At 42.9% G+C, this 57,671-nt stretch carries 56 protein-coding genes, 1 pseudogene, 1 riboswitch and 1 other annotated feature (1 of these 59 running past the window's edge); of the genes and pseudogenes, 23 read left to right on the top strand and 34 right to left on the bottom strand.

Annotated elements, in window-relative coordinates:
• A protein-coding gene (locus HMPREF0501_RS03850; RefSeq protein ID WP_006916543.1) for a hypothetical protein crosses the window boundary here: on the top strand, window positions 1-110 show its final stretch. 511 nt of this gene lie to the left of the window's left edge; 110 of the gene's 621 nt are visible here — the last part of the coding sequence; its start codon lies off the left edge, out of view; it ends in the stop codon at window positions 108-110.
• Here the strand turns inward: HMPREF0501_RS03850 and HMPREF0501_RS08915 are convergent.
• Window positions 88-252, bottom strand: coding sequence for a hypothetical protein (locus HMPREF0501_RS08915; protein WP_006916542.1), 165 nt, complete (start codon window positions 250-252; stop codon window positions 88-90). The two genes, HMPREF0501_RS03850 and HMPREF0501_RS08915, sit on opposite strands and share 23 nt — an antisense overlap.
• An 8-nt stretch (window positions 253-260) precedes the next feature.
• The gene (gene yjeM / locus HMPREF0501_RS03845; protein ID WP_006916541.1) at window positions 261-1,751 is read right to left on the bottom strand and encodes a glutamate/gamma-aminobutyrate family transporter YjeM; all 1,491 of its coding nucleotides are present in this window, start codon (window positions 1,749-1,751) and stop codon (window positions 261-263) included.
• A gap of 200 nt (window positions 1,752-1,951) precedes the next feature.
• On the opposite strand from yjeM, the gene HMPREF0501_RS03840 reads away from it, so the two are divergent.
• Window positions 1,952-2,860: a serine hydrolase gene (locus HMPREF0501_RS03840; RefSeq protein ID WP_223206780.1), complete on the top strand. Its 909-nt coding sequence runs from the start codon at window positions 1,952-1,954 to the stop codon at window positions 2,858-2,860.
• 19 nt (window positions 2,861-2,879) lie between these two features.
• Here HMPREF0501_RS03840 and HMPREF0501_RS03835 read toward each other — a convergent pair whose 3' ends face one another.
• From HMPREF0501_RS03835 to HMPREF0501_RS03775, 13 genes are all read right to left on the bottom strand, one after another.
• Window positions 2,880-3,704, bottom strand: coding sequence for a DUF2974 domain-containing protein (locus HMPREF0501_RS03835; protein ID WP_006916539.1), 825 nt, complete (start codon window positions 3,702-3,704; stop codon window positions 2,880-2,882).
• Window positions 3,701-4,267, bottom strand: coding sequence for an alpha/beta fold hydrolase (locus tag HMPREF0501_RS03830; protein ID WP_040455830.1), 567 nt, complete (start codon window positions 4,265-4,267; stop codon window positions 3,701-3,703). Before HMPREF0501_RS03830 ends, HMPREF0501_RS03835 begins: the two co-directional genes overlap by 4 nt.
• 96 nt (window positions 4,268-4,363) lie before the next feature.
• Window positions 4,364-4,885 carry an HdeD family acid-resistance protein gene (locus HMPREF0501_RS03825; RefSeq protein ID WP_006916537.1) on the bottom strand — a complete coding sequence of 174 codons (522 nt, stop codon included), beginning with the start codon at window positions 4,883-4,885 and terminating at the stop codon, window positions 4,364-4,366.
• Window positions 4,886-4,958: 73 nt separating this feature from the next.
• On the bottom strand, window positions 4,959-5,786 hold the full coding sequence (locus HMPREF0501_RS03820; RefSeq protein ID WP_006916536.1) for an exodeoxyribonuclease III: 828 nt from the start codon (window positions 5,784-5,786) through the stop codon (window positions 4,959-4,961).
• Window positions 5,787-5,916: 130 nt separating this feature from the next.
• Window positions 5,917-6,576, bottom strand: a complete 660-nt coding sequence (gene pgmB, locus HMPREF0501_RS03815; RefSeq protein ID WP_006916535.1) for a beta-phosphoglucomutase — start codon at window positions 6,574-6,576, stop codon at window positions 5,917-5,919.
• A 19-nt stretch (window positions 6,577-6,595) separates the two neighbouring features.
• On the bottom strand, window positions 6,596-8,848 hold the full coding sequence (locus tag HMPREF0501_RS03810; RefSeq protein ID WP_006916534.1) for a glycoside hydrolase family 65 protein: 2,253 nt from the start codon (window positions 8,846-8,848) through the stop codon (window positions 6,596-6,598).
• A 52-nt stretch (window positions 8,849-8,900) separates the two neighbouring features.
• A complete protein-coding gene (locus HMPREF0501_RS03805) occupies window positions 8,901-10,247 on the bottom strand; it encodes an SLC45 family MFS transporter (RefSeq protein ID WP_006916533.1) in 1,347 nt (448 codons plus the stop codon).
• Between the two features lie 159 nt (window positions 10,248-10,406).
• Window positions 10,407-11,342, bottom strand: a complete 936-nt coding sequence (locus HMPREF0501_RS03800; RefSeq protein ID WP_006916532.1) for a LacI family DNA-binding transcriptional regulator — start codon at window positions 11,340-11,342, stop codon at window positions 10,407-10,409.
• Between the two features lie 92 nt (window positions 11,343-11,434).
• Window positions 11,435-12,304: a DUF6681 family protein gene (locus HMPREF0501_RS03795; RefSeq protein WP_006916531.1), complete on the bottom strand. Its 870-nt coding sequence runs from the start codon at window positions 12,302-12,304 to the stop codon at window positions 11,435-11,437.
• Between the two features lie 12 nt (window positions 12,305-12,316).
• Entirely contained in the window at window positions 12,317-12,733 is a 417-nt protein-coding gene (locus HMPREF0501_RS03790) for a hypothetical protein (protein WP_040455826.1), read from the bottom strand.
• A gap of 64 nt (window positions 12,734-12,797) precedes the next feature.
• Entirely contained in the window at window positions 12,798-13,241 is a 444-nt protein-coding gene (locus HMPREF0501_RS03785; protein ID WP_006916529.1) for a Fur family transcriptional regulator, read from the bottom strand.
• Between the two features lie 11 nt (window positions 13,242-13,252).
• Window positions 13,253-13,807 (bottom strand): guanylate kinase, encoded by a 555-nt coding sequence (locus HMPREF0501_RS03780; protein WP_006916528.1) that lies wholly within the window; start codon window positions 13,805-13,807, stop codon window positions 13,253-13,255.
• Window positions 13,807-14,229 (bottom strand): bis(5'-nucleosyl)-tetraphosphatase, encoded by a 423-nt coding sequence (locus HMPREF0501_RS03775; protein WP_006916527.1) that lies wholly within the window; start codon window positions 14,227-14,229, stop codon window positions 13,807-13,809. The genes HMPREF0501_RS03780 and HMPREF0501_RS03775 overlap by 1 nt, the downstream gene beginning before the upstream one ends.
• 112 nt (window positions 14,230-14,341) lie before the next feature.
• Between HMPREF0501_RS03775 and HMPREF0501_RS03770 the strand changes: the two genes are divergently transcribed.
• The 4 genes from HMPREF0501_RS03770 to HMPREF0501_RS03755 all read left to right on the top strand — a co-directional run bounded on the left by HMPREF0501_RS03770 (window position 14,342) and on the right by HMPREF0501_RS03755 (window position 20,058).
• On the top strand, window positions 14,342-15,736 hold the full coding sequence (locus tag HMPREF0501_RS03770; RefSeq protein WP_006916526.1) for an amino acid permease: 1,395 nt from the start codon (window positions 14,342-14,344) through the stop codon (window positions 15,734-15,736).
• A gap of 139 nt (window positions 15,737-15,875) precedes the next feature.
• Window positions 15,876-18,275 carry a Xaa-Pro dipeptidyl-peptidase gene (locus HMPREF0501_RS03765; RefSeq protein ID WP_006916525.1) on the top strand — a complete coding sequence of 800 codons (2,400 nt, stop codon included), beginning with the start codon at window positions 15,876-15,878 and terminating at the stop codon, window positions 18,273-18,275.
• 117 nt (window positions 18,276-18,392) lie between these two features.
• Entirely contained in the window at window positions 18,393-19,304 is a 912-nt protein-coding gene (locus tag HMPREF0501_RS03760; RefSeq protein WP_006916524.1) for a proline-specific peptidase family protein, read from the top strand.
• A 106-nt stretch (window positions 19,305-19,410) separates the two neighbouring features.
• Window positions 19,411-20,058, top strand: coding sequence for an HAD family hydrolase (locus HMPREF0501_RS03755; RefSeq protein ID WP_006916523.1), 648 nt, complete (start codon window positions 19,411-19,413; stop codon window positions 20,056-20,058).
• A 73-nt stretch (window positions 20,059-20,131) separates the two neighbouring features.
• On the opposite strand, the gene HMPREF0501_RS03750 is transcribed toward HMPREF0501_RS03755, so the two are convergent.
• Entirely contained in the window at window positions 20,132-22,459 is a 2,328-nt protein-coding gene (locus tag HMPREF0501_RS03750; protein ID WP_006916522.1) for a glycoside hydrolase family 31 protein, read from the bottom strand.
• A 175-nt stretch (window positions 22,460-22,634) separates the two neighbouring features.
• Here HMPREF0501_RS03750 and HMPREF0501_RS03745 point away from each other — a divergent pair.
• From HMPREF0501_RS03745 to HMPREF0501_RS03735, 3 genes and pseudogenes are all read left to right on the top strand, one after another.
• A pseudogene (locus HMPREF0501_RS03745) lies at window positions 22,635-23,623 on the top strand (LacI family DNA-binding transcriptional regulator).
• Between the two features lie 48 nt (window positions 23,624-23,671).
• A complete protein-coding gene (locus tag HMPREF0501_RS03740; RefSeq protein ID WP_040455822.1) occupies window positions 23,672-24,211 on the top strand; it encodes a L,D-transpeptidase in 540 nt (179 codons plus the stop codon).
• A gap of 140 nt (window positions 24,212-24,351) precedes the next feature.
• Window positions 24,352-24,921 carry a L,D-transpeptidase gene (locus HMPREF0501_RS03735; RefSeq protein ID WP_006916519.1) on the top strand — a complete coding sequence of 190 codons (570 nt, stop codon included), beginning with the start codon at window positions 24,352-24,354 and terminating at the stop codon, window positions 24,919-24,921.
• 41 nt (window positions 24,922-24,962) lie between these two features.
• Here HMPREF0501_RS03735 and HMPREF0501_RS03730 read toward each other — a convergent pair whose 3' ends face one another.
• On the bottom strand, window positions 24,963-26,495 hold the full coding sequence (locus HMPREF0501_RS03730; RefSeq protein ID WP_006916518.1) for an ABC transporter permease/substrate-binding protein: 1,533 nt from the start codon (window positions 26,493-26,495) through the stop codon (window positions 24,963-24,965).
• Complete coding sequence (locus tag HMPREF0501_RS03725) at window positions 26,488-27,435, bottom strand: ABC transporter ATP-binding protein (RefSeq protein ID WP_006916517.1); 948 nt, start codon at window positions 27,433-27,435, stop codon at window positions 26,488-26,490. Before HMPREF0501_RS03725 ends, HMPREF0501_RS03730 begins: the two co-directional genes overlap by 8 nt.
• A gap of 150 nt (window positions 27,436-27,585) precedes the next feature.
• Here HMPREF0501_RS03725 and HMPREF0501_RS03720 point away from each other — a divergent pair, with 150 nt between their 5' ends.
• The gene (locus HMPREF0501_RS03720; protein ID WP_006916516.1) at window positions 27,586-28,026 is read left to right on the top strand and encodes an Rrf2 family transcriptional regulator; all 441 of its coding nucleotides are present in this window, start codon (window positions 27,586-27,588) and stop codon (window positions 28,024-28,026) included.
• Entirely contained in the window at window positions 28,023-28,889 is an 867-nt protein-coding gene (locus tag HMPREF0501_RS03715) for an NmrA family NAD(P)-binding protein (RefSeq protein ID WP_006916515.1), read from the top strand. The genes HMPREF0501_RS03720 and HMPREF0501_RS03715 overlap by 4 nt, the downstream gene beginning before the upstream one ends.
• 157 nt (window positions 28,890-29,046) lie before the next feature.
• Here the strand turns inward: HMPREF0501_RS03715 and HMPREF0501_RS03710 are convergent, their stop codons facing one another.
• The 3 genes from HMPREF0501_RS03710 to HMPREF0501_RS03700 all read right to left on the bottom strand — a co-directional run bounded on the left by HMPREF0501_RS03710 (window position 29,047) and on the right by HMPREF0501_RS03700 (window position 33,386).
• Entirely contained in the window at window positions 29,047-30,126 is a 1,080-nt protein-coding gene (locus HMPREF0501_RS03710) for a DHHA1 domain-containing protein (RefSeq protein WP_006916514.1), read from the bottom strand.
• A gap of 91 nt (window positions 30,127-30,217) precedes the next feature.
• Complete coding sequence (locus tag HMPREF0501_RS03705) at window positions 30,218-31,609, bottom strand: SLC45 family MFS transporter (protein ID WP_006916513.1); 1,392 nt, start codon at window positions 31,607-31,609, stop codon at window positions 30,218-30,220.
• A 226-nt stretch (window positions 31,610-31,835) separates the two neighbouring features.
• Window positions 31,836-33,386 carry an ABC-F family ATP-binding cassette domain-containing protein gene (locus HMPREF0501_RS03700; protein ID WP_006916512.1) on the bottom strand — a complete coding sequence of 517 codons (1,551 nt, stop codon included), beginning with the start codon at window positions 33,384-33,386 and terminating at the stop codon, window positions 31,836-31,838.
• Window positions 33,387-33,531: 145 nt separating this feature from the next.
• Here HMPREF0501_RS03700 and HMPREF0501_RS03695 point away from each other — a divergent pair, with 145 nt between their 5' ends.
• The 3 genes from HMPREF0501_RS03695 (at window position 33,532) to msrA (ending at window position 35,785) form a co-directional block, all read left to right on the top strand.
• Window positions 33,532-34,032, top strand: a complete 501-nt coding sequence (locus tag HMPREF0501_RS03695; RefSeq protein WP_223206786.1) for a flavodoxin family protein — start codon at window positions 33,532-33,534, stop codon at window positions 34,030-34,032.
• A gap of 47 nt (window positions 34,033-34,079) precedes the next feature.
• Window positions 34,080-34,346: a binding site (T-box leader), on the top strand.
• 58 nt (window positions 34,347-34,404) lie between these two features.
• Window positions 34,405-35,250 carry a MetQ/NlpA family ABC transporter substrate-binding protein gene (locus tag HMPREF0501_RS03690; protein WP_006916510.1) on the top strand — a complete coding sequence of 282 codons (846 nt, stop codon included), beginning with the start codon at window positions 34,405-34,407 and terminating at the stop codon, window positions 35,248-35,250.
• A 13-nt stretch (window positions 35,251-35,263) separates the two neighbouring features.
• Window positions 35,264-35,785, top strand: a complete 522-nt coding sequence (msrA, locus tag HMPREF0501_RS03685; RefSeq protein ID WP_006916509.1) for a peptide-methionine (S)-S-oxide reductase MsrA — start codon at window positions 35,264-35,266, stop codon at window positions 35,783-35,785.
• 55 nt (window positions 35,786-35,840) lie between these two features.
• Here the strand turns inward: msrA and sufU are convergent, their stop codons facing one another.
• From sufU to deoC, 8 genes are all read right to left on the bottom strand, one after another.
• Window positions 35,841-36,287, bottom strand: a complete 447-nt coding sequence (gene sufU, locus HMPREF0501_RS03680; protein WP_006916508.1) for a Fe-S cluster assembly sulfur transfer protein SufU — start codon at window positions 36,285-36,287, stop codon at window positions 35,841-35,843.
• Complete coding sequence (locus tag HMPREF0501_RS03675; protein WP_006916507.1) at window positions 36,274-37,500, bottom strand: aminotransferase class V-fold PLP-dependent enzyme; 1,227 nt, start codon at window positions 37,498-37,500, stop codon at window positions 36,274-36,276. The genes sufU and HMPREF0501_RS03675 overlap by 14 nt, the downstream gene beginning before the upstream one ends.
• A 184-nt stretch (window positions 37,501-37,684) precedes the next feature.
• Window positions 37,685-39,034, bottom strand: coding sequence for an L-fucose:H+ symporter permease (gene fucP, locus HMPREF0501_RS03670; RefSeq protein ID WP_006916506.1), 1,350 nt, complete (start codon window positions 39,032-39,034; stop codon window positions 37,685-37,687).
• A 25-nt stretch (window positions 39,035-39,059) separates the two neighbouring features.
• The gene (gene rbsD / locus HMPREF0501_RS03665) at window positions 39,060-39,455 is read right to left on the bottom strand and encodes a D-ribose pyranase (RefSeq protein WP_006916505.1); all 396 of its coding nucleotides are present in this window, start codon (window positions 39,453-39,455) and stop codon (window positions 39,060-39,062) included.
• A 25-nt stretch (window positions 39,456-39,480) separates the two neighbouring features.
• Window positions 39,481-40,410, bottom strand: a complete 930-nt coding sequence (gene rbsK, locus HMPREF0501_RS03660) for a ribokinase (protein WP_006916504.1) — start codon at window positions 40,408-40,410, stop codon at window positions 39,481-39,483.
• 329 nt (window positions 40,411-40,739) lie between these two features.
• Window positions 40,740-41,690 carry a ribokinase gene (gene rbsK, locus HMPREF0501_RS03655; RefSeq protein ID WP_006916503.1) on the bottom strand — a complete coding sequence of 317 codons (951 nt, stop codon included), beginning with the start codon at window positions 41,688-41,690 and terminating at the stop codon, window positions 40,740-40,742.
• Window positions 41,691-41,703: 13 nt separating this feature from the next.
• Entirely contained in the window at window positions 41,704-42,720 is a 1,017-nt protein-coding gene (locus HMPREF0501_RS03650; protein WP_006916502.1) for an aldose 1-epimerase family protein, read from the bottom strand.
• 20 nt (window positions 42,721-42,740) lie between these two features.
• Complete coding sequence (deoC, locus tag HMPREF0501_RS03645) at window positions 42,741-43,394, bottom strand: deoxyribose-phosphate aldolase (protein ID WP_006916501.1); 654 nt, start codon at window positions 43,392-43,394, stop codon at window positions 42,741-42,743.
• Window positions 43,395-43,536: 142 nt separating this feature from the next.
• Here deoC and HMPREF0501_RS03640 point away from each other — a divergent pair, with 142 nt between their 5' ends.
• The gene (locus tag HMPREF0501_RS03640) at window positions 43,537-44,490 is read left to right on the top strand and encodes a sugar-binding transcriptional regulator (RefSeq protein ID WP_006916500.1); all 954 of its coding nucleotides are present in this window, start codon (window positions 43,537-43,539) and stop codon (window positions 44,488-44,490) included.
• A gap of 81 nt (window positions 44,491-44,571) precedes the next feature.
• On the opposite strand, the gene trxA is transcribed toward HMPREF0501_RS03640, so the two are convergent.
• Genes trxA through HMPREF0501_RS03625 form a run of 3 tightly spaced genes read right to left on the bottom strand, consistent with a single transcriptional unit; the run spans window position 44,572 to window position 46,600 of the window.
• Window positions 44,572-44,898, bottom strand: coding sequence for a thioredoxin (gene trxA / locus HMPREF0501_RS03635; RefSeq protein ID WP_040455818.1), 327 nt, complete (start codon window positions 44,896-44,898; stop codon window positions 44,572-44,574).
• Window positions 44,876-45,673 carry a TerC family protein gene (locus tag HMPREF0501_RS03630; protein ID WP_006916496.1) on the bottom strand — a complete coding sequence of 266 codons (798 nt, stop codon included), beginning with the start codon at window positions 45,671-45,673 and terminating at the stop codon, window positions 44,876-44,878. The genes trxA and HMPREF0501_RS03630 overlap by 23 nt, the downstream gene beginning before the upstream one ends.
• A gap of 12 nt (window positions 45,674-45,685) precedes the next feature.
• Entirely contained in the window at window positions 45,686-46,600 is a 915-nt protein-coding gene (locus HMPREF0501_RS03625) for an RluA family pseudouridine synthase (RefSeq protein WP_040455896.1), read from the bottom strand.
• Window positions 46,601-46,687: 87 nt separating this feature from the next.
• On the opposite strand from HMPREF0501_RS03625, the gene HMPREF0501_RS03620 reads away from it, so the two are divergent.
• The 4 genes from HMPREF0501_RS03620 to HMPREF0501_RS03605 all read left to right on the top strand — a co-directional run bounded on the left by HMPREF0501_RS03620 (window position 46,688) and on the right by HMPREF0501_RS03605 (window position 51,360).
• Entirely contained in the window at window positions 46,688-47,608 is a 921-nt protein-coding gene (locus HMPREF0501_RS03620) for a magnesium transporter CorA family protein (RefSeq protein WP_006916494.1), read from the top strand.
• Window positions 47,609-47,639: 31 nt separating this feature from the next.
• Window positions 47,640-47,737: riboswitch (purine riboswitch) on the top strand.
• A gap of 46 nt (window positions 47,738-47,783) precedes the next feature.
• Window positions 47,784-49,097, top strand: coding sequence for a nucleobase:cation symporter-2 family protein (locus HMPREF0501_RS03615; protein ID WP_006916493.1), 1,314 nt, complete (start codon window positions 47,784-47,786; stop codon window positions 49,095-49,097).
• A gap of 90 nt (window positions 49,098-49,187) precedes the next feature.
• On the top strand, window positions 49,188-50,624 hold the full coding sequence (locus HMPREF0501_RS03610; RefSeq protein ID WP_006916492.1) for a C69 family dipeptidase: 1,437 nt from the start codon (window positions 49,188-49,190) through the stop codon (window positions 50,622-50,624).
• Between the two features lie 91 nt (window positions 50,625-50,715).
• A complete protein-coding gene (locus HMPREF0501_RS03605; protein ID WP_006916491.1) occupies window positions 50,716-51,360 on the top strand; it encodes a DUF975 family protein in 645 nt (214 codons plus the stop codon).
• Between the two features lie 31 nt (window positions 51,361-51,391).
• On the opposite strand, the gene HMPREF0501_RS03600 is transcribed toward HMPREF0501_RS03605, so the two are convergent.
• Entirely contained in the window at window positions 51,392-52,048 is a 657-nt protein-coding gene (locus HMPREF0501_RS03600; RefSeq protein ID WP_040455895.1) for a histidine phosphatase family protein, read from the bottom strand.
• Between the two features lie 120 nt (window positions 52,049-52,168).
• Between HMPREF0501_RS03600 and HMPREF0501_RS03595 the strand changes: the two genes are divergently transcribed.
• The 3 genes from HMPREF0501_RS03595 to HMPREF0501_RS03585 all read left to right on the top strand — a co-directional run bounded on the left by HMPREF0501_RS03595 (window position 52,169) and on the right by HMPREF0501_RS03585 (window position 55,375).
• Entirely contained in the window at window positions 52,169-52,429 is a 261-nt protein-coding gene (locus HMPREF0501_RS03595) for a hypothetical protein (protein WP_006916489.1), read from the top strand.
• A gap of 105 nt (window positions 52,430-52,534) precedes the next feature.
• Window positions 52,535-54,664, top strand: coding sequence for an LTA synthase family protein (locus tag HMPREF0501_RS03590; protein ID WP_006916488.1), 2,130 nt, complete (start codon window positions 52,535-52,537; stop codon window positions 54,662-54,664).
• 45 nt (window positions 54,665-54,709) lie between these two features.
• Complete coding sequence (locus HMPREF0501_RS03585; RefSeq protein ID WP_006916487.1) at window positions 54,710-55,375, top strand: NAD(P)H-dependent oxidoreductase; 666 nt, start codon at window positions 54,710-54,712, stop codon at window positions 55,373-55,375.
• 75 nt (window positions 55,376-55,450) lie between these two features.
• On the opposite strand, the gene HMPREF0501_RS03580 is transcribed toward HMPREF0501_RS03585, so the two are convergent.
• A complete protein-coding gene (locus tag HMPREF0501_RS03580; protein WP_006916486.1) occupies window positions 55,451-56,446 on the bottom strand; it encodes an NAD(P)/FAD-dependent oxidoreductase in 996 nt (331 codons plus the stop codon).
• A gap of 167 nt (window positions 56,447-56,613) precedes the next feature.
• Between HMPREF0501_RS03580 and HMPREF0501_RS03575 the strand changes: the two genes are divergently transcribed.
• Entirely contained in the window at window positions 56,614-57,576 is a 963-nt protein-coding gene (locus tag HMPREF0501_RS03575) for a nucleoside hydrolase (protein ID WP_006916485.1), read from the top strand.
• Window positions 57,577-57,671: the final 95 nt, after the last annotated feature.

Genomic DNA, 57,671 nt, shown 5'->3' with positions numbered 1-57,671 from the left:
TATTAAATTTTTACTGGGATGTCGCCGATCAATATTTAGAAGAAACCATTTGGGATCACAATCCACGAACGCAAACCCCAACGGAACTCAATCTTTTTTGGAACGCTTAGTCGACTCCCGAGTTTGCCTTTGTGCTTGAGCATGGATCCGTTGGCGACGATCGCCATTAATAAAGTCGCTTTCTTGTGCGAAAAGATCCAATAGTGCCCACAAATTTTTTAAGCAGCGGTCCTTCAACTCTTTTAACTGCATTGATCCGCCTAATTTAAAATATTCTTATGCTCAGCGTGGGTGTAGAATGCCCAAGCGATAATGCCAAAGAAGACTGGTCCAAATGCCGTCCAGAACGCAGTCGCGTATTGGCCTTCCAAAATTGGCTCAACACAAGTAAAGAGAATACCGACTGCCACAACCAGCCAAACGACGATGGAAACCACCCACGTCCAGGTCATGCTCTTATAAAAGACAAACGGCCGATCTAAATCTTTTTTCATTTTAAAGAATGGGAACGCTCCGACCAAAAACAGGTATGGTGCTGATGACGAAACGTTCATCATATCAGTTAAAATGGTATAAAACTGTGTTGCTGCGTTTCCACCAAATGAAATAAAGAGAATAATTGCACTGACTAAGATGGCTTGGCACCACATTGCAAATGCTGGCATATTCACATCATTCATCTTTGTAAGCCGCTTTGGCAAAAGCCGCGGATCACAACCTTCAATAAAGGATTTAATTGGTGAGTACACCATCACAAAAGCGGCCCCTAAGCCCCCAAGAACATCACTTAACGCCGTAATTTGGGAGAAAATCCGGCCCAGCATCACGGCTCCGGAATGACTTAAGCCGAGTTTAGCACCAACCGTCAGCCCCATATTATTGATCAAAACATATTCAACATTGGCCAGGTTAACATGGCTTTTACCTAAAACCTGTTCCCAGTTAGCGCTAACCCCACACAAGAAAATTGTCAAAATATAAATCAAGGTCATAATGATCATGGCAATGATTAATGCCCGCGGGAAAGTCTTTTCTGGCTTCTTCACGGAGTCAATCACACCAGCCATCGTTTCCAAACCACCATAAGCAAATAGGGCATAGACAATGAACGAAATAACCGCAATCGGTGTAACAAAGGCATGGTTGGGTGATTTTACTAAACTCAGTGCCGTCACTGGTTCAGCTAGTTGGCCGTGATTCATCATCCATAATAAGAGACTCGCCAGAATAAAAATCACGGAAATTCCTAAGGTTGCCACCCCACAAACGGAAGCAATCTTAGCAATCTTATTAATTCCCCGGGAGGCAATCCAGGTAACGATAATCATAAAAATGATTTCTAAAATCCCCAAAGTCTCATTAGCGGGCAACCCAAACAACCGCCAGGTCTGAGTACGGTCAGTTCCTGAAATCATAGTGGAAACTGACACTAAAAAGTATTGGGTTGATGAAACCAGCCAAACAACCCACGCTGCAAGCCAAATGAAGGTCCCAATAAACGCTGTCTTCTCACTTACGGAACCCCGTAACCAAGAAAAAATCCCCCCTTTGGCAGCCTTAAATGAGGCCCCATATTCTGCAAACATTAATGCAGATGGGAGGAAGAAAAGCACCGCCGTAACGATGTACCAAATGATACTGGCGTACCCCATTTGATAAAAGGCCGTCAGTGAATTACTAAAACCAAAGATTGATGAGAAAATCATCAATACTAAGGCACTCAAACCAATTTGGGTGGTTTTCTTTTCCATGTCAAAACTTCTTTCTTTGAATAATATTAATAATTATACAACTTTTTCGTGCGGTTGTGGATATTATTTCAAAAAAAGCAATTTAATTATCACGCTTGCTACGATTGAAATGAATTGTTCACATTTATTTCATACAAATCGGCCGATAATTATGATAAGCTCATTATGTTACTCATTTTACTGGTCAGGAGGGAACGATTTTGCGTGAACCATCACGACGAGAAATTCGACATCAGCAACGTCGGACATTTCATAAAAAAACTATTATCGTCAGCTTACTCTTTATTGGGTTTGCGCTCTTGCTTAACGTCGGCTTAATCTTCCAAAGCCACAATCCTCTCACTCAAGCTAAAAACGCTAACCCCATCAATATAGTTCCCAACCTATTCCGTTCCACAAGCTTGAGTAGTCAACTAAAGCACCAATGGAAAGCGGATCTCAAAGGTGTTGATAGCAATGTTGCCATCGCAGTGTACTCCACCAAGACTGGTGAAACATACACGTACAACACTACCCCAAGACATCAATATCACACCGCCAGTACCGTTAAAGTGGCTGTTCTCGCAGGAACTCTCCTTAAAAATGATGGCGATTTAGATAGTCAGGGTCGTGAATATGCTAAAGCCATGATTGAAAATTCCGATAATGATTCTACGACCTCCCTCATTAACGATTACCTTGGTGGCACAGACGGTCTTCAGGATACGTTTAATCAATTTCAAATGACCAACACCCATGCCGAAAGTGCTTGGGGAATGACGACCACCACACCGAGCGACCAAATTAAATTACTTAACAATATTTTCTTTAGTTCCAATAAGCTAACCGAAAGTGAACAAAATTATATCCAATCCCTCATGAAAAATGTGGAAAGCGACCAGCAATGGGGAATTTCTGCCGGCAGTAGTAATTACGCTCTGAAAAACGGCTGGCTTGATCAAGATGATTCAGACAAATGGATTGTTAATAGTATTGGTTACGTTAGTGGCAAAGACCAAAACGATTATACGATCGCAGTTTACTCTGACGACAATTCATCCATGAACTCTGGAGAAGAATTGATCGAAAAACTGGCCCGCTCTACTAAAAAAATTATGGATAAAAATTAAAAAACGACCAGGAAAGCCGCTAACCTAGCTTTCCTGGTCGTTTTGTAGTTATTGAGCGAATCGCCACCGATGAGTGGCGAAACATTACCCGGCGATTAAAATCAGCGCGAATTTTAAAACGTTCATTGATTGGCTGTACTAACAATCGACCAGCCTTGGTAAATTGATAACCACCCCACATGTGTTGCCGAATTGGTGGTAGTAACCTACTTTTCACATAACAAAGTCGACCAATCAGATGCCGTCCATCAACAAAACCAGCAGTCACCGGGTCATAAACGTCAATATAATTATTAACCTTATGTTTAAATTTACGGACCCGTCGTTGTTGCCGACGACTGAGTAACCAGTAAATATTCGGTCCCTCATAAATATCGGCCCGTTTAATCTGTCCCAGCTTGTCACAATTCGCTAAGGCATACTGAATATTAATCGATCCTAGTGAATGACCATATAAATAGAATTTCGCTCCTGGATACTTACGTAAAATTCCATTTAACTTACGAGCCGCCGTCCGCAATTGACTCGGAATTACCCCGCGTTGGACAAATAAGGACCAACCAATTGGTAAATTAGTTGCTAGCCATTCATGATTCCAAGTCTCCATGGTGCCCTTAATAAGCCCAGATGAACCTTTAAACAGCAGTGTATATTCCTTTTGTGGCCGGTTTTCGATCACAAACATTTGAAAACCATCCGCCATTTGACAATGCTGTATCACCCTTCCAAACGATTCCGGACCGATTTTGACTACTTGTCCATTCTGGAGTAACTGATATTCCATTTGAGCAACCAGCAAACGTTCGCGATCATTTAAGTCACGATTGCAAAGCATTTTCATCACCGCAAGTTCTCGCTTAATGCCTTAATTCCCGCTTCATTCAACGTCTTGCCCATTTTCGGCACTACTTCTAAGTGCCCATCAATTAACCGATTCTTGAGTTCTTGAGCAACTCGTCGATTTTTACGATCTTGTTCCCCAGCAAAGAGGTAGGTTAATCCCTGAACATGCATCAATTCGCCCGTTAAATCCACCCCTTGAAGTGACTGTTTAAGCGATTTAAGCTGATGACGATCTAATGGAGTCGGTTGAAATAGTCCTGAATTGAGCAGATTCGTTGAAGCTTGACAATGTGGCCGGACTAAAATGAGCCGATCAAGCCGCCCCAAAAGATCAACTGCTGCTCGTAACGCCACTAACGCACCAAAGTCTTCTCCAATCAGAATGACTGGTTGGGCCACGGTTCGTAGATGATCAACGACCGCTTGAACTAATTGGTCAAATGTGTACGGGTGGAGCTGAAATTGTTGATAATCAAGCACTTGCAACTGACGGTGCCCAATATTTACTTGTTGCCAATCACTGTGTTCCAGTTTGAATGATGGCAATACCACTACTGTCCCCATAATCATTCCTCTTTCATCACGATTTCTTTTATTTTAGCATGATTCAACAAAAAAGACGTGAGCACTAGCTCACGTCTTTTTAAAAATTTAGCACCTTTAAAAGGCAGCAACAATTGCAATTACCCCTAGCAGAATCAGCGCAGCAGCGATTAACCAAACAAGGGTAATTGCCGAAAGTGCAGGGTTAAACAATAAAATAACCCCGACAATCACGCCGATGACGTTCAAAACAACTAGCAGCCAGTAGTAGCCTTTACCAAATTGCCGGTAGAAGTTGGAAACTTGCAATTGACCAATACTGTCAATAATAAACCAAATAGCAAACAGGTAAGCAATCGTTAGTGCACCAACGCCCCGTACAAACAGGAAGATCAAACCAACGATAATATCTAAGATGGCCATAATTAACAACCAAGCGGATCGGTGATTCAACAAATTATTCACCGTCTGACGAAGCCAAATTTCATAAATTCCCTTTACGATGGCACCAATCCCCATCAAAATTGCCACTAACCGTAGGGTTTTATCGATATGATACATCGAAACACACCCTAAAATGACCAATAGGACACCTAAAATAAAGGCTGCCCAATCAAACCGCTTATTTGCTCGTTCCACAATTATTCCTTCTCTCATTTATAATCACAAATTCAGTATACCACGATTGTGGATGACCACTATACTAAATTAATTATAAATCAATGTCTAATTCAATCGGCGTATGATCACGGCGTGCTCCGGTATCAATCATCGATGATTTAACTACCTTATCGGCGATCCGATCACTAACCAACCAGTAGTCAATCCGCCATCCAGAGTTATTTTGCTTACTGGTAATGACCCGTTGTGCCCACCAGGAATAGGCACCCTTTTCTTCCGGATGAAGGTGACGGAAACTATCCGTAAAACCGGCCTTTAATAATTTAGTAAAATGCTCACGTTCTTCGTCGGTAAAGCCAGCTGAATGGTGATTATTTTCTGGATGGGCCAGGTCGATCGGCTCATGAGCAACGTTAAAATCGCCACTGGCAATCACTGGCTTTTGCTGATCCAATTGTTGGAGATATTCTCGGTAACGATCATCCCAAATTTGCCGTTCGGCCAAGCGGCGGAGCCCAGTCCCTGAGTTTGGTGTATACACTTCCGTAACAAAAAAGTATGGAAATTCTAAAGTAATCATCCGGCCCTCATTGTCCATCGGTTCTGGAGCACCAATTTGCGGATAAGATATCTTTGGTGTGAGACCTGTCCGATAAAGATACATTGTTCCTGCGTACCCTTTCCGGGCGGGTTCAACTGAACTCCGCCAGGCAACTTGGTAGTCTGGGAAAAGTTCATTCAAAACCGTGAAATGCTTCTTGGTGGGGCCATTTTTGGAAAGTTTCGTTTCTTGAATGGCAATCACATCAGGCACTAAATCAGCAATTTTGTGCAAAACATCCCGGGTTTCTCCAGCCCGAGTCGATGTTCCAGTCAACGCAGCATTAATTGAATCAATATTCCAAGAAATAAATTTCATCGTGATCCTCCTCTTTGATTAATATCTTACGCCGAACAACCATTAATTACATTATCATCTTCCACTTAAAAAGGAGGCTGGGTAACTCCCGGCCTCCTTGATGATTGTTGCGATGAGTGAATAGTTATAACTATAGTTGTGCTTTAATTGCGTCTAATGAAACTTCGCTCGTCTCATTAAACTTAACATCTGCGTCCTTCAGACCACTGCCAATCCCGATGGAGAGTTCTCCGGCGCCGTTGATGGCCTGAATTCCGGCCTGCGCGTCTTCAACCCCAGCTACTTCGTTAACTGGCAGATTCATTGTCTTGGCCGCTTCAACATAAATTTCTGGATCCGGTTTTCCTTTAGAAAGCTTTGCTGGATCAACAATCCCCTCAAAATAGTCCGTTAATTGCAGGTACTTTAAAACTTTCGGGGCATTCTTCGAAGCAGAAGCTAACACTAAGTGATAACCTGCGGCCTTTAGTTCATCTAAGAATGCTTTCATTCCCGGTAAAATATCAGCCGGCGTTAAAGTTTCCACTAACTTAACATAGTTATCATTCTTTTCCGTCGCCAACGCTACTTTCTCGTCCTGTGAATAGTCATTTTCATGACCACCGGCCTTGAGGATCAACTCAAGAGAATCCATTCGGCTAACTCCCTTAAGTGCATCAGCTAATTCAGGAGTCCACGTTGTTCCCACTTTATCAGCCAATTGATGCCAAGCCTGGCCATGGAACCGGGCGGTATCAGCAATTACCCCATCCATATCGAAGGCAAAGCCTTTAATCTCAGAAAAGTTCATGATTATTCTCCTTCCTGAATTACTTCAATTCTAACTTTTGACCATCTAAATCAATCGTAATTGGGTCACCAGATACTAAGTCGATCTTCGTACCGTGCTTGTCAACCTTAACCTTCAAGATCCGACCACGGAACATCTGACGGAATTGGTATGAATCCCATTTCTTTGGTAAGAATGGGGCAAAGTGGAGTTGATCATCACGAACCCGCATGCCAGCAAATCCTTGAACAATGTCCAACCATGAACCCGTCATGGAAGTGATGTGCAAACCATCAGAAGTATCATTGTTGTAGTTATCAAGGTCAAGGCGGGCTGAACGTTCGTATAATTCAACAGCCTTGTCTTCATAGCCAATGTCAGCCGCGATAATGGAGTAAACCGAAGCGGAGAGGCTTGATTCATGAACCGTAAATTGTTCATAAAAGTCAAAGTTATTCTTCTTTTCTTCCTTGGTAAAGTCATCAATAAAGTCCCATAGTCCTTGAATAACGTCCCCTTGCTTAACATATGGTGAACGAAGAATCTTGTCCCATGACCAATTTTGGTTCAGTGGTAGTTGATCACTTGGAATTTCAGAAACTGGGGTCAGGTCCTTATCTAAGAAGCCATCATTTTCTGGGAAAATATCTTTTTGCTTGTCGTATGGCAAGTACATATTATCCACGATACCCTTCCAGTAACGCTTTTCATCTTCGGAAACGTTGAGCTTCTTGGCAACATCGTCATCAACTTCCGCCAAAATTTCCAGTGTGTACTTCAATGTCCATTGACAAAGTAGGTTCGTGTACCAGTCGTTGTTGACGTTGTTATCGTATTCATCTGGACCGGTTACCCCGTGCAACATGTACTTGTTTTGCCGTTGTGAGTAGTGAACCCGGTCTGCCCAGAACCGCGAAATTTCGGTTAGGACTTCCGCACCCTCGTTGAGTACGTATGACTTGTCACCCGTGTACTTAGTGTATAGGTAAATCGCAAAGGCAATGTCACCATTCCGGTGAATTTCTTCAAAGGTAATTTCCCATTCGTTGTGGCATTCGATCCCGTTAAAGGTCACCATTGGGAATAATGCACCCTTCAAGCCTTGTTCCTTAGCGTTTACAAAGGCCCCATCCAGTTGCTTATACCGGTACATTAATAAGTTACGGGCAATTTCTGGGTTGGCAACCCCTAAGTAGACTGGAATACAGTAAGCTTCGGTATCCCAGTAAGTAGCACCACCGTACTTTTCACCAGTGAAGCCCTTTGGACTAATATTCAGCCGGTAATCATTACCATAGTAAGTTGAGAAGAGTTGGAAGAGGTTAAAGCGAATCCCTTGTTGGGCCCCTTCGTCCCCTTCAATCTCAACATCGGACTTTGTCCACCGGTCTGCCCATTCTTGGACATGGGGAGCTAATAAATCGTCGAAGCTTTGACCATCTAATTGATCAGTTAAATCATCTAAACGCTTTTCAATCGCTGCTTGAGAATCAAAGTCCCGGGAAGTAACGACAACGGATCGTTTTTCAATCGTTACTTCTTGGCCAGCAGCTACTGTGCCCGCAAAGTTATTGTAAGCATCCTTCTCATCAGTACCATCACCGACGTGGGCTAAATCCGTCTTCGTGGTCGTCTTCATTCCAACAGTAAACTGTGGCGTGCCAAAGTCGTTCGGCTTCGTTTCAGAAGTTAATTCGGCATGTTCATCACTAGCGTTCTTACCCAAAACGTTCCAGAATTGTTCATCGTAATTGGCATCTTCATTGTAGACATCCGCATCAATCATGCTGGTAATTTCTACCTTTGCACCATCATTACCGCGATTCTTAATGTGTAACCGTTGACCTACTAATTCCTTTTGGACGACCGAGACGAACCGTTCAAAGTTGAAGTACATTTCAGTACCACCGATTTCAACGGTAAATTCACGAGTTAAGACGCCCCGTTTCATATCAAGATCTAATTTAAAATCTTTTGGTGTTTGTTTGTTTAAGTCCAGTTGTTCACCGTTAACTTTAATGATTAACTTCATAAAGTTAACTGCGTTGATCATCTTACCAAAGTATTTTGGATAACCGTTCTTCCACCAACCAACACGTGTCTTGTCAGGGAACCAAACCCCACCGAGGTAGACTCCTTGCATATGGTCACCGGTGTAGCCTTCTTCAAAGAAGCCCCGCATTCCCAAGTTTTCGTTTGCTAATGACGTCATTGATTCCTGAAGACGCTTATCTTCTGGATCCCATTGTTTAGTTGCAACGTGCCATGGCGCAATATCAAATGTTCTTTTCATGGTAAATTCCTTTCTTATTTAAACCTTTTAACTCAATTCTCTTAGTAATTTTCTAGCGGACATACGTTTCGTGAATTGTTCCAACTGACAAGGCAGCTAAAATCATTACCACTCCACCAAGCAGGAACATGTGGACTTGTGAACCACCCAGCATTGGGAAGAGCACAAAACTCAACAGTGAAGCAACAATTTGTGGCAGACAAATGGAGCCGTTGAATAAGCCAAGGTAGGTTCCCATATGCTTACCAGATAATGCATTCGTCACAATTGTTAGTGGGTAGGTATTCATGCCGGCCCAGGCAATTCCGACTAAGGTGTATGAAATAATTAACGTCCACTTGTCATGGATATAGAAGACGGAGATAAAGCCGATGGCCCCAAGCAAAAGGCTGCCAGCATATCCTAATTTATGATACTTGTTCGGTACCTTAGCTAAGACGTATGACCAAATTACGGCAGCGATGGATTGAACGGCCGCCAGAACCCCATACCAGTTACCAGCATCTTGGTAACCAACACTTGAAGCATTCGTCGTTCCCCAAACGTTACTTGCAATGGCACCAGCTGAGTAAGTCCATAGGTATTGGAAAGCAAACCAGCAGAAGAATTGAACTAGAGTTACCGTCCAGAAAGCCTTTGGTGCATGTCTCAGCAACGTCAACCAGTTACCGCCTTCTTTGTTATCCGCTTCGGAAATGCCATGATACTTAGCATAAGTTGCAGGATCATATTCATGAACCCGGAAAATCGTGAAGAGGCTCGTAATCACTAGTAAAGCAGCACCCACGTAGAAGGAAATGATAACTGATTGTGGTACCACACCCTTCGGTGCTTTATTAGCAACCCCCATCAAAGTTAATAGGAATGGGAAGATTGCTGCCAGCACCGCCCCGGTGTTCGACAAGAAACTTTGCACTCCGTAGGCATAGCTCTTTTGATCATCATTTACCATGTCACCAACCATCATCTTGAATGGCTGCATTGCAACATTGGAAGATAAATCAAGAAAGGCAACCGTAATTGCCCCAAACCAAAGTGCGGCTAGCGAACCATAACCAAAGCCGAAGCTTCCTGAGTTAGGCAGCAAAAGCATAACAATCACCGCCACGATTGTTCCTAACAACAAGTAAGGAAGCCGCCGACCACCTAATTTAGGTGCCCAGGTTCGATCAGAATAATAACCAATAATTGGTTGAACGATCAGTCCAGCCAATGGTGGCAAAATGAAGAACCAACCAAGGTTATTGGGATCAGCACCAATGGTTTGGAAAATTCGACTCATTTGCGAACTTTGCAGGGTAAATGCCGTTTGCACACCCAAAAAGCCAAAGTTGATCATCCAAATCATGCTACTGGAGAGCGTTGGCAAACCAGCAGTTTGTGAATTCTCTTGACTCATAACAAACACTCCTTAAAATCTGCGTTTTTTGAAAGCGCTTTTACATTACGCCTAATAATATACCAAACATCATTATTTAATGCAACCGTTTGCGCAAAATTTAAAATAAAAAATCCAGCTAACCTGGATCACGTGCATTAGCACTCCTGTTAACTGGATTTAGCTGACTTGGTACGGCACATAAATATGGTGGTGACGCGGATTAAACAATAGCTTTACGGCTTCTGCCCCTAACTTCTGTGGCTGCAAATCAATGACACTTTGGTCGCTAAAGACGACTTTAATCCACTGACTGTTATTAAAACAAGCCACTGGTAGTTCGGTTTCTTTTAACTGACGGGCATAGCGCAGGTAAATCACGTCATCCGCAAAAACTAAACCATCCGCTTCCGGATGACTAGCTAGCCATCTCATCAAATCATCCTGTGGGGAGAGTTTGATGACCATTGGTGGCAAAGACTTGCTTTGCATTGCTTGTTCATATCCCTTTCGTCGATCAGTTTCAAAGGAATGGTCAGTTGTGGATTGGACAAACACGGGTTGGTGTAACTTGTGCAGTGTACACAATCGTTGGGTGGCCGCCTGACCGACCGCAACATTATCGTTATCAACAAAGCTGTCCAAGTCATTATATGGATGACCGACAATGACATAAGACAATTGATGCTGTCGCAGGTAATCCACAACGGGGTCATCCTTTTGGGAGTACAGGAGGACAAATTTATGAACTTTGGCTTGCTGCGCCATTGCTTCAACCTGACGGACTAGGTCCGCTTGATTCGTTCCCATCGCCACCATCATTTCATAGTTTTTACGTCGAATGGCCTTACCAATTCCCCACATAATTTCAATATGAAATGGGTTGGCGGGTTGGGTCGTCTTTGCATCTGGAATTGGGAAAACCACCCCAATGATATTCGCTTCCCCACGACTTAAATTGCGGGCCGAAAAATTAGGCCGATAGCCTAATGCACGGGCGATTTGTTTAACATGCTGACGAGTTTTGCTGCTAATCCGGGGATTATCATTTAATGCGCGTGACGCTGTCGACGTTGAAACACCAGCTTTAGCAGCAATTGTTCTAATCGTAACCAACCTATTTTCCTCCACAAACGTAATAATATTATTTTAACAAAAAAAGCAGGCTATGACTGACCGTTTTTTGGTCACCATCGCCTGTAATGACTTTATTGATATAAATTACGCCGTTGCTGTCCCACGGCATCTTGTGACTCACGATTTTTATATGCCACGTGGGCAACTAAACCAAAATCACCGTCCGTCAAGATAGTGGTTCCCCGCCGTCCCGGAATCTTATGCGGCCCGCCAGTAACAAAGACGTTTGCTAAATATAGGCGGTACTTTTCATGCGCCGCGTGCACATCAGTCAAACCGACCTTGGTAATGTGACCAACCCGTACCCGTTCCATTTGGTTCAAACCAGCATAAATTTCCAAGCGGTGGCCAAATTCATCATTTACTAAATCAAAGTATGGTGGTGTTTGATGATCATTCAACGCATTTACCGGCTGGTGAGTCTGATTGTATTCATCGATAATTGCCGACGCGTCCTTGCCGTTATAGTCAGCCGTAAAGATTCCTTCTTCAACTAGCTGATCTACTAAATGACGTAGGTTATACTGCTCCTCACGATCAATTGATACGTCTGCACTAATCAGATTACTATCAGTAAAGTAGCCATTGGCTTGATTACTAATCATGGCCGCTGCGCGATCGGCACGCATTTGTCCACGATTCTCATTGCTCTGATCATAACCCGTAATTTTAACCAGCCATGGTGATAAGACGTCAAACCGCGAAGTACGATTTAGGAAATAATAAACTGCATTCAGGTAAACATAGTAGGTAATGGCAATAACTGCTAAACAGTACAGCAATCCCCGCATCCAAACGTGGTTAGCGAGTAACCGGTAGGTGACATAAATTAGGTAAAAGTCACCAAGGAGAGCAACAACTGTATAGATTTTATTTTTCAACTTGGTATTGATATTAAAGTAACCAAGTGAATGGTTGATCATATCAAGAAAACTAAACATTCACTACCCTCCTTAGTTATTACTTTCTGTTCCACCAGTAGTATTAGTTTGGGTATTATTGGTACTATCATTAGTTCCATTATTTGTAGTCGTAGTATTTTCGTTGGTGGAATTCGACTTATTCGTCGTGGTTTCGTTTTGACCAGTCGTCCCGGTATTATTATTCGTTGCTGTGCTAGATTGACTCTGGCGTGTTACTGATGATGACGACGATTGATCGTCACGGTCCCGATCATCACTGCTACTGTTACGGTTACTATCATCGCGGCGTTGCTGATCATTAGTGGTCCGACGATCAGTCCGCGTATTAGTTACTTTTGCCCCTTCATTCGTATGGGTGGTTTTGTTAACCACCACGTTCGTTGCACCTAATGCTAACACTAATGACACTAGCGCAAATGGGGTAACAAATGGTGGTGTTTTTAACATATTCGACGCTCCTTTTAGTACCCAATTATAATCAACTTTCCCCCTGATGAATGTTAAGGATCTTCTAAGATTTTCGCTTGAGTTTTCGCTGACATTCTGCGCAATAGCCATATAGTTCAAAACTATGACCAGTAATCTTAGCTCCCGGTAGCTGAGCTTGATAGGCAGCATAATCAAAATTGGGCATTTTAATTTCTTGCACTTTACCACAGTTTTGGCAAATAAAGTGGTGATGATGGTGCGGATCGCATTCTAATTTGACCATCAAACCATTCGTACCCTGCTTGGTTTCCACTAACTTGAGCTCTTTAAATTCCTGCAAATTACGGTAAATCGTGTCGTGACTAATACTTGGATATTGCTGACGCATTTGACGGTCAACTTCCGTAATATCAACGTACCGTTCTAAGAAAGAATCCAAAATATTAATCAAAGATTCTCGTTGCTTAGTCCAGCGCAATCCCTGCTGCTTAATTAACTGTTTGGCATGTCTTAAATTTTCCGTCATATTATTACTCCCTATTTTTGACGAAGAATCCGGTCCAATTTAGCAGTTGTTTCTTTCCACCGGTCATTCACAATCACATGAGCTTTCCCCTTCAGTTCTGGTGGTAAAGTCAGGTCACGCTCATATTCAGCACTATTTAGCCGGGAAGTAATCGCCTTTTTCAGATCGCCCCGTGCTTTGAGCCGTTCTGCCAGTTTTTTAAGATGGGAAACCGTCAGGAAAATAATGACTGCTTGATCACCAAGTTTTTCTTTATAGGTAATCGCACCCTTGGTATCCAACACAATGACATCAAATTGATGATTCCGCCACCCCTGCTTTAGCCCTTCTAATGAAGAACCATACCAGTGGTGGTCATATTCAACCTGCTCCAATAAATGTAATTTTTGCATTGAATCACGATTTTCAAAATAGTAATCAACACCATCTTTTTCATTGGATCGCGGTGTTCGGGTCGTATGGGTGATTACCTTAAACATGTCATACTTTTTCTTTAAATAACGGGCGACCGTTGTCTTTCCCGATCCCGTTGCACCGGTGATGACAAATACTTTTTTCTTTTCCATTAGCTCTGCTGATTAACTAGGTGGGCGTGAACCTTATCTAAAAGTTCTTTGAGGTTACTATAAGTTAGTCGTTGCCGGGCTGCATCATAGTTAAACCAACCCGCATCCTTAATTTCTGCAGCCTGAAGGTCCAATCCTTCTGGTTCTGAAAGGGCTGCAGTATAAAGGGTCATTTGCTTCCGATTACCATTTGGCAAATCATATTCCGTATACACATGGAAACTGGTATCAATCGGTAGATCTAATGAAGTTTCTTCTTTAATTTCCCGATGGGCAGTTGCTTCCAAGGTTTCGTTCACCTCAACATGGCCCTTCGGAAAGCCCCAGAAGTTTCCCTTATTTGTACTTTCCAGTAATAGGTATTGCAGTTCACCATTGTTCCAGCGGTAAACGACTGCTCCAGCAGTCACTTCAATTGCCATTCTGAACACCCCTTAATGATTTTTTAATTGACTTTTAATATTAACTGACTTTATCATAGTCCTAATATGGAATCTATATTATAGAACATTATAACAAAGGTGGTTAGTGATTATGCACTTAAAGATTTTCAGAAAGGAAAGTCTTTCAAATTACTTAGGAGCCGACCAGCACTTCGTTAAATCGCTCTCCGCTTTCGATTTAATGACAATGGGTGTTGGTGCGGTCATTGGGACGGGGATCTTTATCCTACCAGGGACGGTTGCAGCCAACGCTGCTGGTCCCGGCGTCATTGTTTCATTTCTGTTAGCCGCAATTGTTTGTGCGCTCGCGGCAATGTGTTACGCAGAATTCTCATCCGCTCTACCCGTCGCCGGAAGTGCCTACTCTTATGGAAATATTATTTTCGGTGAATTTATTGGCTGGATTCTCGGTTGGGCCCTAGTGCTCGAATACATGTTGGCGGTGGCGACCGTTTCGACTGGTTGGTCCGCATACTTTAATGCATTGTTGGCCAGCTTTGGCATTCACATTCCAAAAGCCATTTCTGGGCCCTTTAATCCCGCTCACGGAACCTACTTTAACCTGGTGGCCGTGCTGGTGGTGCTCGTGGTCAGTTTAATCCTTTCACGAGGAATGCAATCATCCAAACGGGTTAACAATGCCATGGTGATCTTAAAAATTGTCATCATTTTACTATTCATTGGTGTTGGATTCTTCTTTATCAAGCCGGCTAACTATCACCCATTTATGCCCCACAAGATTGGTGGCATCTTAAAGGGAGCAACAACCGTCTTTTTTGCCTTCCTGGGCTTTGATGCCGTTTCGAGTTCCGCCGCCGAAGTTAAAAATCCTAAAAAGAACATGCCAATCGGGATTCTCGGAACGTTGTTGATTGCGGCAATTCTCTACATGGGGGTTTCAGCAGTATTAGTGGGAATGGTGAAATACACTAAGTTAGACGTTGCCAACCCCGTTTCCTATGCTTTGAATCTCGTTAACCAAGGCTGGTTAGCAGATACCTTAGCCATTGGTGCCCTAATTGGGATGTTCACCATGATGATTACCACCATTTTTGCTAGTTCACGGTTAGTGTACTCAATTGGTCGGGATGGTTTATTACCAAAGCCACTCAGTAAGTTAAATGCTCAAAAGGGTGAAACTCCAGAAAACGCCTTGCTATTCGTAACGATCATTATCGCAATCATGGGTGGGCTGGTTTTCCTTGACGAATTAACTAGTCTGGTTAATATTGGGACCTTGTTAGCATTTACTTTTGTTTCATTTGGGATTATTCCGCTCCGCCACCGACAAGACATTGATAATCGAGATGGCTTCCAGGTACCACTTTACCCGCTTCTGCCAATCATCTCCGGTCTGGCTTGTATCTGGATGATTTGCCAGCTGGGTAAGACTACCTTTATTGGCGCCGGAATCTGGTTCGTAATTGGCATTATTATTTACTTCAGCTATGGTTACCACCACAGTACAATTTCATCAGAAAAATAATTTGCGCTTCGGGAGCTAGACAGCAAAGTCAGTGATGATTGCTGTCCGGCTCTTTTTTATTACAAATAATTTGGTCTCTGACCACCGACGGAGAGTACAATGGAAAAGAATAACAATATTGATACGAGGTGTCGTTTCCATGAAAAACAATCAATTTGCCATTGCTCCTGCCGATCATCAGCAGCGCGTGACTGAACTGCAAACCATTCATTTGTTGCATCCTGATGAAGAACAACAATTAAGCCCTAATCAGCTTTGGGTCAAGCTGTTAACTCGCATCCACATTGCCGACCACACACCCGCTTTGGATCACGAATGGTTAAATAGCCTGCTTGCTACTCCTGACCAATCAATTACTGATTGGCTAAACCAGAATCTGCCTTTAACTAACCGCGTATTCTACCTGGTCGCACTGCAGTTGCTTCAATTTGAACCAGCAATTGATTTTGCGATTGATGATCCCCTCACCGGCATGGAAAAAATCCAACTACCAATGGAGCACCATGAGCACTGGACTACCGCCAACGTTATCGACGCTTTCTACCTGTTATTAAACACGCGCACGAAACTCGGTCAAAATCTGCTCGATCGACTAACTAGTCAAGGAATGCTCACGTGGACTTACGCATTGCCCGCTAATCAAAAACCAATTTACTTTAACGGTAAGCCCATCGCCAGCTTTGACCCCACGCGTTTCATCCGTGAAGTGGTCTATGTTGAAACCGACATGGACACTGATTACGATGGAAAAGCTGATCTAGTGAAGGTTGAAATTATGCGCCCAGCAGATAGTAATGACGGCCTTAAAGTGCCGGCAGCCTTCACAGCGAGTCCGTACAATCAGGGTACCAATGACAAGTGGGGTGAAGAAATTACCCACAACGTTAATATTCCACTGACCCATAAGGATCCTCACGATCAATCCCCTGCTGAACCTGATTTTCCAATGACCTTTACTAAGCAAACCGTCAACGGTGAGAGCCAAACTGCGGCCGAATCATTCAGTACCACACCTGCATATACCCTTAACACTTACCTGAGCGTGCGCGGTTATGCCATTGTCTATGCCTCTGGGATTGGTACCAAGGACTCCGATGGCCTGCAAACTTGTGGTTCGCCAGAACAAACTGATTCCATGAAAGCCGTTGTCGAATGGCTGCATGGTGATCGTCGCGCCTTTACCGACCGCACAAGCGGCATTGCTATCCGTGCGGACTGGTGCAATGGTAACGTGGGGATGACCGGTCGTTCCTACCTTGGCACCTTGGCCACTGCCGTTGCCACAACCGGGGTGGCTGGCTTAAAGGCCATTGTTAGTGAAGCAGCCATTTCCAACTGGTATGACTATTACCGGGAAAATGGTTTGGTCATGGCGCCGGGTGGTTTCCAAGGGGAAGACGCGGATGTTTTGGCAGCTGAAACTTTCAGTCGGACCAAGTCACCTGCAGACTATCGGCGAATTGAAGCAACTAATAATCGCTATATGAAAGGTTTAGCCGCTGCCGAAGACCGTACAACTGGTAACTATAACGGTTTCTGGGCTCACCGTAACTACCTGCCAAACGTCGATAATATTAAGTGTTCCGTAATGATGGTCCATGGTTTAAATGATTGGAACGTTAAACCGGTCAATGTGAAGAACCTCTACGATGCCCTCTCCGGAATGCCCAACACTAGTAAATTAATTCTTCACCAAGGTCAGCACATTTATATCAATGCCTTCCGTTCCCTTGATTTTTCTGAAATGATCAATCTCTGGTTTGCTAATAAATTATGGGAACTGGATAACCATGCTGACGAACTGCTTCCGGATGTCTTAGTTCAGGATAACGTCCACCCCGAAACTTGGACAACCTACACTAACTGGTCGGGTAACCAAAGTACAACTCTGAATCTAACGAATAATAGTCTGACTACGGAAAATGCTACTGCTTCTGGCCGTGTTAAATTTAATGACCACCAAGATGATGCAACCTACCAAAAGTGGTGTCAAAAGCCTGCCGAATGGTCTCAGGCCTTGCTAAATGATTTCGATGGTCACTTTAGCGCTCACTTTGTTAGCACTCCTCTGAAAAAAGACTGGCTATTACGCGGTACCCCAACGTTGAAAGTGCGAGTTGCCTCCTCTGCTGATCACGGACTGCTTAGTGCCCGTCTGGTTGACCGGGGAAGTGCCAAACGTTTAACCGTTTCACCAGTTATTTTAGCCAAAGATGGTTTGGAACTCGCTTATCATTTTGGTAAGGATGACCTCCGTGAATTCCAATTGCAAAAGGAAACTACGGATGCCAAGGTTATTTCATATGGTCACATTAACTTACAAAACCGCCGGGATGCTTCAAGCGTTGATGACTTAACTGCTGGAAAATTCGTCGACGTTGAACTTCCCCTTCAACCGATTTTCCACACTTTATCAGCAGGTCATCAGTTAGAATTAATCCTCTTTGCGACGGATTATGAAATGACTCTCCGGGGAAATGAAGCAATTTCCTACCAGATTGATCCACAAAATTGCACATTAGTTTTGCCGAATAATTGATTAGTTTTTTGATTCCACAACGTCTGATGATGGTCACCATCACAGGCGTTTGTTTTTTAAAGAAAAATGAGTTAACATTTATCATATTCTAATAGAGACGAGAGAGGGAGATTCATTATGAAGCAAGGAACCAAAATCTTAACCCTAGATAACGGCTACCACCTTTGGACCAATACCCAAGGCGAGGGCGACATCCACCTTCTTGCCCTGCATGGTGGCCCTGGTGGCAATCATGAATACTGGGAAGATACCGCTGAACAATTAAAGAAACAGGGGCTGAACGTTCAAGTCCACATGTATGATCAATTAGGCTCCCTATATTCTGATCAGCCTGATTATTCCGACCCAGAGATTGCGAAAAAATATTTAACCTATGAATATTTTCTCGACGAAGTGGAAGAAGTGCGCCAAAAGCTTGGTCTTGATAACTTCTACCTCATTGGACAAAGCTGGGGTGGCCTCCTCGTTCAAGAATATGCCGTTAAATATGGACAACATCTGAAGGGCGCAATCATCTCCTCAATGGTTGATGACGTTGACGATTACGTAGAACACGTCAATAAAATTCGGGAAGACGTCCTGCCTGCTGAAGAAGTGACCTTTATGAAAGAGTGTGAAGATAATGGCAACTGGGATAACGACCGTTATCAAGCTGACGTGCAGGTCTTAAACGAAAACTACGTTGACCGTAAACAACCATCCAAACTGGAACACGTTCGCAGTTTAGATGGCGATGCCGTTTACCACGCTTTCCAAGGAGATAATGAATTTGTCATCACTGGAAAACTGGCCAGCTGGCACTTCACTGACCAACTTCATAACATCAAGGTGCCAACTCTCCTGACCTTTGGTGAACACGAAACGATGCCACTAAGTGCCGCTCGGCGAATGGAAAAGTTGATTCCAAACGCTCAGCTCGTTACCACGCCAAATGGTGGCCATCACCACATGCTAGATAACCCTGATGTATACTACAAACACCTTGCTGACTTCCTTCGTCAAGTGGAAGCCGGAACCTTTAATAAATAATTTTTCAAGGGGGGACAGAAGACGACTACAGCAATGGTCATCTTTTGTCCCTTTTGGTTTATCCCGAAAGGGCGTAAAATATAGTTATTATCAACTGGGAGGAATTATGATGGCACAAATGAAAAACTTTATCTTTGATATTGATGGAACATTAATCAATACGATCGATATGTACATGCCCGCCATGTTTGAAGTGTTAGCCAAGCACGGTTACCAATATACAGAAGAGGAAACGGATCGTCTCAATAAGGAAGGTTTCGGGATTACTGCTGACGATGCTCTTCGACTCGCCAAAGTCAAGGAAGCAGATATTCGGCCCATCCAAGAAGAATGGTTTCACCTTTCCTATACTCGGCAAGACCGAGTAACGGTGTTCCCTGAAATCAAAGAAATGCTGGATGACCTTTCTAAACGTGCCGGCACTCAACTGGCCGTTGCAACTTCAAAGTTGGCTTATGAGTATGCCAAGTTTCAACGAAAATATTATTTTGCCGATCTTTTCAAAGTTGCCATCACCTCTGAAGATACCAAAAAGCACAAGCCAGCTCCCGACCCTATTCTTGCGGCGGTCAAGGCACTCGATGCTGACCCAAATACGACCGTCTATGTTGGCGATACCATTAACGACTTAAAGGCCGCCCACGCTGCTGGGGTTAAATTTGCTACGGCATTATACGGTTCTGCAGATCCAGATTCAATTAAAGAAGCAGCAGATTACTTACTCCAAACACCGACCGATCTAGAAAAGTGCTAACCAGATTCTTGAACATAAAAATACGGCGCAGAGTCCGATGCATCAGAACTCTACGCCGTATTTTTACATTTGATTATCGTTCATTCACTAATTCATATTCATCAGTATCAGCATGATAAGTAAACTCATAGCGGCTTCGATCAGTTTCAACGTAAATCTTTTCATACGTTGGCTTGTAACCATGCTTCGTTAACTTCACGGCCACATGACCATCTTCGGTTACCTCAACATAGTATTCATTAAATTCACCCTGTTGATACTTAAAGTCTTGACCATTATCCTGATAGTGCTTGGTCGAACCACATTCACCAAAGAGCCGGAACGTCATGACCTTCTCTGGATCATCACTTACGTGCATTACCTTGTTGCCCCATGGTAAGACCGTATTAGCCTTAACAAAGAGTGGTAGCTTATCAATTGGTGCATCCGCCATGATGTACTGTTGACCTGAATATTCGGCATGGTTCCAGAAGTCAATCCAGTTACCTGCTGGTAAGTAAACCAACCGTTTTGTGGCTCCTTGATTAACGATTGGGGAAACCAAGATGTTGGTACCAATCATGTATTCATCATTCAAATTCCGCGTTTCTTGGTCATCAGGATAATTCAGAACCAATGGACGCATTACTGGTAACCCCGATTCCGTTTCGTGGCGGAATTGATCGTACAAGTACGGGATGAACCGATATCGCAGGTTCAAGTACTTACGGTAAATATCCAACGTTTGCTTATCGAATGCCCATGGTTCCTGGTACCGTGACCCTAAAATCGAGTGGTTCCGGAATAGCGGAACTAGCAACGAAGCTTCAATCCACCGGGTTAACAACTCTGGCGTGGTATCTTCTTGGAACCCACCGATGTCGGTTCCAGCAAAGGCAAAACCACTCAAGCCAAGGCCGTTTAACTGTGGAATCGCCAATTGGAGGTGAGACCAAACCGCTGTATTATCACCGGTCCAAACCGTTGAATACTTTTGGGTTCCTGCGTAGGCAGCGCGAGTAATAATGTACGGCCGCTTTCCAGTTGCTTGCTTCATTCCCTCATAAGTTGCCTGAGCTTGCAAGTGGCCAAAGACGTTGTGCATTTTAGCGTGGGTACTAATGTTGACCCCATCATGGAAAACCAGGTCGTCTGGCAATTGCCCTTTTGCCCGGAAATTAGCGGGTTCATCCATGTCATTCCAAACTCCGCACACGCCCATGTCAGCAAAGAACTTCACGTGCTTTGCCCACCACTTGCGCACATCTTCGTTACCAAAGTCAGGAAAGACCGAGTCGCCTGGCCAAACGGAGCCAACGTAAACACTCCCATCAGGGTTGGTTACGAAGTAGCCCTTCTCCATTCCTTCTTTATAGATGTCATACTTATCGTCGACCTTAACTCCAGCGTCCAAAATGGGCATTAAACGAATTCCACGTTGCTTCATCTTTTGAACAAAGGCTTTCGGATCCTTATATTTAGTAGTGTCCCAAGTAAAGTCTCGGTAGCCGTACATGTAATCAATGTCCAGGTGAATGACATCAATTGGCAGATTGTGCTCCGCAAAGCCGTCCGCAATGCTTTCTACTCGCTGATCACTAGTACTGTATCCCCAGCGAGATTGCTGGTAACCTAACATCCACTTTTGTGGCAAAGGAACAACCCCTGTCAAGTAGGTATAGTTAGCAACAACATCCTTCAGCGTGTGACCACCTAAAATGTAGTAATCAACGTTTCCACCAACTGCAGAATAGTAATAGTAATTGTCGCTTTCCTTACCGAGGTCAAAATGACTCTTATAGGTATCATCAAAGAATAAACCGTACGGATGCCCATTCTTCAAACCATACATCACGGGAATCGACTTATAGAGGTGGGTTTCCGTTTCATTATGGAGGACTGGTACGTCACTATTCCAATTATCGTATTCATACCCACGCTTGTTCAAAAAGCCAGTTTTACCACCTAGTCCATAGAAGACTTCATCCTTAGCCAATGACTTAATGACTTCAAAATTAACATTATCTGGATTGGCCTTAGCATGAACCGCATGTCCTTCTGACATCACTGTCTTCCGGTGTTCATCATCCATGTCAGTCGGTAATGGTTCCCGTTTTCCTCGATAGTCAAGTACCAGAGGATTACCATCCGCGTCATAAACATCAAGCTTAGCATCATCGTATGCTTTAACGATCAATGCACCAGTTCGAACTTCAATGTGATCGCCCTTATTTTCGACTGTATAATTAGTTTTCCGCTGTTTATTGCCCTCAATCGCATACGAATTAGTTGGGCAACCATGGTCTTGAAAAACCTGAATAATCTCGTTAGTTAAAACTTTTAAAATTAAGTCCTTGCTGGAGGCAAAACTTAATGTAATTGTTTGATTATCATCCTGATACCCTGTTAATTGATTACTCATTGTCATGAAACTCCCTTTCAGTTGACGTGAAGTTAAATGTAATTCGTTTACAGTGTTCACTGTATCACATCACGTAAACGTTTACAATAGCTATTTAATGATAATGTAAACGCTTGCTAGTTAATAAAATTGCACTATAATGGTAGTAATGAAAATATGTGGAGGAAGTACTTAAATGAAAGCCACAATTAAAGATGTTGCCAAAGCGGCCCACGTATCTACGGCAACCGTTTCCCGGGTTCTCTCAAATAAAGAGGGCACCTATCGTGAAGCGACCGCTAAAGTCGTTCGAAAAGTTGCCGACCAATTAGGCTATCACCGTAATGTCTCAGCTGCGGAATTAGCCGCCAATGAAGTTAAAACCATTGCCATTATCATTAATAATACAAAGACTCATTTCTGGCAGGAGGTTCTTGACGGTATTCAAGAAGCGCTGCAGAAGGCTCACCGGAACTCGATTATCTTTTATGCAGGAAATAACGATGACGCAATGCTTACGCAGGCGATCAATAACGTTTTAGCCCGCTCCGTTTCAGGAATTTTGCTCATCTCTGCCAAAGCCACTACCCGTCAATTAAGACTGCTCAATAATTCTGGTCTCCCTTACCGCTTTGTTTCTATTTACGGTAGCGATGATCAAGAAACCAAGTTTATTAGTTCTGATAACATTAAAATTGGTGAATTGGCAACCTCGTACTTAATTGACCATGGTCATTCCAAGATTGGTTTATTAGGAATCGACCAGTCCACAACTGGAAAGCAACGGCTACTTGGTTATGAAAAAGTAATGACTAACGCCAACCTGGTGGTCGATCCAAACTGGGTGCAATATGGCGATTACAGTTTTGAAAATGCGCAGAAATTATTTAAACGGGTACGTAACCTCGGTTTAACAGCCATCATTGCCGCCAGTGATATGGTTGCCGCTGGGCTCATCAAAGCGGCCAATCAGTATGGATATCCATTCCGAAAGACCTCTCCATCATCAGTATTGATGGTACTTTTATTTGTGATATCACATCACCAACCATTACCAGTGTTTCACAGCAATTTAAATTAATGGGGCAGCAAAGTGTCACCAATTTAATTAAGGATGCAGATGCTGAGTTTATTCCTGTGGACATTACCGAACGGAAAAGTGTCAAAAATCTTCAGTCTCTGTAACCCAAATGTGTTAGAATGTTCCCTGTATTATTAAGGGAGCGAATTAAAATGAAGAAATTTAGTAAATTATTATTAGCAACCACGCTTGTGGCAGCACTACTAATGATGATTTGGGGTGGAACCGCCGGATCTGCGAAGGCTGCCAAGATTGATTACCGGAAGCTTTCAGAAAACAAACCATACCCAGATGTCCAAAAAAATCCAGGAATGTGGATTCACGTCAATTTGAAAAAACAACGTGTTTACTTAATGAGCAATAAGAACAAAAAGCTCTACACAATGTACTGTTCATCTGGTGCCCATAACGCAACGCCAACTGGTACTTACCACATTGAAGACGTCCGTGGGGATACCTTCTACAACCAAGAGGAAAAGGCGGGAGCCAATTACTACGTGGCTTGGAAGGGAAACGACTTCCTCTTCCACTCTGTCCCAATTAACGATAAGGGACAATACGACAAGAAGCAGGCTTCCTACTTAGGAAAGAAGCCAATGTCGCACGGCTGTATCCGTCTATCAATTCCGGATTCACAATGGATGTACAAAAACATCCCTACCGGCACGAAAGTTGTCATTTCAAAAGATTAGCTAATAAACTAATAACCCGGTCAGCCTTGTTTGATGCTGATCGGTTTTTGATAATCATTTAAATTCTGGTTAAACTTACTTCTCTGACAGTTTTTTGTGCTAAACTCATGGCTAATCATTAATAATTAAGGAAGTTCATCATGAAATTTACCCGTCGTTTGATTATTTTGATCGTGCTGGTGTGCATGGTGCTTTTGGGGGGACGCTACTTTTTCCACCAGCATCTTGAAAACACTTCAATCACTCATCAAACGCCAACCAGCAATCAATGGCAACATTCATCCGAAACCAAACCTTATCCGAACGTTAGTCAATACCCTCATCTGTGGATCCTCGTTTCAAAAAAGCGCCAACGGGTCTACTTAATCAATCACGGAAGAACCCTATACACAATGTATGCATCGACGGGTTCTGGTAAGGACAATAATACACCTACTGGTACTTATCATATTCAAGCCGAACGCGGACAATCATTTTTCAACGCTAAAAGTGGCGAGGGCGCCCGTTACTGGGTTTCTTGGAAGAATCACGGTGAGTACCTTTTCCACTCTGTCCCGGTTAATCGCCAAGGTCAATACCTGGTTAGCGAAGCTCAAGAACTAGGTAAAACTGCCAACTCACATGGCTGTGTCCGCCTCTCCATACCAGATGCTCGCTGGTTATACCAAAATATCAAACAAGGGACTAAGGTCGTAATTACCAATTCATAAACTAAAGCGGGAGCTCAGAATTCACATTCTGAGTTCTCGCTTTAGTGATCTAATAAATGATTTTTTATCAAATACTGCCGAGCCACTGTCGCTGCACTTTTCTTTTTAACCGTTACTTCATAGTTCATCTGCTGCATTTCTTTCGTGGTAATTTTTCCTGCCAACTTGTTGAGGGCAGTAACCACCCGTGGATTCCGCTTAGCAAAGCTCTCCTTCATTAGTGGTGCCCCTTGATATGGTGGGAAGAAGTGCCGATCATCCCGCAACATTTTCAAATGATATTGAGGAATTTGCGGATCCGTGGTATAACCATCGACCACATTCACCCGTCCATTGGCAATGGCTTGATAACGAATGGCCGGTTCCATGGTTTTAACATTCTTAAAATGATAACCATATGGTTGCTTCAATCCTTGATAACCATCGTGCAATTGATAGAAATCTGGATCAAAGCCAGCAGTAATTTCATTATTATAATTAGCGAGCTGGCTCATCTTGGTTAACTGGTGAGTTTGGGCAAACTGCGGACTTGCCACTAATGCATACCCATTTTGATATTGCATTGGCTTCAGATAACGCATTTGATAACGGCGTGCTAATTCCCGCTTGGCCAACTGATACGTCTTTTGGGGATTAGTGCCTGTTTTTTGCTTGGACTTAATGATTTGTTGGTTGACCGTTCCCGTAAATTCCGGATAAACATCAATTTGATTACTCTGCAGCGCCTTAAACAGGAATGTCGTACCACCAAAATTGGGTTTCAAGGTAACCTCCGCACGGGGATCTTCCTGCTGAATTAAGTCCTTATACATATGAATCAAGATATCGGGTTCACTACCCATTTTTCCAGCAATCACAATCTCAGTTGGAGCAGGACGCAATGCTTGATACCCTTGATAACCGCTAAATCCAACTAGTAAAATTACAATCGCGAGCATCCCGACCCGCAGACGTTTGGTATTACTGCCGACAAACTTTAATAACCAACTAAAGAAAAAAGCTAGAATCGCTGACAACACTGCTCCAATAATAACGTAAGTATTATTATTAGATTGAATTCCCGTCAAGATAAAGGTTCCGAGACCACCACCGCCAATTAAGGCTGCCAAGGTCGCGGTACCAATAATCATCACGAGTGAAATTCGAATTCCTGATAAAATCATCGGCATCGCCAATGGTAATTCAAGCCGTTGCAACTTTTTCCATTTAGTGAGGCCAAATGCCGTCGCTGCTTCTTCTAAATTTGGTGCAATCTGCGTAAGTCCGGCATAGGTATTTTGAAAAATTGGCATAATGGCATATAACACGAGGGCAATTACAGCCGGTACCGTACCGATCCCCACCAACGGAATTAATAACCCTAAAATGGCTAAACTAGGAATCGTTTGAACAATTCCCGCAACTTGCAAACAGGCTTCGGCAATTCGGCGATGGTCCTTTAATAGGATCGCTAATGGAATAGCAATCACTATCGCGATTAGCAGGGCCAGTAAAGAAATGCTGATGTGTTGCTCGGTTGCCTTGATAATCGCTCCCTGCTGAGTGTGAAGCGTTTCTGCAATTGAGTTAAGCACGATTCTCTTCCCTCCTAATCAAATAATTCCAAACATCCTGCTGATTAACGATGTATTGACCATCGTCAGTCTGGACAACAAACCGTTGTGCTTGACGGTCACGACAAAACGCCAATAACTCTTCTAGCTTTTTGGCAGTAACCACGGGTAAATCATCAGAAGCCGCGCTGACCTTCTTGCCTAGCCCACCATCAAGAACCGCATTAAGTGAAAATTGAAAGCCATGCCCATAGAAAAATTCTTTCACAAATTTAGTTGCAGGCTGGTTAATAATTTCTTGGGGTGTCCCGACCTGCTGTAAAACACCATCCTTGAGTACGGCAATTTTAGTCCCCATCCTTAATGCCTCATGCATGTCGTGCGTCACAAAAATGATGGTGGTTTTAGTCTGCTTCTGTAGTCTCAACACTAGATCTTGCAGTTGACGACGAACCACTGGATCCAAAGCACTAAATGGCTCATCCATTAAAATTACCGCCGGTTTAGCAGCTAGTGCTCGAATAATCCCGACCCGTTGTTGCTCACCACCGGACAGTTCATTTGGCATCCGTTGAGCGTACTTTTCGGGATCCATATCGACTGCCCGTAATAGTTCACACGCCCGCTGGTGACGTTTTGTTTTCGCAATCCCTTGCTGTTCTAATTGAATCGCAATATTATCCTGCAAATTTAAATTAGGAAATAAGCTACTGTCTTGTAAAACATAGCCAGTTTGTAACCGTAATTGTTGGAGATCATAATCTTTAATCTTTTTTCCTTGATAATAGACGTTCCCTTCTGTGGGGACCGTTAATCGATTGAACATTTTCAATAAAGTAGTTTTCCCGCTCCCGCTAGGGCCAACTAACACAAAGAGGTCCCCTTCGTCAATGTCAAACGAAACATCCCGAATGACCGGAACGGAGGAATAGGTTTTCGCTACGTGATCGTATCTAATCATTTCAGCCCTCCTAGTCATAATTGCTTTAGTTACGTCAATTATATCTTTAGTCGCTTAGTTGTCAAGTATGATGGCAAATTTTGTAACTTGAAAAGTTACGATTAATAGAGTATATTATAGTCAATCATATTTTTTGGTTGAGGTGAGTTTATGAAAGTTTCTACTCGGTTTAGTGATGCTATCCACATCCTAGCCTACTTAAATATTTATCAAGATACTAAACTCTCTAGTGAAAATATCGCGGCAAGTGTCATGACGTCGCCGGTCGTGGTTCGTCGCATCATGGGGGCATTACAAAAGGCTGGTCTAATCCAGACCACCCACGGTTCACCGAATCCCCATCTTGCTAAGCAGCCGAGCGCGATTTCTTTACTGGATATTTATTATGCGGTAGAAGGTAATCGCCAGCTTTTTAGCGTCGACCCCACAACCAATCCAGAATGTATCGTGGGCGGTAATATTCAAAAAGTTCTCGACCAGACCTACCAAGAAGTTCAAAACGCCGCATTTGGTCGGTTATCCCGCATTACTTTAGAAGACATCATTAATGACATTTTAGTTGCTCACACAAAGGAGGAAAATCAGCAATGAAATACTTAGTTACTGGCGCTAGCGGCCATCTTGGACAAAAAGTGGTTCGTCACCTGCGGAATTATGTTGATGAAGCCGACATTCGCGTTGGTGTTCATAACATGAAAAAGGCTTCCCTTTTCGATGAAACCAATATGACCGTTACCCACTTGGATTACACCGATCCAACAACAATTGACCAAAGTTTTACTAGTATCGACGTCCTTATATACATTCCAAGTATCACCTATAACTTAATACAACGGGTTCAAGAATTTGAAAATGTGTTGGCCGGTGCCAAGCGTAACGAAATCGAAAGCTTCATTTTCGTTAGCTTCTTTGCCGATCAAATTAATAATCCATTTCAAATGTCACCATTCTACGCCTACGTTCCCCGGCGTCTTGCAGGAAGTGGTTTAGCCTACGCTTATGTCCGCAATACCCTCTATGCAGATCCGCTAGTGCCGTACTTACCGGAATTAATCGAACGTGGTCATCTTATCTACCCAGTTGGTGACCAACCACTCAGCTTTATCAGTCGTGACGACAGTGCTAAAGCAATTGCTAGTCTAGCAGTGCAACCAACCATGCGGAATCATGGACAAAGTTATCTCCTCTCGATGCCACAAAATTACAATATGATTGAGCTAGCCAAAATCATGACTGACGTCACTGGGCAGTCGATTTCCTATCGGCCAGTGACGGTGGAGCAATTCGGAAGAATCTATCAGCATGATGGCGGTGCTGAACTAGCTTCTATGTATGATGCTGGTGGACGTGGCTTAATGAGCGCCACTAGTAATGATTTCCGCCGTCTTACGGGTGAAGATCCAGTTACAATGGACCGCTTTTTGCACGCTAATTACCAAAAATCATCATTATAAAAGGGGCTGTGACACAAACCCGATTACTTTAAAAAAAAGCAAACAGCGCAGTACACAAATGGCCTCCAGTGCTCGGCAAAGCCGAACTCTGGAGGCCTATTTGTGCTTGTGGGGGGGCGTGAAAACGAAGTCATAAATGACTTCTGTCACGCTCCCTTTATTTCTGATCACCAAACAAAGCAGCCAATTTTGCTGCCACTGCTGGATCTAAATTATCTGCTACCGTTTCCTGATTTGCCGCCTGGTCTTCCGCTGCTTCTTGAACTTGATTTTGCACATGCTCAATCACTGCACGTTCCCCAACTTGAATCATATTAATATCAATTCGACCACCTGCAGCATCTGCGTGGCCACCGCCACGGAAGTATTTTTCAGCAAATTTTGCCACATCAATCTGACCATTACTCCGCAACGATAAACTAGTTGGACTTATCACCATTGCTGCTACGACTTCGGGATGCTCTTCTAATAACTCATGCGCAATTTCAGACTTGTAATCGTCAGCGTATACAAAGCCCCATTTATGACCATCTAATTCATCAACTAAAACGTCTTTTAAGTGATGGTGAAGGTAGTGTTGACGGCGATCATTTAACGTTTGAATCAGGAGCGCGTTTTCTTCACGATATTGCGACCAGCCCTTTAAATACACTTTTTGAATAAATTCTGCGGAGTGATCTAACGGATAAAACCAAAAGAGTTGGTCCAATTCATCCGCCCCCGTTTTAATCTCCGTCGTTAAGGTTGGATCATTTTGCCAATCCCAAGTATCGTAGGCCCGAATCAATTCCACAATTTTCGCTAAGGTCGTCTGCCGTTCTGGAGCCAAGCGATCCGCCCTGTCCTGTTGCTGAACCCAATTCCAAACTAAACTAGTGGCACTTTGGTTCTGACCATTATCAAAAGTCGCCATGTTATTAGAATACTGCTGCCGGGAAGCCGCCGCCGTTTCATGATGGTCGAACACTAACCAGTGGTTGGCAAAATTAGTGTTCAATTGCTGAAAAGTGTGCGCACTTTCGGGCGTCATGTCCATAATGTAGACATCAGTGTAAGCCCCTAAATCGGCATGGGTAAACCAATAATCCAATTCTTCATCAATCTTGCCTGCTCCAATGTTGGTAATCTCAAATTGTTCGTCCGGGAACACTAATTCCTGCACTGCCGTTAGTAAAAAGGGCGCGCCAAAACCGTCTAAATCATTATGTGAAAAAACTTTTATTTGTCGCTGTACCATTTGCTCAATTCCTTTGTTATTTTTTCTTCATTATACAAAAAGCACGGAACAACGGCTAGTTGTTCCGCACCCGTTTAAATTTAGTCATCGCTTATGCTTTAGCAGCGGCCACCCCTTCATGAATTTGGTGAACCGCGATGGCACCAATAATTAAGGAGATTCCCGCAATTAGCATCATTGTTGGTTGGCTCTTACCCGTCATTGGGAAGATCACAAAGCTCAATAATGAAGCTGCAATTTGTGGTAAACAAATTCCGATATTAAACAATCCCATGTAGGCACCTTCGTTTTCACCATTTAACGATGAAGTTAACAGGGTAAATGGAATCGTGTGAATCGTAAAGTATGAAATCCCAAAGAGAATGAAGGCCACAATTGTTAATGCTTGATTGTGCGCTAATGATACCAAGATTAAGCCAATTCCCCCAAGAGTCAAACCTAGAGTATACCATTGCTTCCGCGCATTCGCCTTCGACTTGGAGTAAAGGAAGCCCCAGCAAATTCCGGCAACACTCAAAATTGCCGTCAACACACCGTACCAGTTACCAGCTGCTTGGAAGCCCGCACTGGTTGGGTTCGTGGTTCCCCAAACGTTCTTTGCAAGGGTTCCAGTTGAATAAGTCCAGACGTACATTACACCAACCCAACTGAAGAATTGAACCAAACAAATTTCGTAAAAGGCCTTTGGTGCCGTCTTCAATAAGTGCCAGAGCGAAACCGACTTCTTATTAGCAGCCGGATCAATACCATGATACTTAGCGTAAGTAGCGGGATCGTATTCCTTAACATTAAAGACGGTCCACATACTAGTAATCAGTAAGACTGCTGCCGCAACGATGTATGCCCAAATAACGGTATTTGGGACCACCCCTTTTTTAGCGGTGTTGTGCATACCGAATGCGGTAAAGATGAATGGTAACAGTGATGCTAAAATACCACCAGTATTAAAGAAAATCTGTTGCCATGACCAGGCAAAATTCTTTTGCTTGTTGTTCACCATGTCACCGACAATCATCCGGAATGGTTGCATACAAATGTTATTGAACAGATCCATAAAGCAAACAGCAAACGCTGCAAAAATCATCGCAGCCAGCGAACCATAACCAAAGCCGAAGGATCCAGAAAATGGTAGCATTAGCAAAACTAGTGCTGCAATTGGCGCCCCAAACAGTAAGTATGGCATCCGCCGACCAAACCGATTCCAGGTCCGATCCGAATACTTACCAATTAATGGTTGGACAATCATTCCCATTAACGGTGGGAAAATGAAGAAGAAACCTAACGTGTTCGGATTAGCACCAATTGATTGGAAAATCCGACTCATTTGGGAACTCTGTAGTGAGAATCCCATATTAATTCCCAAGAAGCCAAACGTAATTGCAAAGATCACGCGCTTCGGTAAATCTGGTAGACCAGCATCGAGGTCCACCCGTGTTTTCTTCACGGGTTTAACTTGGTGTAGCTGGTTACCCTTGTGTGTCATATCCATGTTTACACTCCCCTAATTGACAGCAGAATCTAACTTTTACACGAATAAATGAATAATTGCTAAATAATGCAAAGGTTATTTTCTGTAGACAGCTAACTCTTGTAAACGTTTACATTAACTACAATTCTTATCCTAACATCTTTTGACCAATTTGCAACCATTTTTAAGAAAACGTTTACATGTAAGCGACAAAAAAAGAGCCGAAGCCCTTATGATGAAGCTACTTCCGCTCTTTTAAACTTAATTTTTCCACATTTAATACTTTATCAAGCCAGCCATCTGTAAAACTTGCTTCGTGACTCACCAGAATGAGGTTCCCCGGGAATTGTTGTAACGCTCGTTTGAGTCCCTCCTTCGTTTCATCATCAAGGTGGTTAGTCGGCTCATCCATTACCAAAAAGTTGCTGGGTGTTAATTCGAGAATTGCTAATTTCACCTTGGTTTGCTCACCACCGGATAACAAATGCAGCGATTTTTGGGTATTGGCAGCGTTAATTCCCGCTCCTGCTAACCGTTGACGGATTGTTTTCGGGAGCATGGTGGGAAATAGGTTCTGAATGGTTTGGAGCGGCGTCAGTGTCGGGTCATCCCATTCCAGGTCCTGATCAAAATAGTTCACAATTGCAGACGGCGAAAAAGTCGCCTTCCCTGCTAAAGAAGGAATCTTACCGAGAATCGATTTGATCAGCGTCGATTTACCGACCCCATTAAATCCGGTCAAGAGTAACTTTTCACCCATCGTCATGGAGAACGTGACCGGCTTCAATAGTGGTCGTCCATAACCCACCGCTAGTTCAGTTACCCGCAGCGCATTAGCTGATCCCGTATTTTCATAGGGAAACTTAAATGTCGCTTTTAAATTATCCGAAGGCGGATCAATCCGGTCCATCCGCGCCAGCATTTTCTCCCGTGACTTAGCCATCGTCGATTTAGAACCCGCTTTATTCTTCCGGATAAAACGTTCAGCCTTCTCAATCGTTTCCTGTTGTTTTTCGTACTCTCGTTGCTGCGTCTCTTTACGTTCTTCCTTTTGCCGCATGGCCTGCTGGAAGCTCCCACGGTACTTCGTAATTTTACCAAATGCCACGTCCACAATTGAATTTGTGACTCGTTCCAAAAAGTCATAATCGTGAGAAATGATCATCGCAGCACCAGTAAAATCATTTAAATAATCAATCAACCATTCGATATGGGCAGTATCCAAATAGTTTGTCGGTTCGTCGAGCAAAATGACATCAGGCTTTTCCAATAACATTTTGGCCAAAATAATTTTGGAGCGTTGACCACCACTCATCTCGGAAACGACGTGATCTTTACCAATTTCATTTAGTCCTAACCCCGACATTACACGTTCAATCTCTGTCTCTACTTCATAGAAATTATTGGCATCTAATTTTTCTTGAAGTCGCCCGGCCTTCGTCAATAGCTGATCATCCAGCGAAGTGGCATAGTCAGAATACAATTGATTCATCTCGTCATTTATCTTATATAACTGACTGAAAGCGGTATGTAAAAATTCAATTAGTGTCATCCCGTGCGGAATATCAACGTATTGATCTAAATAGCCGATTTTGGTATTTTTCTGCCACTTGATCTGACCCGCAACCGGCAACTCAGTGCCAATCAAAATCTTAATGAGGGTCGATTTACCAGCCCCATTTTGGCCAACCACTCCCATATGTTCACCCTTTTCGAGCTGAAAACTGGCATTTTCATACAGTTTTTTATCTGCAAAACTCATCGTCAGTCCCGAAACATCTAAAACGGCCATCTATTTTCATCTCCGTATAATTTAATCAAATACTGTTAATCATAACAATTTACGATAAAGAAGACAACAAAAACGTTTGAGAAGTGCTAAGATAGAAGTTAGAACGTTTAGCAATGTATAAATCAAGGAGGGACTCACGGTGCGCATGTTGATTATTAACGGCAGCCCACTCAAAGATGGGGCAGTCCGGGCAATTACCAATCGGTTTAGTGCTGGGGCGCAAGAAGCAGGACATGAAGTGATCCAATTTAATGCTGGTAGCGATCCTTTGCCCATGCTACACGTTGATCACGAGCAAAATTTTCAGTTAACCAACCAACGATTAAGCGAATTAAAAGAGCAAATGATTAAAGCTGATACCATCGTCTTTACCACGCCCCTCTACTTTTTCGGGATGTCGGCCCAAATGAAAACAGTTATCGACTATATGCAATTTTGGACCAAAGAGCTGCGCAAGGAAAAGACAGCCGTCTTGATTGCGGTTGCAGAAACCGATAACTTTGATAATATCAAATCAGAATTCAAAGAAATTTTTGACGATCTTGGCTGGCGTTTCGGTGGCCAAGTTTTAGCCGGTAAAGTTACGGGACCCGATCACCTCCGCTTCTATCCAGAAGTCGCCTATGAATTAGGAAAATCACTTTAAAGGGTTGACAGACGTAAATCGTTTCGTTATGATGATGTCAACTTAATTAAAAAATGATTAGAAAAGATGAGTAATCACTAATTTCTGGCAAAGAGAGTCGTGGCTTGCTGAAAAACGATCCTGAAATGGTTGATGAAGATGGTCTTGTGAAAATCTAACTAACGAGCACTAGTAAGTTGGTTACGGGGTGGCAACCGTTATTCAGAGCTGCGGTTTACTGTTGACCTAATTAAAAATGGTGACCACATGTGAACCGACTGAGGGTATCTTGAGATACTAAATTAGGGTGGTAACACGTTACAGACGTCCCAAAGAATGAGTATAACTTGTTCTTTGGGACGTTTTTTCTTTTCTAATCAAGGAGGAATTCTTATGAAAAAACGTCATTCTGGGATTATTACATTAATCATTGTCGCAATTATTGTTATTGGTGGTCTCATTGGGTTTATTCATCACCGAACTGCCCAACAAAATAAAGTGGTTCGGTTAGGATTAGTTGGTACTGATTCACAACCCGTTTGGAATAACGTCCGCAAACGATTAAAGAGACAAGGAATTACTATTCAGTACGTCACTTTTAATGACTATGTCCAGCCCGACGTAGCACTAAAAGAAGGTAAGATTGATATGCACTCTTGTCTAACCCGTTACTACTTTGATTCTTACAACAAAAAGGAAAATGCCCACCTCACTTCCATCGGGAACACCGTTATTTCACCGCTAGGGGTTTATTCCAAAAAATTCCAAAGCATTAAAGATCTGCCCAACGGCGCTACGATTGCAATTCCAAATGAGCCGACAACGCTGGGCCGTGGTTTAAATGTCCTGCAATCCGCCGGTTTGATCAAAGTAAAAAAAGGTTCTGGAATTAAACCATCATTGAACGATATTACAGATAACCCTAAAAATTTGAAGTTTAAGGAAGTCGACCCGGCCACTGCCGCCCGTGCGCTAAATTCTGTTGATGCTTCAATCATTAACGGGAATTACGCCGAAGCCGCTAATTTGAATCCAAAGAAAGATTCTATCTACCTCGAACCTGTTAACAAACAGGCCAAGCCATACGTTAATATCATTGCGGTGCAAGAAAAGAACAAAAATAACAAAGTCTACAAAAAAGTCGTCGCTGCTTACCAAACTGAAGAAACCAAGCAAGCCATCGAAAAAACCTACAAAGGTTCTGAAGTTGCCGCTTGGCCAATCTTTGGTAAAAATTAAGGAGGAATGAAAAATGAGTTTAGATACTGCAATTTTTGCTGGTGGTTGTTTTTGGTGCATGGTCGAACCATTCGATACCCATCCAGGAATTGAAAAGGTTGAATCCGGCTATACTGGTGGTCATGTCGCCAATCCGACCTATGAACAGGTCAAATCTGGCACAACTGGCCATACTGAGGCGGTAAAAATTACTTTTGATTCCCAGGTAATTTCCTATCAAGAATTGGTGGAAATTTATTGGCACCAAACTGATCCCACCGATGCTAGCGGTCAGTTTCAGGACCGGGGAGATAACTACCGTCCCGTTATTTTTGTTAAAGACGACCAGCAACGTCAAATTGCGGAAGCATCCAAGCGAAAGCTTCAAGACAGCGGCCTGTTTGATGAACCGATTGTCACGCAAATTGAAGATGCACAACCATTTTACCTAGCTGAAGATTACCATCAGGACTTTTACAAGAAAAATCCGGACGTTTATGCAGCCCAAGAAGCTGGTGGTCGTGAACAATTTAAAGATCAATATTGGAATAGGTAAGTAAAAGAGGCCGAGAGTGTGGTAATCGCGCTCTCGGCCTCTTTACTTATATATGTTAACAATCGTTTTGCATCAAAATTTCTTGAACCGCATGCCAAGACAGGGTCGCACACTTAATTCGAGCCGGGAATTCCGCGACGGTTCCCATCACCGCAGCATCGCCCAAATTTCTTTGCATTGCTGGTGAAATTTCTTTTCCCATGCACAAATCTAAAAACGCTTGAATTAATTGTCGCGCTTCGTCCACGCTTCGTCCGGTCAATTCATCCGTCATCATACTAGCGACCGCTTGCGAAATCGTACATCCTTGACCATTAAAACAGACCGTTTGTAACTGACCGTTTCGAATTTGCACTGCCACATTTACCGTATCCCCACACGTTGGATTATGAAGTGTCTTTTGATGACTCCCTTCTGGCAGGTGGAGAGCATAATGGTGTGGTTGCTTGGCATGTTCTAAGACCAACGTTTTATATAAAAATCCTAATTTAGCTAATCCCATTTTGAAAGAACTCCCTTACCGCCACGAGGGCATCCAAAAACCGCTGACATTCATCAATTGTATTGTAAAAGGCAACACTCGCGCGAACTGTTGCGTTTACCCCGAGCGTCTGCATCAACGGTTGTGCACAATGATGACCAGCCCGCACCGCGACACCTTCCATATCCAATCCAGTTGCAACGTCATGCGGATGAAGTCCACTAAGATTAAAAGAAAAGACCCCCGTATGCTCATATTGTGGTCCATATAGCGTGACACCAGTGACTTCACGAAGCCGTGGTAAAAGGTAATTAACTAATTTTTGCTCACGTTGTTCAATCACCGCAAAACCAATTTGATTCAAATAATCAATTGCTGCGCCGAGGCCGACCACTCCACTAATATTAGGGGTGCCAGCTTCAAAATCCAATGGTGCGCATTTGAAAGTCGTCTTCGTACGGGTAACATCTTCGATCATTTCGCCCCCAAACTGCACTGGACGCATCATCTGTAGAACATCGTTCCGACCGTATAAGACGCCGATACCTGTTGGTGCTAACATCTTATGGCCAGAAAATGCCATGAAATCAGCATCCCATTTTTGAACATCTACTGGCTGATGACCAACTAGCTGCGCGGCATCGACCACCACAAAGGCCTGTACCTGGTGCGCCAACTTTGCTAATTTGTTGATTGGTGTCACCGTCCCAAGTACGTTGGAAGCGGCTGTTACAGCTACAATCTTCGTCCGCGGCGTAATTTGTTCAGCGGCACTCGCAAGCGATAATTTTTGTTCGGTATCTAATTCAATAAACTTAAGCTTAGCCCCAGTGCGCATTGCCAATTCTTGCCACGGCACTAAATTGCTATGATGCTCCATGGCGGTGATGACAATCTCATCGCCAGCTTTAACAACCTGATCACCAAAACCACGCGCAATTACGTTCAAACTCTCTGTCGTTGATCTGGTAAAAATAATGTCTTCAGCCGTCTCGGCATTAATGAAACGCGCTACTTTTTGCCGAACCCGTTCATAGTGTTCTGTGGCACGCTCTGCCAACGTATGAACACCCCGATGGACATTGGCGTTTTCTGTTAAATAGTAACTGCGAACCGCATCTAAAACTGACAGTGGTGTTTGAGAAGTGGCAGCATTATCAAAATAGACTAATGGCTCCCCATTGACCCGCTGATTTAAAATAGGAAAATCCTTGCGAACCGTTCGAACATCCATTTTATATCCCTTCTTGACTACTTATGGTGACGATTTTTTCGATAACTCCAGACCGTACCAATTAAGAAACAGACGATTACGATAATCACGTAAATCCAAATCATGATCTTTCCTCCTAAACAAAAAAGAGGTTTGAAACCTCTATGATCAAACCTCTTTATTATATCATTTTTATTCAGCCAAATTAGTGTTCTTGAACTTGGTCTGGGTGAGCTTGTTCCCAACGGTGTTCGCTGAAGAAGTAGATCGCAATCAAAGCGAAACATACAGCTGGAACAACGAAGGAAAGTTGCATTGAACCAGAGAGGTCAGATACCCGACCCATCAGTAATGGAACTAATGAACCACCGATCAAGGACATAACCATGAAGGCACCACCAGTTTCGGTGTACTTCTTTTCGTGAACTTGGTCCAAACCGTGAGCGTAAATCGTTGGCCAGAATGGTCCAAAGAAGAAGTCACTCATTACGGCACCCCAAATAGCAGCAGTCCCATGGTAAGTAAAGGCGAAGACCAGACTCAATGTCCCAAGAATTCCGTACCAAGTCATAACCTTGGTAATTGAGAAGCGGTGCATTAACCAAGTAGCAGGCAGCTTACCAATAAAGAAGGCAGCGTAACCAATAATCATGTAGTTAGTAGCAGCGTGGTCAGTAATGCCCGGGATAATCCGTAAAGCAAAACGAATTGTAAATGACCAAACACAAGTCTGCATTCCGGCGTAAAGGAATTGTGCCCCAACCGCCTTCATGAAGCGCTTGTTATGAATTAGGTAGCCAACTGATTCGCCAGTTGATGGCTTCTTTTCTTCAACCCCTTGGGCATCCTTCTTTGGTGCAGCCTTGGAGTATGGCATCTTCGTAATGGCAATCAAAATAAAGAGAATAATTAAGGCAACTAAGATGTACTTGTATGGCTTCAAAGTCAATTGAAGAACTTCTTTGTTGTATGCCAATTTTTCAGCGGCACTCATTCCCTTAACTTCGTCTTCCATGTTACCGTGGCCGGCAAAGACTAAGTACTTACCTAACACGATCCCAGTGATGTTACCAATTGGAATCAATAATTGGGAGATGTTAATCCGCAGGTTTGCAGTACTCTTTGGTCCAATCATTGTGGAGTAAGTATCACATGAAGTTTCCAGGAAACTTAAACCAATGGCGATAACGAAAACCGCGCCTAAGAACATCCCATAAGTAGCCATGTGAGATGCAGGGAAGAACAATGCACAACCGATAATAAAGAATGTTAAACCAGTTAAAATAGCAAATTTATATGTGTTCTTCCGAATGATTACTGCGGCTGGCAATGCTAGTAAGAAATAACCACCATAGAAAGCAAATTGAACAAGTGCTGTGGCAGTATCATTCAAAGTAAAGACCGTCTTAAACTGGGTAATTAAGATATCGTTTAAGGCTGCGGCCATTGCCCAGAATGGGAAAACTAAAGTAACTAAAATGTATTGCCAAATTGGCGTTTTGCTAAGGTAACCATCGGGGTATTGAACCCATGATTGCTTTTTTGTACTATCCATTATTAAACCTCTTTCTAATTAAACTTTAGAATGTTACACCAGATTCAAGAATAATGTTGGAGTATGGCGTCATTTCCCCAGTCCGGATAAAGGCGTGGGTCTTGGCCAAGTTCTTCTTTAAGTCTGCGTGGGGCATAAATTCAATTTCAACATCTGGCAATGCCTTCTTGATGTTTTCTAATTGTTCAGGGTTTTGATCCTTAATTTCGTCCGCTAAGTAAATCTTTTGAACCTTCATTTCCTTCAAAACATTCTTGAGAACATCCATGAAGCTTGGCAATTCCTTGTCAACACAAAGGTCAATCTTCTTCGTACCCATTGGTACTGGCATTCCCGCATCACCGATTGAAAGCCAATCCATATGCCCCATTCCGGCAACAACTGATGCAACTTCTGAATTTAAAATTCCTGTTTTTTTCATTTTAATATTCCCCTTTCGTAATATTCTATTTACCACTTTCGGCTAATGCTGCTTTAACTTCATCATAAGTTGGAATTGAAGGTGCAGCCCCCATCTTTTGCACCGTCAGGCTAGAAGCACGTTGCGCGTATACCAAAGCATCCGCAATATTACTCAAGTCCGTCTTCAATTGTGAAGTCAATGCACCGATAAAGGTATCCCCAGCAGCAGTGGTATCCACTGGCTTAACTTTGAATGCTGGTACCAAGCCATGATCATTTGGTGTGGAGTAGAAAACCCCTTTAGAGCCCAATGTGATCAGCAGGTTCGGTACACCCTTAGCTTTGAAGTATTCAGCCGTCTTGATCATGGAATCTTCATCGGTAATTTCGATACCCGTAAGCAGAGCACTTTCCGTTTCGTTAGGTGCAATCACATCAGTGTACTTCAGTAATTCTGGATCAATATCCTTGGCTGGCGCTGGGTTCAAAATGGTGGTCACACCATTTTCCTTTGCCCGCTTAAAGGCCTCAGCAGAAACCTTTTGTGGTGTTTCAAATTGAGTAATGATGAAATCAATTTCTTTAAATAAATCATCAGTATTCTTCAAAACATCCGTCGTCATGGCTTGGTTAGCACCACCGTAAACCATGATGTCATTTTGACCTTCAGCATCCAAAGTGATCATCGCAGTCCCGGTACCATGCATCTTGTCAATGCCGACAAACTTCGTGTCAATACCATCTTCTTGCATTGATTCACGCATAAATTGACCTTCTTGGTCAGCACCAACCATACCGATGTGATAGGTCTTGGCACCAGACCGTGCACAGGCAACTGATTGGTTAGCACCCTTTCCACCAGGAGCTGAAGACTTATCCTTAGCTTGTAAAGTTTCTCCAGGTTGTGGGAAGCGATCCATGTGGTAAGTAGTATCAACATTAATACTACCCAGAACAGCAATCTTGTTTGACATTCTGTCATCCTCCTTGTTCAGTAAAATCACGTAAACCGTTTTACATTTTCTTAACGATCATAATTTACCATACCAAGAAATCGTTTGCAAGCGCATTCCGTCAACAAGTTTAACGTTTAACAATGAAAACTCCATGAAAACGTATACGCTCGGCCTTTCACATTCCAGCAAAATTTTTAAATTTTTTTATTTGAATGCTTTCAACATTTGCAAGCGCATTCAAAAATATCAATGAACTGAAACCGGTTTGATTGTGAAGTCAAACACCAAATTGGCCTCTAAAAAAGAGAAGCACATTCACCATCGTTGTGCTTCTCCTTAAAACAACGTTATGCACCAACCAATTCATCGGTGACGTCAATTCCCAACTTCCGTTGCAAAGCTGGTAATTCCTTGGCAGTTGGGTACGAGGTTTGGCTACCAGCACGTGTGACCGTAACGGCCGCATAGGCGTTCGCATGTTTGAGTGCCGTACTAATGTCTTCACCTTGTGTGTAGTAATGCGAGAAGGCCCCGACAAACGAATCACCTGCACCAATTGAATCAACTGCGTCGACTTTATATGACGGAATTAATTCTTCGTGATCCTTGCTTACCCAGAGTGCACCCCGGGAACCAATCGTAACAATAACGTTTTTGACCCCCAGATCAACAAGCTTATGAGCCGCCGCCTTGATTTGATCAATCGTATCAATTGGCATCTTGGTCAGCCGACCTAATTCTGTTTCGTTGGGTGAGTAGAACTCACACATTGCCACATGCTGAATGTCAATGTGATCGTTAGCCGGTGCCGGATTTAGCATTACCGGCACCCCATATTCATGGGCCATTTCAATTGCCCGGTAGTCCGTTTCAAGTGAAATTTCTTGTTGTAGAACAATCAACTTTGAGTTTTTAATAATATCGCGGTAGTCTTCCAGCACATCTGGTGTCAATTCACTATTAGCACCTTGCACAATAATAATACTGTTCATGTTTCCTTGAATGAAGCATGGTGCAACCCCGTTACTCTTTTTGCCAACACTAACTCCAGCCACATCAATGCCGCTTTCTTTAAAGTGCTTTAGATACTCACGACCCAGCATATCGGAACCAACTTTGGAAATCATTGCCACGTTTGATCCCAATTGTGAGGCCGCATAAGCTTGGTTTGCACCTTTGCCCCCAAAGGCCATGTGAAAATCAGGTGCCGCCACAGTTTCACCGAGTTTTGGCATCCGGTCAATATCTGTTGAAAGTTCCATCATGTTGGAACCAATTACTGTAATGTCGTGAGTCATCTTCTACACCCTCCTATTTTTCAAGTCCAGTTACAACGTGGAAGTCTTTTTCTTCACCTGGTTGGAGCATAATTAATGTTCCAGCCTTCTTCGCTGCTGCTTGGCCTTCTGGGGTACAAGTTCCTGGAAGACAGTAAGCAGCGACTTGTTGGTCAGCATTGTAGAGAATCCAACGAGTAACAATCGGCAAGTTTTCTGTTTCATAAGTTGTCAAGAAGTTATGACCATTTCCTAAGTCCATCCGGAATTCAGCTTTGTCTGTGTACTTCCGTAAATCTTTGGAGAAGAAGACAATTTCTGGGTCATAGTGACTGGCATCGTCCAATTTGTCAATCATCTTGCCACTCTTCTCCAGTTCATCCGTAAACTTAGTCCATTCAGGAGTTGGGTGAACGTGATCCGGTACTGAAGTCCGTAATTGGAAGGCTTCGTCTGGAATATTAGAAGTCATAACGGCATCGTCAACATATGCATAGCAAAGGTGGCACATGTATTGTAAAGTCATCGGTGCGCAACCAGATAAGTTCTTGACGTGTTGACGAATATCGAATAAACCACTGTCTTTGTGCATTGTGACTGATGGCTTTTCAATGTAGTGATCACCAAAGCCCTTGATGTATTCGTAGTCGCTTTGCACAGTGATGGTATCATCGCCAATTTCTAAGTAAGCATGGTCCATCCGTGCAGTGGCGGCTTCCCCATGTTGTACATGGTGGTCTTCTGGACCAGGGTTACCATTAGCCAGTAAACCAGAAGTAAATTCAAAAGCACCATAGGTATCCGCAATTTGCTTTCCCCAGTGAGGCTGCTTAAAGCCATCCTTTTCCTTTAAGTTAATACCATCAAATACGGCATCCCAAATGATCAAACCGTAAAATGGTAATAATGTTAGGTAACCACGACTGTTGGAAACCTTTAAGGCTTCGATACCATCAGGAAACTTATACGTTTCTGCCTTAAAATTGTCGTCTTCATAAAGGAGATACTTAGCATCAGAGAACATTGCATGACTTAAATTAAAACGTTTCATGATTTTTCACCTTCGTTTAATTATTCTTTACCAATAATTGCCATACTGTGGCTGACCCCTAAACGAGTTGCCCCGGCATCAATCATTGCTTGTGCTTCTTCGGCACTGTGAATTCCACCGGAAGCCTTAACGGCTGTGTTGCTACCTTTGACTGCAGCCGACATTAATTTAACTGCATGAACGGTAGCACCTTCAGTAGAGAAGCCCGTGGAAGTCTTCACAAAGTCAGCCCCAGTCTTAGCAACGATTTCTGAAGCCTTGGTAATTTCATCATCAGTTAAGAGACAGGTTTCAATGATAACTTTGACAACCTTATTGGCTGCGTGTCCGGCATCCACAACTGCCTGAATGTCTTTTTCAACTTTATCGTAATGACCAGACTTCATTTCACCAATGTTCATTACCATGTCTAATTCATCAACGCCATTGTCAATGGCATCCTGTGCTTCTGCGACCTTAATCTTGGTGGTGTTAGCCCCGAGAGGGAATCCAATCACACAAGCAGTCTTAACATCAGTCCCGGCAACTGCCTTGTGCGTCTTAGCAACCCAGTATGGGTTAATCATCACGGTGTGGAAGTGGTTATCAATTGCCTGCTTAATCACCGTATCAACTTGTTCTTCAGTAGCGTCGGGTGCTAATAATGTATGATCAATGTACTTGTTAAATTCCATAACTAATAGTCCTCCTCAACAATCACAATGATTACGTTCCTATTTCTTGAATACGCTTTCATATTAATCCTTGCTTTTACATTTGTAAATAGCTAAAATGAAAAATAGTAAAAATCAATGCTTGTTAGCGGGGGTGAAACCAATGGTCACAACAAATAAAAATGCCGCCCAATTAAAGGCGGCCGTTACGGTTAGTCGGTTGTATTACATTGATAAAATCAGTCAAACAGCAATTGCAAAAAGGTTATCTTTATCCCGGCCCACGGTTTCACGCCTCCTGCAGCTGGCTCAAGATCAAAATATCGTTCAAATTACCATTAATAATCCCTTTGAACAGGTTTCCAGTCTGCCGCAAAAACTGGCCCAAAAATATCATCTCCAAAAAGTCCTAGTTGCTGACCAAGTTGGCGACTCCTACCAAAGTATTTTGAACCAAATTGGCGAACTCGCTGCTAATTACTTAGGCACAATCGTCGAGGATAACGATACCATTGGTTTGACTTGGGGAACCACCATGGCTGCAATTGCAAAATATCTTCAGCCAAGTACGAAAAAGAACGTTCAAACGGTTTATCTGAAGGGAACCGTGTCTAATTCATCACGAAATAACTATTCGAGTATTATTACCCAGCAGTTTAATGCCTCCTTCCACACCCAGACGGAGATTCTGCCCGTCCCAGTTATTTTTGACAACCAAAAGACCCGTGATCTCGTACTCCAGGATCAATTCATTAAGCGCATTATTAAGCAGGGACAGGATGCCCAAATTGCCCTCTTTACCGTTGGTACTACCCGGCCTGAAGCGATGCTGTTCCAACTTGGCTACTTCACACAGCAGCAAATTAACTTTTTAGAGACCCATGCAGTTGGTGATGTTCTCTCTCAATTCATTACCAAAAACGGGACGATTGCGGCACCTAAAATCGCCCAACGGACCGTCTCATTACCACTTGCGGATCTCAAACATAAACGCCAATCGATCTTAGTCGCTGGTGGAATTGAAAAATTACCAGCGATCCATGCGGTCTTAACTGGTGGTTACGCAAACGTTTTAATTACAGATTTAAATAATGCGGAAAAATTATTGAAAATGTGATTTGCTGCCATCATTCATATCCATATAAAAAACAGCCTTTCAGAAAGCGAAGTCGTTTTCGGAAGGCTGTTACTATTCAGATTACTGCTCGTTTTCCCCTAATTTCCGTTCGAAATAGTGACTAAGCTGGGCGGCATTATAAAAACCCGTCACCTTTTCCTTAGCTTGCCCATCCCGAAACAAAACAAGACTCGGAATGCTCATCACTTTGTATCGTTGTGGAATTTCCTTATTATCATCAACGTTAAATTTAACGAATTGAATTCGCTCGCCATACTTTTGGGCCATTTCTTCCATTACCGGCGCCATCATTTTACATGGCCCACACCAGGGTGCCCAGAAATCAACGACTGTTAACTTACCCGCAGTTAACTGGTCAAAATTATCAACGGTGGCTTCGATCATCATTATCATCCTCCTTTACTTGTGGTTGCTCACCCTTACCCTTCGGATTTCGAATAAAGTGAACAATAAAGGTTGCAATAAATACCCCAACTATGAAAATTCCAAACTGTCCCGAAGGAATCTCAATATCAATCATTGGAATCGTCAAGAAGAGTTTAATTGCAATCAAGAAAATTAAGACATATGCCATTGGCTCCAACTCTGGAATCTTACGCATTAAACGCATAATAATTTCAGCCACTCCCCGCATGCAGGCAATCCCGATACAACCACCAATCAAAACAATGACGGGATTAGATGAAACGGCTAATGATGCCAGAACTGAATCGATTGAGAACACAATATCAATAAATTCAATTTGAGCGACAACTGCCCAAAATCGTTTCCGACCAGTTAACCCCGCCGCACGACTCTTTCGTTGCCGACGATGGTGCTGTCCGGTTAGTTGATTCTTAAAAAAGCGGTATGAAAGGTACATCAGGTAAATTGCACCAAGCACCTTGATTTCCCAAAAATTAATCAGAAACGTTCCAATTCCAATAATTAAAAACCGGAAAAGGTATGAGCCCCAAATACCGTAAAACAGTGACTCTTCTTGTTCCTTTAACGTTGGCAGAACTCTGGTTTGGGCAGCCAGAACAATGGCGTTGTCAACAGACAGCAGACATTCAATTAATACTAGCGATAAAATAATTAGCCAGTCCTGACCGGACTCAATAACAGTTAACCAATTATGACCATCAAAAAACGGTCCATAGAGTTCTCCTAAAAGTGACAATTAATATCCCCCTTATGATTCTTTCTGGTCATATTTTACCAGAGCTGGCGGAAAATAGTTAGGGAGCGGGGCGTAAATCTCACGTAAAGTTTTCTTAAAGGGCACAATTAGTTGCTGAGCGATCCCATGGAGGAGCATCCGTGAATTAGGTTGACCATTGTATAAGGGATCACCGACAATTGGGTGCCCACTATGGGCTAAGTGGACCCGGATTTGGTGCGTCCGTCCGGTCTGCAATTGTAACTGAACCAAACTTAAATTATCAGATGTTTGTAATACCTGATAGTCTGTTACTGCTGGCTTTGCCTTTAAACCATTCACACATCGTTTCCGCTGATCAGTCGGGTTGAAACCAATTGGCCAGTTAAATCGGCCACCTTTTTGGGCAAAGGTTCCTTCGACGACGGCAACGTAGCGGCGATGAATTTTTCCTGCTGCGATATAGTGATCTAAAATCGGCACCACCACAGGATTTTTTGCGACAATCACTGCCCCACTGGTTGCTTGGTCGATGCGGTGCACCATGTAAGCCGCCGCAGAACTGCCTTCTAAATACCCTGCCACGTCATTCATTAATGTTCCCGTTTCTAGCGGCTGGTTGGGGTGCGTCTTCTGTCCCGCAGGCTTATTCACAACCAGTAGATCACGATTTTCAAAAAGAATGTCCAGCATTGGTGATGATGTCGGCTGATAATTAGAAGTCGGCGTTCGAAATTCATCTCCAACAAACTTGAGTGTCACCTGCTCACCCGGAGCGACTGGCTCGTTCATATTCCGGTAGTCTCCATTAATTAATACCTGACGACGGATCCGTAAATAGTGAACTAATCGGCTTGGTAAAGACCATTGCTGTTGTAGTAAATGGCGGACCGAGCATCGCGCTTGTTGTGAGCCCAATTGTTCCTTTATTATCCATCGTGGTTTTATCAAAAGATTCTCCTCATTTCTACTTCAATCCTGATATTATAATAGCGTATAATGAATTATAAATGATTAATTTGTGGAGGTGAAATTGTGCTTAGTTCAGTTAAAATTAACGATCATGGTTACTGGGTCAGTGTCTTTGAACCACTTCCCAATGAACGGGAAGCCTTGTTTGAAAAATATGAAGTGACTCAGGAATTACTGGATTACGCAATTGACCCTTACGAAAAAGCCCGGGTGGAAGTCGATCCTGACGCGGGGGTAACCCTTTTAATTTTCGACGTTTACGTCCCTACCCACGAATTATCGGCTCCACAAACCGCGCCCATTGGCATTATGTTGACTACCAATAATGTGCTCACCTTCACGAACGCACAAACCAACTTCGTCAACGGTATCATTGCCCGTCAGCTCGAGAAACTCAAGCAGCGGGATCGTCAAACCGACCAGTTTGACTTTATTTTGCCGATTTTATATCAACTTTCGACAGCGTACTTTGGGCCCATCCGTCGGGCTGATCAACAGCGACGAGAAATTCAACGAAACCTGCAAAAGCATACTGAACGAAAAGCCATCACCGAATTTATGGAAATCGAAACTGGTTTAGTTTATATTCTGACTTCTTTACAGGGAAATGTCTCCTTGCTACAAGAATTTAAACGTCGATTTAACCACCTGATGACGCGCAAGCAACGTAACGATCTCGATGATGTCATTGTTGAAGCCCAACAGGGACTGGAAATGGCCCAGATGACTTCGGATGTGTCGGCCCGCGTTTCCGATGCATACAGTAAGGTTCTAGATAGTAACCTAAACCAAACCATGAAATTCTTAACCGTCTATTCCATTGTGCTAGCAATTCCACCAATTGTTTCCGGCTTTTATGGTGAAAATGTTAAAACATTGCCGTTCGCTCAAAACGACTTTGCATGGCAAATCACCATTATTATCACATTAATTTTGATGGCACTTTCCATCTGGTTCGTTTTTAACCGACATTGGTGGAAATAATCATTGAGATTGTTCGTTAATTATGTTAAGATACTTACAATTAAATATTGCCTATATATTTCCGTAATATGGTCGGACGTTTCTACCTCATGCCGTAAATATGAGACTATAAGCATCGTTACAATGAACGGGTCCACCAGATGGGGACCCGTTTTTTATTTCAGGGAGGACTATCTTGACACAACAAACCACTCAGCCAGCACCAACCGCTAATTTTGGCAAAAACCTCATCCTTGGTTTTCAACACCTTTTGGCAATGTATTCCGGAGACGTTTTAGTTCCATTATTGATTGGTAACTTCTTACATTTTTCAACTGCGCAAATGACGTACCTCGTTTCCATCGACATCTTTATGTGTGGGATTGCCACCCTGCTCCAACTCCATCGCACCCCACTCATGGGAATTGGTTTACCGGTCGTTCTTGGTTGTGCTGTCCAGTCGGTTGCGCCTCTAGAATCCATCGGCAGTAAGATGGGCATCACTTATATGTATGGGGCCATTATTTGCGCCGGGATCTTCATCTTTTTAATCGCTGGCTACTTCGCCAAAATGAAGAAACTATTTCCACCAGTCGTGACTGGATCCCTCATTACTGTAATTGGCTTCACGTTAGTACCCGTTGGTTTTCAAAATCTTGGTGGTGGGACTGCCACCGCAAAATCATTCGGGAGTCCGCAAGACCTAATTATCGGTTTTTTAACAATTATCGTGATCGTGCTCATTAACCGCTTTGGTAAGGGTTTTATTAAATCGATTGCCATCTTGCTTGGTATTTTAATTGGTTCTTTTGCGGCCGCAGCCTGGGGGATGGTTTCGACCCAGCCCGTTACTAGTGCCGCCTGGTTCCACCTCCCACGCTTCTTCTACTTTGGTGTGCCAACATTTAACTCTGGTGCAATTATTACTATGATTTTGGTGGCCCTCACCACCATGATTGAATCAACCGGAGTTTACTTTGCCCTGGCCGAAGCCACGCACCAAAAGATTACCGAGAATGACATGAAACGGGGTTACCGTGCAGAAGGAATTGCCGCTATCCTGGGAGGACTTTTCAATACCTTCCCATATTCAACTTTCTCTCAAAACGTTGGGGTCTTGAAAATGTCAGGGGTGCGGTCACGACGGCCAGTTTACTATGCTGCTGTCTTATTACTAATCCTTGGTTTGCTTCCTAAAGCCGGTGCGTTAGCCACTATGATTCCCGACCCGGTTCTTGGTGGTGCCATGGTCGTGATGTTTGGCATGGTCGGTATTCAAGGGATGCAAATTCTCCATAAGGTTGATTTTTCTAAAAACAGCAATTTAATGGTGGCTTCCCTATCAATTGGTCTTGGACTCGGCGTCACGGTCTATCCACAAATCTTCCAACACCTCAACACAGAATTACAAATCATCTTGGGCAATGGGGTTGTGATGGGGAGTCTGGCAGCGGTAATTCTGAACCTCATCCTTAATTTTGATGAATTTAAATCATCAACTAAAGATTAATATTTACGAACACTCCTTATTTTTAGATCACGAAGCGATTAAAGAGCGTATAATAGTTTTTGTACAGATCTAACTAAAGGAGTGCTTTTTATGGACAAATTTAATCGACTCAGCTCTGATTGTACGGCGATCATTGTCGGCAAGAAGGCTTCCATTGATGGTTCGACAATCATCGCACGGGATGAAGACGCACATACAGCAATCAATACCAAGAAGTTTGTAGTTGTCCCCTCCCAAGATTATGATCTCACTTACGAATCAAAATATACCGGCCTTAAGGTCCCGGTAAAGGGTCATGGATACCGATATACCGCTACCCCAAATGGTAATCCAAGTGAAGGTGATTGGTTTGAAGCCGGGATTAACGAACAAAACGTAGCGATGTCTGCTACTGAAACTGAATTGACAAATCCACGGGTGCTTGGGCACGATCCATTGGTTGAAAATGGAATTGCTGAAGACGCGATGGTCACATTGGTTTTACCATTCGTTAACAGTGCCCGCGAAGGGGTTCAACGATTAGGAAGTTTAATTGAAAAATACGGAACTGCTGAAACTAACGGGATTGCATTTAGTGATCAAAATGAAGTTTGGTATATGGAAACTGCTGGTGGTCACCAATGGGTTGCTCAACGGCTCCCCGATGACGCATATGCCATCTGCCCAAACATCATGGTGATCGAAAACATTGAATTTGATGACCAGGACAACTTCATGTATGCTGCTGGGATTCGTGATTTCGTTGATAAATACCACTTAAATCCAAATCCACTTGACTTTAACTTCCGCAATATCTTTGGTTCCCAAAATGAAGCAGATAGTTACTACAACACCCCACGGACATGGTATGGTCAAAAACTATTTAACCCAAGTGTTGAACAAGAACCAACTAGTCAAAATATGCCGTTCTGCCGCAAACCAGAAAAGAAAATTGCCATTGAAGATGTCCAATTCTTCCTTAGCTCCCACTACAATGGCACGCAATACGATCCATTCGGTACTCACTCGTCTGGAAGCGAAGATGATCAACAAAAGTTCCGTTCAATTGCCCTGGATCGAAACCAAAGTTCTTGCATTCTCCAATTACGGAATGATGTTCCAGCAAATATGGCGGCGATCCAATGGATTGCGTTTGGCTTCTATTGCTATAGTCCATACGTTCCGTTCTACGCAAACATCGTTGATACACCAGCTAATTACAAGTTTGCTCCAGACAAGTTCAACCTGGACAGCGCTTATTGGATGTACAAATTACTGCCGGTCATCATCGAACCGAAGTACCACCAATTTATCAACCAAGTGAATGCTTACCGGGATGATGCACAAAGCTACGTTGTTGGTCGCTTAGATGAAGTGGATGAACAAGCTAAAAAACTTTCCGGTGACGAATTGCAAGAGTTCTTAACAAACGAAAATATTAAGACGGCCGATCACGTCACTGAAAAGACCACTGATTTAATCGATCAGCTCATTCACCAAACTTTGTTATCATCTAAAATTGCCTTTAACTTGGGCGATGGACTTTAAAATTAAACATTGATAATTGGAAAAGCTACAGTTGAAGTGGCTTTTCCTTTTTTGTATACTCAATGATAACAATTGGAGGAGTGATTGATTTATGGATAGATCAAAACTAAAAAAAACTGCTTTGCTCTTGTTAAGGGGTAATTGGGAATGGGCAGTAATTTTATCATTATTGACCGCCATCATTGGGGGCTTGATTGCGGGGGCAACACGAGGAATTGGTTCAATTATTGCCGGCTTAATTACCGCCGGATATGCCTTTACTTTTCTGGATCTGGTAGCAGGAAAAAAGGAAACCAACTACTTTTCTGCAATGTTTTCAGCATTTACTAACAGACGACTGATCCCGGTTTTTCTAACATGGTTATTACAAACGATCTTTGTTTTGCTATGGATGATTTTACTGATCGTGCCGGGAATTATTAAAGCCTTGGCTTACTCACAGGCCTTTTTTATCGCCAAGGATATGGTTGATTCCGGACGAGAAGTTCAAGCTACTGAAGCTATTACCAAAAGTAAGCAACTAATGGATGGCCATAAGTGGGAATTTTTCGTTTTGCAGCTTAGTTTTTTGGGCTGGGCGATTCTGTGTATCTTTATTTGTGGAATTGGGTTTCTCTGGTTACGTCCTTACATGCAAACAACAAACGCCCTCTATTATCGTCAATTAGCTAAGGATCAATTCCGTACGTCTGCAGCTGACGTTAATGAAATGACTAATAATCTTGAAACAATGTAAATAGAAAAGGCGCGCAATTTGCGTGCCTTTTCTATTTTTGGTTATAAAAAGCGACCTTAATGTCATCATCCGTCATGATTAATTTCGAGAGGCTGCCATTATCAGGACGTTTTGTAACATCATATTTTCCCTGACCATAACGCTCGATTAAACTCAAACAAGTATTGCCATGGCTAACCCATAGGACATTCGCATCCGCTGGTAATTTAGTGTCACGAATTAATTGTATTCCTTGGTTCATCCGCTGCCAATACTGCTGATTATTTTCCGCATGGTGGAAAGGATCAGCGTCATGCAACCAATCCTTAGCTGTCCCGATCGAATGTTTCGTTACGATCTCTTGAAACGTTTTGAGACCATGGGGAGCTCCTGCTAGGTACCACGCTTGATCCATATTTGTTCCTTCATACACCCCGTAAAATTCCTCCCGGAAAAAAGGTGACACAATCGGTTTTTTAGTTGAATCAGCTTCATTCAGATCCAAAATGGTTTGACACGTTTCTTCTGCCCGTGGTAAATCTGAACAAAATGCCGCGGCAAAATGAACCTTTTTTAACCGTTCGGCCGCCTGGCGAGCATCCGCTTTCCCCTTATCGGTCAGTGGTGAATTACTCCATCCCTGCAGTTTGTTATAAATGTTGTAGTAGGTTTGCCCGTGCCGAACCAGATAAATATTTCGTTTCATTATTTCTGCAACCTCCCTCATTTAAGTTCATTCTACCACCCGATTTAAGAATCACTTACTAAATCGGGCATACTTTCTTCACAATTGCCAATTACTATAACAGTATGAAGGGGATGATTTTAAATGAAATTAAGACAACCAAATCGCCAGACTGATATTGCTGCCGCCCAGATTATTAGTATGTCCAAGACCCACGTGGTCGTTAAAACGGAGCAAGGACGGATTCTACGCCTCTCCCTTTCACCAAAACACCAACGGGACCAAGTTTTCCGTGCCGCCCTAAAAGACATTTGGCATAACAAAATTTGGATCCCGGTCAATACAAAATTACGGCATCTTTTCCGTTATGATTGGCTAACGGAGCCGGTCATGATTGATGATTAAGATTATGCAACAATTTAGGGTGAAGCGCTTCTCAATTGCAGAATGTGTTAAAATAAGGATCGTTTAATTACCAACAACATTCTGGAACTGCGAGGAAATCACCTAATGAAAAAAATAGGTCAACTTGTGGACACCCGGATCGGCTTTTGTGGTCTCCTGGTCGTCCTTTTTTGGTTGAAGACGTTAATCGCGTACTTCACAGATTTTAAATTAGGGGCATCTGGAATCATCCAGTACGCAATTTTACTAATCAACCCCTTAGCAACGACAATCTTCCTATTTAGTCTCGCCTTTTACTTTAAACGGTCCCGGTTTTTCTACCCGGTATTAATGGGACTAGATATTCTTAATACGTTACTTTTATATCTCAATGTTATCTACTACCGTGAGTTCACTGACTTTATGACGGTTGCCACTATGACTGGATATTCTAAGGTTAATCAGGGACTCAGTGGTAGTTCATTAGCATTAACTAACGTCCATGATTTATTATATTGGGCCGACATTGTCGTAATCCTGTTATTGATGCTCTTTCGTAAAATTAAGTTTGATCCTCGTGCCATTAGTAACCGCTTAGCTTTTTCATTTACCTCGTTATCGGTTCTAATGTTTGGGTTAAACTTAATGGTCGCAGAATTTAACCGCCCCCAACTCTTGGGGCGGACCTTCGACCGATCATACATTGTTAAGTACTTAGGAATTGATGCCTTTACCGGTTATGATCTAGCTAAATCGCAACATATCGATAATATGCGGAAAAGTGCGACCCGTTCCGAATTAACTACCGTTAAAAAGTTTACTGATCAACATTTCGCACCAGCCAATCCTAAGATGTTTGGAATTGCTAAGGGCCGGAATGTGATTGTGATTCACTTAGAAAGTTTCCAACAATTTTTGATTGACCGAAAAATCAACGGCCAAGAGGTTACTCCGTTTCTGAATTCGCTTTATCACGGTAATGATACCTATGCTTTCGATAACTTTTTCCATCAGGTTGGTCAAGGAAAGACATCTGATGCGGAAAACATGCTAGAAACCAGTACCTTCGGTTTACCACAGGGGTCATTATTTGCAACACTGGGTAGTGATAATACCTTTGAAGCTGCACCAGCCATTTTGAACCAACGTGCTGGTTATACCAGCGCGGTTTTCCACGGTAACGTGGCTAGTTTCTGGAACCGCAATAACGTATATAAAAATCTCGGTTTCCAATACTTCTTTGATGCCAGCTACTACGATACTTCTGGCGATAAGGCGATGGGATATGGGCTAAAGGATAAGCTACTCTTTGCTAACTCGATTAAGTATCTTCAGACACTCCAGCAGCCTTTCTACGTAAAGTTTTTGACTGTTTCTAACCACTTCCCATTTACCATTGACGATGAAGATAAGGATTCTAATTTCCAAACAACTAATACTGGTGATTCAACAGTGGATGGTTACTTCGAAACCGCGCACTACCTTGATCAATCACTTCAAGAATTCTTTGCCTACCTGCAAAAAACAGGGCTTGATAAGAAGTCCATTATCATGATTTATGGTGACCACTACGGCATTTCTAATTCAGCTAACAAGAGTCTTGCCAGCGTCCTGGGCAAGAGCGCTGATACGTGGACAGACTTTGACAATGCCCAACTCCAACGGGTTCCAATGATGTTTGTAATCCCTGGTTCTGGGGGGCATGGCGGTATTTCACATACTTATGGTGGTGAAATCGATGTCTTATCAACCCTCCTCCACCTGCTCGGTATTAGTTCGAAGCGCTACATTATGTTTGGAACCGACCTCTTTAGTTCCAAACATAGCCAGACGGTTGCCTTCCGGAATCACGACTTTGTAACGCCTAAATACACGAGTATTAGTGGGACAATTTATGATAATCAAACGGGCAAAGAAGCTCACTTAACCACGGCACAAAAGAAACGGCTCAAAAAACAGGCCCAGCTCGTTAATAAAGAGTTAAGTCTTTCAGACTCTTTAAATGAAAAGAATTTACTGCGCTTTTACACACCAAAGGGCTTCAAGAAGGTTAATCCAAAGAATTATAATTACTCCAACGGTCTTAAGAAGGCCAAAGCAATTGAAAAGAAGAAAGGCAATCGCTCTACTAGTATCTATAGTGAAAATGGTAATCAATCCACCGTCAGTGATTACTCTACTAATGCTCCAGAGCAAAATCACTCACGAACTGATTCTAACCGGATCAAGATTACTAATCCCGATGGAAATAATTAATTTCCCAGGAAATACCTCAGTGTTCTTGAAAGGAGATCATCAAAAATGGATAAACCAGAAATTCAACAGTTGCTAATTCAAAACGCTCATCGTCGATATGCCACTAAAAAGTACCGAGCGGGTCAACATATTCCAAATGATGATTGGCAAACGATTCTCGAAGTTGGTCGTTTATCGCCAAGCTCCTTCGGATATGAACCGTGGAAATTCCTGTTATTAAATAATCGACACGACCAAGAAGCAATTAAGCCGTTTGCGTGGGGTGCCGCAAACAGTATTAACGGCGCTGACAAATTATTGATCATCCTCGCACATAAAAACGTGACTTACGACAGTCAGTACGTTCAACATTTGGTTGATGATATTAAACATAAAAACTATTCACCAACCTCAACCGTTTCTCAAAAGTTCAAGAAATTTCAAGAACAAGACTTGGGTCTTAAAAATTCTCATGATGTTTTTGAATGGGCGGTTCGGCAGTGTTACATTGCAATGGCAAATATGATAACTGCTGCGGCAGCACTGGATATTGATTCTTGTCCAATTGAAGGATTTAACTATGCGCAACTGAATGAATACTTAGCTGATCACCATTACATGGATCCTAAAGAATGGGGCGTTGCAGTCATGGTCAGCTTTGGTTATCGTGATCAAGAGATCACTCCCAAAGTCCGGCAACCATTATCGGACATTTACCAAGAATTAAATTAATACCTACAAAATAACGACCTAGGATGGCTGAGTCCATTCTAGGTCGTTATTTATTTTCTTGATCATTAATCATTCTTATTTAATCTTCATTGACGAACTATGCGTGGCCATCCGTTTATCTGGATAGAGCCGTTTTGCCAAATCGTTGATAGCCACAGGAGCCTCGCCCAGACCGCTTGCAATCAACGGTACTTTCCCAGGATAAGTATTTCCGTCTCCAATTGCGTAGACACCCTCAATACTGGTCATCATGGTAGAATCGACTTTAATTAAATGACGCTCCGTTGCTAAATCCAATGACCATTCGTTTAAAGCCGCATTATTCGATGTAAATCCATAATTGACGACTACTTGGTCCACATTCAGCAAAGTTTCCTCATCACTCCGCATCTTTTTTAGCTGTAAAGTAACCGTTCCATCCTCAGCTTGACTAATCTTCTTTGGTAAAAATGGGGTCTGTAAATGAACTCGTGATTCTTGTAACTGCGTTAATGTCGCTGGTAACCCCCGAAATTGGTCACGACGGTGAACTAAATACACCTCGCTGGCTAACGGTTCCAACATTAAAGCCATATCCATTGCTGAATTGCCACCACCGAGAACTGCTACTCGTTGATTCTTGAACTGAGCTTTATGTTGAATAAAATAATTAATCCGCTGTTCATCAACCTGTTCAATGCCTTCTACTTTGAATGGTCGTGGCGCAAAGGCACCATTCCCCATCGCAATCACAATCGCTTTGGAACGAAAATTCCCCTGGTTACTAATGATCGTAAAGTAGCCATCCTGGTCTTTAACGACTTCCGTCACTTTCGTTGACAACTGATAGTTAATTTTCGCATGAGTTAGCTGCTCTTCTAAATCACTAATTAACTGTTCTCCTGTCACCCCCGCTTTACCAGCAACATCCCAAATTTGCTTTTCCGGATATAAGGCGCGCACCTGTCCACCTAATTGAGGCAGTGCTTCAATTAATTGCGTATCTAATTCATGCAATCCAGCATAAAAGGCCGCAAACATTCCTGCGGGTCCCCCGCCGATTACACTAACGTCATGAAGTTGGTCTGTCATCTCATCATTCTCCCTTATTAATCTGTGACCTATTTTATCATCATTGTATCATGTTCATTGCTAACGAATAATCCGAACATCGAAAACGCTATCGCTCAGTTTCGATTGTCTTTTCTCTATGAGTCGCTTAAAATAAAAGTATATTTAATTCCAATGGAGGTACGGTTATGGCAAAGAAAAAAATGATTTTAGATTTGGATACTGGGGTTGATGATGCTTTAGCCATTGCATACGCAACTGCGGCCCCAGATGTGGATCTGATCGGGATCGTTTCATCATATGGTAATAATTTAATCGACGTTTGTGCACAAAACAGTCTCAAGTTATTAGAACTGCTTGGCCAGACTGATGTCCCTGTTTTTAAGGGATTGGCTCATTCAAGTACGACTGATCATTTTGACGTTATGCAGGTTTCACTTGATATTCATGGTAAGAATGGAATTGGTGAAGTTCAGTTGCCAGCTCCGCAACGTCAAGTTGAAAGCCAATCTGGTGTTGACTTTTACATTGAAGCTGCCCACAAGTATGGTCAAGATTTAATTATCGTACCGACCGGTCCAATGACGAACCTTGCGGCAGCATTAAAAAAGGATCCAGAAATTGCCAAATTGATTGGCAATGTTACATTCATGGGTGGTGCTTTAACCGTTGAAGGTAACGTGACTGGAGCGGCTGAAGCAAATATCCATCAAGACGCTGAAGCGGCCAACACTGTGTTATCCAATCCTGATTTACCATTAACAATGGTTGGCTTGGACGTCACACTGCGGACACTATTAACCAAGCGGGAAACACAGAAATGGCGTGATCTAGGAACTGCTGCTGGTAAAGCATACGCTGACATCACCGATTTCTACATTGATGCTTACTACAATCTTGATATTGATAAAAATGGCTGTGCCCTGCATGATCCATTAGCGGTAGGGGTCTCATTAGATCCAAGTTTCGTTAAAACCATCAGTCTTTTCATGAAGGTGGTTCACGAAGGACCAAATTATGGACGGACAATTGGGAATAACGCCAAGTTAAATGATCCAAATCCAAACGTTAAAGTTGCTGTCAACGTCGATAAAGACCGTTATCTACAAACCTTCATGAACTACCTCACTAAGTTATTTAGCCAACATTAAAAGCAACCCGTTCCCTAATTGTGGAACGGGTTTTCCACTTTATGTTACTTATTTTTAGTAATCAGAATGAGTGAGTTCTCAAGCGCCACGTTCCG

Origin of the sequence: Limosilactobacillus coleohominis 101-4-CHN, assembly GCF_000161935.1 — a bacterium.
Taxonomy (GTDB): Bacteria; Bacillota; Bacilli; order Lactobacillales; family Lactobacillaceae; genus Limosilactobacillus; species Limosilactobacillus coleohominis_A.
The sequence above is the reverse complement of the archived record's forward strand: the minus strand, read 5'-3'. Positions and strand labels throughout refer to the sequence as shown.

Coding starts and splice junctions, on each gene's coding strand:
- sufU (WP_006916508.1), bottom strand. CDS start 36,287: ATGGGATTAGCTAAATTAGGATTTTTATATAAAACGTTGGTCTTAGAA.
- pgmB (WP_006916535.1), bottom strand. CDS start 6,576: ATGAACTTTTCTGAGATTAAAGGCTTTGCCTTCGATATGGATGGGGTA.
- HMPREF0501_RS03700 (WP_006916512.1), bottom strand. CDS start 33,386: ATGGCCGTTTTAGATGTTTCGGGACTGACGATGAGTTTTGCAGATAAA.
- rbsK (WP_006916504.1), bottom strand. CDS start 40,410: ATGTCAAACAAGATTGCTGTTCTGGGTAGTATTAATGTTGATACTACT.
- HMPREF0501_RS03710 (WP_006916514.1), bottom strand. CDS start 30,126: ATGGTACAGCGACAAATAAAAGTTTTTTCACATAATGATTTAGACGGT.
- HMPREF0501_RS03755 (WP_006916523.1), top strand. CDS start 19,411: ATGATGGCACAAATGAAAAACTTTATCTTTGATATTGATGGAACATTA.
- HMPREF0501_RS03580 (WP_006916486.1), bottom strand. CDS start 56,446: ATGACAGACCAACTTCATGACGTTAGTGTAATCGGCGGGGGACCCGCA.
- HMPREF0501_RS03720 (WP_006916516.1), top strand. CDS start 27,586: ATGAAAGTTTCTACTCGGTTTAGTGATGCTATCCACATCCTAGCCTAC.
- HMPREF0501_RS03750 (WP_006916522.1), bottom strand. CDS start 22,459: ATGAGTAATCAATTAACAGGGTATCAGGATGATAATCAAACAATTACA.
- HMPREF0501_RS03830 (WP_040455830.1), bottom strand. CDS start 4,267: ATGGGGACAGTAGTGGTATTGCCATCATTCAAACTGGAACACAGTGAT.
- HMPREF0501_RS03805 (WP_006916533.1), bottom strand. CDS start 10,247: ATGAGTCAAGAGAATTCACAAACTGCTGGTTTGCCAACGCTCTCCAGT.
- HMPREF0501_RS03820 (WP_006916536.1), bottom strand. CDS start 5,786: ATGAAATTTATTTCTTGGAATATTGATTCAATTAATGCTGCGTTGACT.
- HMPREF0501_RS03650 (WP_006916502.1), bottom strand. CDS start 42,720: ATGAAACGTTTTAATTTAAGTCATGCAATGTTCTCTGATGCTAAGTAT.
- HMPREF0501_RS03780 (WP_006916528.1), bottom strand. CDS start 13,807: ATGGAAAAGAAAAAAGTATTTGTCATCACCGGTGCAACGGGATCGGGA.
- HMPREF0501_RS03605 (WP_006916491.1), top strand. CDS start 50,716: ATGGATAGATCAAAACTAAAAAAAACTGCTTTGCTCTTGTTAAGGGGT.
- deoC (WP_006916501.1), bottom strand. CDS start 43,394: ATGGAATTTAACAAGTACATTGATCATACATTATTAGCACCCGACGCT.
- HMPREF0501_RS08915 (WP_006916542.1), bottom strand. CDS start 252: ATGCAGTTAAAAGAGTTGAAGGACCGCTGCTTAAAAAATTTGTGGGCA.
- rbsK (WP_006916503.1), bottom strand. CDS start 41,690: ATGACTCACGACATTACAGTAATTGGTTCCAACATGATGGAACTTTCA.
- msrA (WP_006916509.1), top strand. CDS start 35,264: ATGAGTTTAGATACTGCAATTTTTGCTGGTGGTTGTTTTTGGTGCATG.
- HMPREF0501_RS03735 (WP_006916519.1), top strand. CDS start 24,352: ATGAAATTTACCCGTCGTTTGATTATTTTGATCGTGCTGGTGTGCATG.
- trxA (WP_040455818.1), bottom strand. CDS start 44,898: ATGATGATCGAAGCCACCGTTGATAATTTTGACCAGTTAACTGCGGGT.
- HMPREF0501_RS03705 (WP_006916513.1), bottom strand. CDS start 31,609: ATGACACACAAGGGTAACCAGCTACACCAAGTTAAACCCGTGAAGAAA.
- HMPREF0501_RS03690 (WP_006916510.1), top strand. CDS start 34,405: ATGAAAAAACGTCATTCTGGGATTATTACATTAATCATTGTCGCAATT.
- HMPREF0501_RS03740 (WP_040455822.1), top strand. CDS start 23,672: ATGAAGAAATTTAGTAAATTATTATTAGCAACCACGCTTGTGGCAGCA.
- HMPREF0501_RS03585 (WP_006916487.1), top strand. CDS start 54,710: ATGGATAAACCAGAAATTCAACAGTTGCTAATTCAAAACGCTCATCGT.
- HMPREF0501_RS03575 (WP_006916485.1), top strand. CDS start 56,614: ATGGCAAAGAAAAAAATGATTTTAGATTTGGATACTGGGGTTGATGAT.
- HMPREF0501_RS03785 (WP_006916529.1), bottom strand. CDS start 13,241: ATGACGGAAAATTTAAGACATGCCAAACAGTTAATTAAGCAGCAGGGA.
- HMPREF0501_RS03775 (WP_006916527.1), bottom strand. CDS start 14,229: ATGGCAATTGAAGTGACTGCTGGAGCAGTCGTTTACCGCTGGAACAAT.
- yjeM (WP_006916541.1), bottom strand. CDS start 1,751: ATGGAAAAGAAAACCACCCAAATTGGTTTGAGTGCCTTAGTATTGATG.
- HMPREF0501_RS03675 (WP_006916507.1), bottom strand. CDS start 37,500: ATGGATGTTCGAACGGTTCGCAAGGATTTTCCTATTTTAAATCAGCGG.
- HMPREF0501_RS03590 (WP_006916488.1), top strand. CDS start 52,535: ATGAAAAAAATAGGTCAACTTGTGGACACCCGGATCGGCTTTTGTGGT.
- HMPREF0501_RS03790 (WP_040455826.1), bottom strand. CDS start 12,733: ATGTTAAAAACACCACCATTTGTTACCCCATTTGCGCTAGTGTCATTA.
- HMPREF0501_RS03595 (WP_006916489.1), top strand. CDS start 52,169: ATGAAATTAAGACAACCAAATCGCCAGACTGATATTGCTGCCGCCCAG.
- HMPREF0501_RS03715 (WP_006916515.1), top strand. CDS start 28,023: ATGAAATACTTAGTTACTGGCGCTAGCGGCCATCTTGGACAAAAAGTG.
- HMPREF0501_RS03725 (WP_006916517.1), bottom strand. CDS start 27,435: ATGATTAGATACGATCACGTAGCGAAAACCTATTCCTCCGTTCCGGTC.
- HMPREF0501_RS03770 (WP_006916526.1), top strand. CDS start 14,342: ATGCACTTAAAGATTTTCAGAAAGGAAAGTCTTTCAAATTACTTAGGA.
- HMPREF0501_RS03610 (WP_006916492.1), top strand. CDS start 49,188: ATGGACAAATTTAATCGACTCAGCTCTGATTGTACGGCGATCATTGTC.
- fucP (WP_006916506.1), bottom strand. CDS start 39,034: ATGGATAGTACAAAAAAGCAATCATGGGTTCAATACCCCGATGGTTAC.
- HMPREF0501_RS03795 (WP_006916531.1), bottom strand. CDS start 12,304: ATGTTTAGTTTTCTTGATATGATCAACCATTCACTTGGTTACTTTAAT.
- HMPREF0501_RS03810 (WP_006916534.1), bottom strand. CDS start 8,848: ATGAAAAGAACATTTGATATTGCGCCATGGCACGTTGCAACTAAACAA.
- HMPREF0501_RS03640 (WP_006916500.1), top strand. CDS start 43,537: ATGGTCACAACAAATAAAAATGCCGCCCAATTAAAGGCGGCCGTTACG.
- HMPREF0501_RS03695 (WP_223206786.1), top strand. CDS start 33,532: ATGTTGATTATTAACGGCAGCCCACTCAAAGATGGGGCAGTCCGGGCA.
- HMPREF0501_RS03760 (WP_006916524.1), top strand. CDS start 18,393: ATGAAGCAAGGAACCAAAATCTTAACCCTAGATAACGGCTACCACCTT.
- rbsD (WP_006916505.1), bottom strand. CDS start 39,455: ATGAAAAAAACAGGAATTTTAAATTCAGAAGTTGCATCAGTTGTTGCC.
- HMPREF0501_RS03765 (WP_006916525.1), top strand. CDS start 15,876: ATGAAAAACAATCAATTTGCCATTGCTCCTGCCGATCATCAGCAGCGC.